We start from the raw sequence: 56,764 nt of genomic DNA, 5'->3' as shown, positions 1-56,764 counted from the left end.
GTCGGTGGAGCCGACGCAGGCGAACCGGTCCAGGCGGTTGGGGCTGGTCTTGATGAGGACCAGGCCGATCAGAGCGGCGACCGACAGCACGCCGACGAACAGCCGGGTGGGCGCGCCCGCCAGCCACAGCAGGCCGAACAGGATGGCGGTGAGGATGATCGCGGTGCCCATGTCGCCGCCGAGCATGATCAGCCCGAGCAGCATGAAGGCGACCGGGACGAGCGGCACCAGCATGTGCTTCCACTGTGTGAGCAGCCGCTTCTCCTGCTTGCGCGCGATCAGGTCGGCGGCCCAGAGCACCAGCGCCAGCTTGCCGATCTCGCTGGGCTGGATCTGGAAGGAGCCGCCCAGCGAGATCCAGTTCTGGTTGCCGTTGACCGACATCCCTATCCCCGGCACCTGCACCAGCGCCATCAGGAACACCGCGCCCGCCAGGATCGGGTAGGCCAGCGCCCGGTGCAGCTTCACCGGCATCCGGGCGGCGGCCAGCAGCAGTCCCGCGCCGATCACGGCGGCCAGCAGCTGCTTGCGGAAGAAGTACGAACCGGGCAGCGCCATCTGGAGCGCGGTGACCTGGGAGGCCGAGTAGACCATCACCAGGCCCAGCACGGTGATCAGCGCGCTGCCGCCGAGGATCAGGTAGTACGCGGTGAGCGGCCGGTCCCAGGCCTTGCGGGCGCGGGTGACGAGGGTGCGTACGGCGTTGTCGCGGGGGCCGCGGACCGCGGCGGGCCCGCGCCCGGCCCGCTGCGCGGGCGGACGGCCCCGGCGGCTGCCGGGACTACCGGGCATCTCCGCCTCCGCGGTACGTCGGCGGCGTACGCCTGGCTCGGTTCGCGGGTCCCACGCGTCCCTCCCAAGGTCGCCCGGCAGCGGGGGCGGCCGGGGTCAGCGGGTGCCGAGTTCGCGAACGGCCTCCGCGAACGCGTCACCGCGCTGGTTGTAGTTGGTGAACATGTCCATGGAGGCACAGGCCGGGGCGAGGAGCACCGTGTCGCCCGCGGCGGCCAGTCGCCGCGCCTCCCGGACCGCCTGGAGCATGGCCCCAGTGTCGGTCCGGTCGAGGTCGACGACGGGGACTTCGGGGGCGTGTCGCGCCAGGGCCTCGCGGATCAGCGCGCGATCGGCGCCGATCAGGACGGCGCCGCGCAGCCGCTTCGCCGAGCGGGCGACCAGCTCGTCGAAGTCCGCGCCCTTCGCCAGACCGCCCGCAATCCATACGATCGACTCATATGCCCCCAACGACGCCTCGGCCGCGTGGGTGTTGGTGGCCTTGGAGTCGTCGATGTAGGCGACGCCGTCCACGTCGGCCACGTGCGCGATGCGGTGCGCGTCCGGGGTGAAGGCCCGCAGGCCGTCCCGCACGGCCGTCGCGGGGACGCCGAAGGCGCGCGCGAGGGCCGCCGCGGCAAGGGCGTTGGCGATGTTGTGCGGGGCGGGCGGCCGGACGTCGGAGACCTCGGCCAGCTCCTGGGCGTTCTTGTGCCGGTTCTCGACGAAGGCCCGGTCGACCAGGATGCCCTCCACCACGCCGAGTTGGGAGGGCGCCGGGGTGCCGAGGGTGAACCCGACGGCCCGGCAGCCCTCTTCGACGTCGGCCGCGCGCACCAGGTCCTCGGTCGCCGGGTCGGCCGCGTTGTACACGCAGGCGACCTGGTTGCCCTCGTAGACGCGGCCCTTGTCGGCGGCGTACGCCTCCATGGAGCCGTGCCAGTCGAGGTGGTCCGGGGCGAGGTTGAGGACGGCGGCGGAGTGGGCGCGTAGCGAGGGCGCCCAGTGCAGCTGGTAGCTGGAGAGCTCGACGGCGAGCACGTCGTAGCGCTCCTCGCCGAGGACGGCGTCCAGCAGCGAGACGCCGATGTTGCCCACGGCCGCCGTGCGCAGGCCCGCCGCCGTCAGGATGGAGGCGAGCATCTGCACGGTGGTGGTCTTGCCGTTGGTGCCGGTGACGGCCAGCCAGGGGGCCGGTTCCCGGCCGTCCAGGCCGCGCAGCCGCCAGGCGAGTTCGACGTCCCCCCAGACCGGGACGCCCGCCCGGTCCGCCGCCAGGAACAGCGGCTTGTCCGGCTTCCAGCCGGGCGTGGTGACGATCAGTTCGGTGCCTTCGGGCAGGGTGTCGCCGTCGCCGAGGCGCACGGTGACGCCCAGGGTGCGCAGTTCGGCCGCCTGCGCACGGGCCCGTTCGTCGTCGCCGTCGTTGACGACGGTGACGTGCGCGCCGAGGCCGTGCAGGACCTTGGCCGCCGGGATCCCGGAGACGCCGAGTCCGGCGACGGTGACGTTCTTCCCCTGCCAGTCGGTCACTTGTCCGCTGCCCATCCCGCGTAGAAGAGGCCGAGTCCGACGATCACACAGATGCCCTGGATGATCCAGAAACGGACCACGACGAGCACTTCGGACCAGCCCTTGAGTTCGAAGTGGTGCTGGAGCGGCGCCATCCGGAAGACCCGCTTCCCGGTGAGCCGGAAGGAGCCGACCTGGATGACCACCGACATGGTGATGAGGACGAACAGGCCGCCCAGCAGCGCCATCAGCAGCTCGGTGCGCGAGCAGATGGCCAGGCCCGCGAGGACACCGCCGAGCGCCAGCGAACCGGTGTCGCCCATGAAGATCTTGGCCGGTGAGGTGTTCCACCACAGGAAGCCGAGGCAGGCACCCATCAGCGCGGAGGCGACGACCGCCAGGTCCAGCGGATCGCGCACCTCGTAGCAGGCGTTGGGATTGGTCAGCGTCATCGAGTTGGCGCAGGACTCCTGGAACTGCCAGACACCGATGAAGGTGTAGGCGCCGAAGACCAGCACGGAGGCGCCGGTGGCCAGACCGTCCAGACCGTCGGTGAGGTTCACGCCGTTGGACATCGCCAGGATCATGAACAGCGCCCAGATCACGAACAGCACCGGGCCGATGGTCCAGCCGAAGTCCGTGATGAACGACAGCTTCGTGGACGCGGGGGTGTTGCCGCGGCTGTCGGAGAACATCAGCGACAGCACCGCGAAGCCGATGCCGACGATCAGCTGGCCCGCCATCTTCGCCCTGGCGCGCAGACCCAGCGAACGGCGCTTGACGATCTTGATGTAGTCGTCGAGGAAGCCGACCATGCCCATGCTGACCATGAGGCCGAGCACCAGCAGACCCGAGTACGTCGGGGGCTTGCCGGAGATGACCTTGGACAGGAAGTACGCGACGACCGTGGCCAGGATGAAGGCGATACCGCCCATCGTCGGCGTACCGCGCTTGCTGGCGTGCTCGCGCGGGCCGTCGTCCCGGATGTACTGGCCGTAGCCCTTGCGGGCCAGCAGCTTGATCAGCAGCGGGGTGCCGACCAGCGTCAGGAAGAGACCGATGACTCCTGCGAACAGGACCTGGTTCATCATCGGGCGGCGACCTCACCCTCGGCACCGGTCTCGACGAGCGCCTGGGCCACGCTCTCCAGACCGACCGAACGGGACGCCTTCACGAGCACGACGTCCCCCGGGCGCAACTCGCTGCGCAACAGGTGGACCGCCGCCTGTGCGTCGGACACGTGCACCGACTCCTCACCCCACGAACCCTCGTTGTATGCGCCCAGTTGCAGCCAGGACGCTTCCCTGCCCCCGACCGCGACGAGCTTGCTGACGTTGAGCCGGACGGCGAGCCGTCCGACCGCGTCGTGCTCGGCGAGCGCCTCGTCCCCGAGCTCGGCCATCTTGCCGAGCACCGCCCAGGTCCGCCGCCCCTTGCCCATGGCCGCGAGCGCGCGCAGGGCGGCTCGCATGGACTCCGGGTTGGCGTTGTAGGCGTCGTTGACGACGGTCACGCCGTCCGGGCGCTCGGTGACCTCCATCCGCCAGCGGGAGAGGGAGCCCGCCCCGGAGAGCGCGGTGGCGATCTCCGTTGCGGACATGCCCAGCTCATGGGCGACGGCGGCCGCGGCGAGCGCGTTCGACACGTGGTGCTCACCGTACAGGCGCATGGTCACATCGCATGCACCGGAGGGTGTGTGAAGCCTGAAGGAAGGCTGTCCGCTGTCCGTGAGTCTCACGTTCTCGGCGCGTACGTCCGCTTCGCCCGCCTCTCCGAAAAGGAGCACCTTCGCCTGCGTACGGGAGGCCATGGCACGGACCAGCGGATCGTCGGCGTTGAGGATCGCGGTGCCGCCCTCCTCAGCCGGCGGCAGGGACTCGACCAGCTCGCCCTTGGCCTGGGCGATCTGCTCCCGGCCGCCGAACTCGCCGATGTGGGCGCTGCCGACGTTGAGCACGAGGCCCACCTTCGGCGGGGTCAGCCCGGTGAGGTAGCGGATGTGGCCGATGCCGCGGGCGCCCATCTCCAGGACGAGGTACTTGGTCTCCTCGGTGGCGGTCAGGGCGGTCAGCGGCAGCCCGATCTCGTTGTTGAGCGAGCCGGGCGTGAACACGGTCGGGGCCTTGCTCCGCAGCACCTGGGCGATCAGGTCCTTGGTGCTGGTCTTGCCCGCGGAGCCGGTCAGGGCGACGAGGGTCGCGCCGAGTTCGGCCACGACGTGGCGGGCGAGGGCGCCGAGGGCGGACTGCACGTCCTCGACCACGATCGCGGGCACGCCGACGGGACGGGAGGCCAGCACCGCGACGGCGCCCGCCGCGACGACGTCCGCGGCGAAGTCGTGGCCGTCCACGCGCTCACCGGCGAAGGCGACGAAGAGGCTGCCGGGCACCGCCTCCCGGGAGTCCCGGACGACGGGTCCGGTGACCTGGACGGACGGATCCGGTATGTCGTGCGTCTGCCCGCCGACGACTGCTGCGATCTCGGCGAGGGAGAGGGCGATCACAAGTTCATCCCCTGGGTCTTCTGGATTTTCAATCCCTGGGTCGTACGGACGGTCGTCCCTGGCTGTTCAGGTGTACGGGGCCGTCCCTGGTCTCACGGACGGTCATCCCTGGGTGGTGCGGACGGCTTCGCGCAGGACCTCTCGATCGTCGAAGGGGCGGATCACACCGGCGATGTCCTGGCCCTGCTCGTGGCCCTTGCCCGCGACCAGGACGGTGTCCCCGGGCCGGGCCCGGCCCACGGCGGCGGCGATGGCGGCGGCCCGCTCCTCGAACAGGAGCACCTCGCCGCGCTCGTGCGCGGGCACCGAGGCGGCGCCCTGGAGCATGGTGGCCAGGATCGCGAGCGGGTCCTCGGAGCGGGGGTTGTCGGAGGTCAGCACGGCGGTGTCGGCGAGCCGGGCCACCGCGGCGCCCATCGGGGCGCGCTTGGTGGTGTCGCGGTCGCCGCCGCAGCCCAGCACCACGTGCAGATGGCCCTTGGTGACCTTGCGCAGGGCCTTGAGCACCGACTCGACGGCGTCCGTCTTGTGCGCGTAGTCGACGACCGCGAGGTAGGGCTGTCCGGCGTCCACCCGCTCCAGGCGGCCCGGCACGCCCGGGACGGCGGCCACGCCGTCGGCGGCGGTCTGCGGGTCGAGTCCGGCGGCGGCCAGCGCGACGATCGCGGCGAGGGTGTTGGCGACGTTGAACGGGCCCGCGATCGGGGACCTGGCGGCGATCCGCTGCCCCTCGGGGCCGATCACCGTGAACGTCGAGTCGAGCGGGCCGACCTGGACGTCCTCGGCGCGCCAGTCGGCGTCCGGGTGGCCCTCGGCGGAGAAGGTGACGACCGGGACGGTGGCCTCCCGGGCGAGCCGGCGGCCGTACTCGTCGTCGTGGTTGACCACGCCGAGCCTGCTGCGCTCCGGGGTGAACAGCTGCGCCTTGGCCTGGAAGTAGTCCTCCATGCCGGAGTGGAACTCCATGTGCTCCGGGCTGAGGTTGGTGAAGACGGCGATGTCGAAGACACAGCCGTCGACCCGGCCGAGCACCAGCGCGTGGCTGGAGACCTCCATGGCGACCGCCTCGACGCCGCGTTCGCGCATCACGGCGAACAGGGCCTGGAGGTCGGTGGCCTCGGGCGTGGTGCGCTCGGACTTGATGCGCTCCTCGCCGATGCGCATCTCCACCGTGCCGATCAGACCGGTGGACCGCGCGGTCTTCAGGCCGCCCTCGACGAGGTAGGCGGTGGTGGTCTTGCCGGAGGTACCGGTGATGCCGATCTGGAGGAGGTCGCGGCCGGGCCTGCCGTAGATGGTCGCCGCCAGCTCGCCCATCCGCGCGCGCGGGTCCTCGACGGCCACCACGGGCAGTCCGGTCGCGGCGGCGCGGGCGGCGCCCGCCGGGTCGGTGAGTACGGCGACCGCGCCGAGGCTCGCCGCCTGGGTGACGAAGTCGGCGCCGTGCGCGCGGGCTCCGGGCAGGGCGGCGTACAGGTCGCCGGGGCGCACGGCACGTGAGTCGTGGGTGATGCCCGTGACCTCGGCGCTGCGGTCCGGTCGCGCGGTACCCAGCTGATCGGCCAGCTCCGCGAGGGGGATGGCGGTGACCTGAACCGGTCGCGGCGGTCCCGGGTACGTCACGGAAGCGCCCTTCTGGGTGGTTTGGGACTGATCAGGGTGTGACACGGCGGTGAGCGTACCGGGCTCACCGGCCTGCGGGCGAAGCGAGGCCGCGGGCGGCCGGCGGTTCCCGGGGTCGGGGGTGATCGTTGTCACGGGCTGGTTCCTGGTGGTTCTGGTCCGGTGGTACGGGTTCCGGCGGGTGCTGCGTGCCGGTCGGGGGCCGCTGGGACGCTCGGGTACGGGCTCGGGAGGGGCTGGGGGGCGCTGGGCCGAAAGGGTCTGCCCGGCGGGTCAGGGCTTGTAGTCGACGGGCAGGTTCGCGGTCTGCGCGCCCGTCGGCGGCACCTGGAGGGTCTTCAGCGCGAACGTCATGACCTGCTTGTAGATCGGGCCGCAGATCTGGCCGCCGTAGTAGTTGCCCTTGGTGGCGTTCTGGATCGCGCAGTAGACGGTGATGCGGGGGTTGTCGGCCGGGGCGAACCCGGCGAAGGACGAGGTGTAGCCGCGGTATCTGCCGGTGGCCGGATCCACACGGTTGGCCGTACCGGTCTTGCCCGCGACGCGATAGCCGGGGATGCGGGCCTTGAGGCCGGTGCCCTGCTCGTCGTCGACCACGGACTCCAGCATCTGGGAGAGTTCCTTGGCCGTCTCGGCGCTCACGACCCGCTGTTTCGCGGGCTCGGCCGCCGGGGCGAAGCGGCCGTCGGGTCCCTTGGTGCCGCGCACCAGGCTCGGCTGGATCCTGACCCCGCCGTTGGCGATCGTCGAGTAGATGGACGCCGCCTGGAGCGCGTTGAGGGAGAAGCCCTGGCCGAACGGGACCGTGTACTGCTGCGAAGTGGACCACTTCTCGGGCGGCGCCAGGATGCCCTTGGTCTCGCCGGGGAAGTGGATGCCGGTGTAGCCGCCGATGCCGAACTTGCGCAGATACGAGTAGAGGACCTTGTTGGCCTCCGGCTGGGTCTTGCCGAGCCGTCCGGTGGCCAGGATCGTGCCGATGTTGCTGGACCGGGCGAGCACGCCGTTGAGCGTGAGGTACCAGGTCTCGTGGTCGACGTCGTCCTGGAAGAGCCGGTCGCCGCGGTGCAGCCGGTTGGGTACGACCACATGGGTGCCCGGGGTGGCCACGCCCTCCTCCAGCACGGCGGCCATCGACATGAGCTTGGCGGTGGAGCCGGGCTCGAAGGCGTCCTGGACGGCGGCGTTGCCGAGCGCCGCCGGGTCGGCGTGGGCCAGGTCGCCCGGGTCGAAGCCCGGGGAGTTCGCCATGGCGAGGATCTCGCCGGTCCGGGTGTCCTGCACGATCACATAGCCGCGGTCCGCCCGGGAGTCGCGCACCTGCTGGGTGATGGCGTTCTGCGCGGCCCACTGGATGTCGCGGTCGATGGTCAGCTCGACGTCGGTGCCCGGGACGGCCGGGGTGCCGGTGGAGCCCGCGGTGGGCACCTCGCGGCCGCCCGACTGGGTGTAGCGGATCTTGCCGGGCTTGCCGGCCAGCTCCTTGTCGAGCTGCTGCTCGATGCCGCCGCCGCCCTTGCCCTCGGCGTTGACCCAGCCCAGCAGCGCGGCGGCCAGGTCGCCGCCCGGGTAGACGCGCTTGGTGCTGGGCTCGGAGAAGACACCGGCCAGGACGTTGGCGGCGGTCTTGTCCGTGCGCGCCTTCTGGGCGAGCGCGGCCTTCAGGTCCTTGATCTGCGTCCAGACCTGCGGGGTCTGGCGGCGGGCCAGCAGCACGTAGCGGGTGTTCGCCGTGCGGAGCTTCTTCGCCAGCTGGGCCTGGTCCTGGCCGATGATCGGGGCGAGCAGCGCGGCGGCCTGTTCGGGGCCGTCGCCGACCTTGAGGCTCTCGCGCGTGAACATCGTCGGGTCGGCCGTGATGTCGTTCGCGTCCACGCTGGTGGCCAGGGAGACGCCGTTGCGGTCGGTGATGCCGCCGCGCTCGGCGGCGATGGTGTGCACCACGTAGCGGTTGGCCTCGGCCTTGGCCGCGTAGGCGCCAGCGTCGACGGCCTGCACCTGGAGCAGCCGGACCACGAAGACGAGCATCACCAGGGTCAGCGCGAGGGCGACCATGCGCAGTCTGGGCCGGGGGCTGCCCAGGCGCAGGACGCGCACCGGCGGGGGCCGCCAGGTGGAGTTCGGGCGGCGGGCCGGACGGGCGCCGGGGCCGGGCCGCTGCCTGCCGCCGCCGGGGCGGGCCTGCCTGGCGGGCCTGGCGGGTCCGGGCACGCGGCGGCGCGGCGGTTCCCTGTCGGTCACTTCCGTCACCTGCCGGGGGTCGGGGTCGTGGCGGGCTGGGGTCCGGTCGCGTCGGCCTGCCCGGCGGGCGCGGCGGTGTCGCTCCCGGAGGGCGCGGCGGGCGCGCTCTGCCCGGTGTCCGGGGCGGTGCCGTCGGCCGCGGCCGCGGGCGCGGGGGCCGCGGGCGGCACGCTGCCCGTCAGGCTCTCGGGCGGCCGTACGGACACCGGGAGGTCGTACGCGGCGGACTGCTCGGCGGCGGCGGAGGGCACGCCCTTGACGGTGCCGTCGGGGTTCAGGAAGGCGGGATCACCGCCGGGCACCATGCCCAGTTGCCGTGCGCGGCGCTGGAGGGCGTCGGGGGCGGAGTAGGAGTCGATGTCCCGCTGGAGGGCCTGCTCCTCGTCCGTGAGGTTCTTGGTGTCCTTCTTCAGGTCGTCCATCTGGAAGGCGCCTTCGCTGAGCGCGGAGTTCAGCACCAGCAGTCCGATGAGGCCGCCGCCCAGGAGCAGCACGACGAGCAGGACGAAGGGGGCGCGGGCGGCCTGGGGCCCCTTTCCCGGCAGGAGCCGCGCCAGCCGGGCGGCACGCCCCCGCGGCTCGGGTTTGCTGCTCACTGGTCCCCCTGGCTCACTCGGCGTCCTCCCTGATGCGCTCGGCCCCGCGCAGCCGGGCCGGTGCCGCCCGCCGGTTCTCGGCGATCTCTTCCTCGGTGGGAAGTTCGGCACCGCGGGTGAGCAGCTTGAGCCGGGGCTGGTAACGCTCGGGGACGACCGGGAGCCCGGGGGGCGCGGTCGTGGCGGCTCCGGCCGCGAACACCTGCTTGACCAGGCGGTCTTCGAGCGACTGGTACGACAGTACGGCGATCCTTCCGCCGACGTCGAGGGCCTTCACCGCGGCCGGGATCGCCCGTTCCAGCACGGCGAGTTCGCCGTTGACCTCGATGCGCAGCGCCTGGAAGGTGCGCTTGGCGGGGTTGCCGCCGGTGCGCTTGGCGGCCTGGGGCAGCGCGTCGCGGATCAGCTCCACCAGGCGGGCGCTGCGGGTGAACGGCTCCTTCTGCCGCTCGCGCACCACGGCGGCCACGATCCGCTTGGCCTGCTTCTCCTCGCCGTAGGCCCGCAGGATGCGCACCAGTTCGCCGGGCGGGTAGGTGTTCAGCACCTCGGCGGCGCCGATGCCGGCCGACTGGTCCATGCGCATGTCCAGGGGCGCGTCCTGGGCGTAGGCGAAGCCGCGGTCGGCCTCGTCGAGCTGCATGGAGGAGACCCCGAGGTCGAACAGGACGCCCCGCACGCGCGGCAGGCCGAGCCTGGCGAGCACGTCGGGCAGTTCGTCGTAGACGGCGTGCACCAGGGTGGCGCGGTCGCCGAAGGGGGCGAGGCGTTCGCCGGACAGGCGCAGCGCCTCCTTGTCGCGGTCCAGGGCGACGAGGCGGGCCTCGGGGAAGCGGGTGAGCAGCGCCTCGCTGTGTCCGCCGAGCCCGAGGGTGCAGTCGACGACCACCGCTCCCGGCCGCTCCAGGGCGGGTGCCAGCAGGTCCAGGCACCGCTGGAGCATCACGGGGACGTGTCGGCTGTCGCTCAAGGGGCCCTCTCAGGTCCGGCGGGCCCGCACGCACCGCCGGGTCCCCGGCCGCTCGCGGGACGAGGGGGCCCTGCCGGCGCCGGAAGCGTCAGCCGACCGGGAGCGGGAGGAGGCCGAGCCGTACGTACGCGCCGCGCACGTGGGGAGACCGTCGGGCGCGAGCCGTGGTCTCCGGGGAAATGCCGTGCAGCAGGGAGGGCTGCGCCTCCCGCTTCGCGTCACTTTAGTCCACCGTGTCGCCCGGTCAATCAACCGGCCTGCGCGTCGCCCGCCGGAGTGCCGGGACACGGCGCGGGCCGCCGGTTCACCCGTCCGGACGCGGATACCCTGTGTGTGGGTTCTCTCACAACAAGCCACTGTGATGTTCTTTGTCCGCTCCCACGACGAGACCGCGGCGCGCACGCCCAGTAACGTCATGAGTATGACGACTTCCGCATCAGTTCCCGCCGGTCCCGAGGACGCCATAACGGACCGTTCCGTCATCGACCGGCTCGTCACGGCCAACGGGACCTACGCCGACGCGTTCACCGACCCGGGCATGGACGCCCGGCCGGTCCTCCAGGTCGCCGTCGTGGCCTGTATGGACGCCCGTCTCGACCTGCACGCCGCGCTCGGTCTGCGGCTCGGCGACTGTCACACGCTGCGCAACGCGGGCGGCGTGGTCACCGACGACGTGATCCGCTCGCTCGCCATCAGCCAGCGCGCGCTCGGCACCCGCCGGGTGGTGCTCATCCACCACACCAACTGCGGCATGCAGACCATCACCGAGGACTTCCGCCACGACCTGGAGATGGAGGTCGGACAGCGCCCCTCCTGGGCGGTGGAGGCCTTCAAGGACGCCGACCAGGACGTGCGGCAGTCGATGCAGCGGGTGCGCACCTCGCCGTTCCTGCCGCACACCGACGACGTGCGCGGCTTCGTGTTCGACGTCCGCACGGGCCGGCTGCGCGAGATCGACCCGGAGTGACCTCGGGCCCCGCCCCGGCGTGCCGGGGCGGGGCCGCGGCGCCATGTGGGCGGGTTGCGCGTCGTCCACGGTGAAAAGTCGTGAAACCCGAATATCGCGGCCAGTTGTCCACAGGCGAGTGACACGAATCGGTAACGGCGGCAAGAATGCGGGGTGTGACATCACGCGGGACCTTCCGGGTGATGTCGTGTTCGGGGTGGGCCCGGTCCGCGCAGCGGGGCGTCGGCCCGGAAAACTGGGGAATCCCCCGCCCGGCGACGGGCGCGGGGACGGGCCGAGGAGGGCCGGTGACGACCTATGACGATCGAGCGAGCCATGGGGGTGCCCCCGCGCGAGCGCGGTCGGGCGTGGGGGGTGATCTGACCGCCACCGTGGAGCGCGTCCGCGGTTCGGTGGAAGGAGTGATCGAGGGCAAGCCCGAGATCGTACGGCTCTCGCTGACCGTTCTGCTCGCCGAGGGACACCTCCTCATCGAGGACGTCCCCGGCGTGGGCAAGACGATGCTCGCCAAGGCGCTGGCGCGCTCCATCGACTGCTCGGTGCGGCGCATCCAGTTCACGCCCGACCTGCTGCCGTCGGACATCACCGGTGTGTCCATCTGGGACCAGCAGCGCCGGGACTTCGAGTTCAAGCCGGGCGCCATCTTCGCGCAGATCGTGATCGGCGACGAGATCAACCGCGCCTCCCCCAAGACCCAGTCGGCGCTGCTGGAGTCCATGGAGGAGCGCCAGGTCACCATCGACGGGCAGACCTACGAACTGCCCGCCCCCTTCATGGTGGTGGCCACGCAGAACCCGGTCGAGATGGAGGGCACCTACCCGCTGCCCGAGGCGCAGCGCGACCGCTTCATGGCCCGGGTGTCCATCGGCTACCCCAGCCCGGAGGCCGAGTTGCAGATGCTGGACGTGCACGGCGGCGTCAGCCCCCTGGACGACCTGCAACCGGTGGCGCACGCGCACGACATCGTGAAGCTCATCGACGCGGTCCGCGCGGTGCACGTCGCCAAGGCCGTGCAGCGGTACGCGGTCGACCTGGTCGCCGCCACCCGCACCCACCCCGACCTCAGACTCGGCGCCTCCCCGCGCGCGACGCTGCATCTGCTGCGCGCGGCGAAGGCGTCGGCCGCGCTGAGCGGCCGGGAGTACGCGCTGCCCGACGACGTGCAGGCGCTCGCCGTCGCGGTACTGGCCCACCGGCTGCTGCCCACCGCGCAGGCGCAGCTCAACCGGCGGACGGCGGAGCAGGTCGTCGACGAGATCGTGCAGCGCACCCCGGTGCCCGCGGCGGCCCAGGCGGGCGGCGGTCTCGGGATGGGCAACACCGCGCCGGAGTTCGGCCGGCAGCAGCCGCGGAGGCTGTGATGACCGACCCGGGGCCCGCGCGCGCGGAGGACGAGCAGGGCGGCCGGGGCGGCGTCCGTACCGCGCTCTCGGGTCTCACCACCCGCGGCCGGTCCTTCCTGGCCGCCGGGATCGCGGCGGCCGTGTGCGCGTACATCCTCGGGCAGGGCGAACTGCTGCGGGTCGGGCTGCTGCTGGCCGTGCTGCCCCTGGTCTGCGCGGCCGTGCTCCACCGCACCCGCCACCGGGTCGCGGGCAGCCGCCGCCTCAGCCCCGGGCGGGTGCCCGCGGGCGCCGAAGCCCGCGTCCATCTGCGGATGGACAACGTCTCCCGGCTCCCCACGGGCCTGCTGATGCTCCAGGACCGGGTGCCCTACGTCCTCGGGCCCCGGCCGCGCTTCGTCCTGGACCGGATGGAGCCGGGCGGGCGCCGCGAGGTGTCCTACCGGGTCCGCTCCGACCTGCGCGGGCGCTATCCGCTCGGCCCGCTGCAACTGCGGCTGACCGACCCGTTCGGGATGTGCGAGCTGACCCGCTCCTTCTCGGCGTACGACACGCTCACGGTCGTCCCGCGCGTGGAGCCGCTGCCGCCGGTGCGGCTGAGCGGCGAGGCCAAGGGGTACGGCGACGGGCGGCAGCGTTCGCTGGCGCTGGCCGGCGAGGACGACGTGATCCCGCGCGGCTACCGCTACGGCGACGATCTGCGCCGCGTGCACTGGCGCTCCACCGCGCGCTACGGCGAGCTGATGGTGCGCCGCGAGGAGCAGCCGCAGCGGGCCCGCTGCACGGTGCTGCTGGACACCCGCGCCGTCGCCTACCGGGGCGCGGGCCCCGACGCGGCCTTCGAGTGGGCGGTCTCCGGTGCCGCCTCCGTCCTAGTGCACATGCTGGAGCGCGGCTTCTCGGTGCGGCTGCTGACCGACACCGGCGATTCGGTGCCGGGCGAGGGCTCGGAGGGCTTCGCGGGGTCCGGCCAGGACTCGGCGGACGCGGCCGGGCAGCTCATGGACACCCTCGCCGTGATCGACCATTCGGACGGAGCGGGCCTGTCCCGCGCCTACGACGTGCTGCGCGGCGGCAACGAGGGCCTGCTCGTGGCCTTCCTCGGCGATCTCGACGAGGCGCAGACCACGATGGCCGCGAAGATGCGGCAGCGCAGCGGGGGCGCGGTCGCCTTCGTCCTGGACAGCGAGGACTGGAGCCGTGACCCGGCGGGCGCGCCCGCGGCGGGCGACGCGGCCGGTGAGCGGCTGCGGATGCTCCATGACACGGGCTGGACGGCCGTGCGCGTGTCCCGGGGCATGGCCCTGGACGAGGCATGGCGCCGGGCGGACCACGAGCGCTCCGCCGCAGGCCCGGCCGGCGGCTCCCACTTCGCCACGTCGACGGCGGCGAGCCAGGCGGGGCCAGGCCCGGGTGGACCGGTGGCGGCGCGCGGCGCGGGCGCGGGCGCGAGCGGGGAGGGGTCGTGGTGAAGGGCAGAGCAGCGGGCCGGGCACCGCGGCGGCCGGGCGGAGCACCGCCGCGTACCCGGCCGGGGGCCGCCGGGCGGCCAGGGCCCGCGCCGGGAGCGCGAAGGCGGCCCGGGGCGGTCGGCGGGGCGGTCGGCGAGACCGGGGCAGCGGGCGGGGAACCGGCCGCCGCGTCGGGCGCGGAAGCCGGGCGCGGAGGTCGGCGCGGCCTCCGGCGGCGAGCGCGGGCCGGGTCCGGCTCCGGGCGCGTCGGAGTGTCACGGCGGACCGGGCCGGGGCGCGGGCGAGCGGGGACAGGGGCATGAGCGGCGTGACCCGGCCGGTGGGCCGGCGGGAGGGGCGGGGATGAGCGGGCGGACGCGGTTGGCGCTGTGCGCGGCGGTGGCCACGCTGATGGCGGCGTGCGCGTTGCTGCCGCTGGTCTCCCCCGCCACCTGGATCCTCCAGGCGACGCTGATGCTCGCGGTGCAGTCGGGCGTCGGCGTGGCGGCCCGCCGGGTGCCGCTGGCGCGCCCGCTGACCGTGGCGGCGCAGGCCCTGGCCGCCCTGCTGCTGCTCACCCTCCTCTTCGCCCGGCAGCAGGCGATCGCCGGGCTGATCCCCGGGCCGGACGCCTTCCGGCGGCTGGCCGCACTGCTCCAGCAGGGCGGTGACGACGTCGGGCGCTACGCGATCCCGGCGCCGCTGTCCGACGGCATCCGGCTGATGCTCATCGGCGGTGTGCTGATGATCGGGCTGATCGTGGACACCCTCGCGGTGACCCTGCGCAGCGCGGCCCCCGCCGGGCTCCCGCTGCTCGCGCTGTACTCCGTGGCCGCCGGGCTGTCCGACGGCGGCTCGGCCTGGCTGTGGTTCCTCCTGGCGGCGGCCGGCTACCTCATGCTGCTGCTGGTCGAGGGCCGGGACCGGCTCGCGCAGTGGGGGCGGGTGTTCGGCGGGGCGGCGCGGGCGCCGGGCGGCGGGTCCGGCGGCGCGGTGGCCCCGATCCGCACCGGACGCCGGATCGGCGCGGTCGCGCTGGGCGTCGCCCTGGTGGTGCCGCTCGCCCTGCCCGGGATGCGCGGCGGCCTGCTGGACGGCGACGGCGGCGTGGGCTCGGGCATCGGGGGCGGCGGGACCATCTCGGCGGTGAACCCGCTGGTGTCCCTGCGCGACAGCCTGAACGTCGACGAGAACCGCACGGTCCTCAGCCTGCGCACCAACTCCCCGAACGCCTCCGACCTGTATCTGCGCATCGTCTCCCTGGACGACTTCGACGGCACCACCTGGAAGCCGTCCCAGCGGCACATCGTCGGCGTGCCCGACCCGTTCCCCACCCCGTCCGGCCTGGACGGCGGCGTCCGGCGGACCGAGATCACCACCTCCATCGCCGCCGCCGACTGGTACGCGCAGGACTGGCTGCCGATGCCGTACCCGCCGAGCGGTGTGCGGGTCGACGGAAGCTGGCGCTACGAGCCCGTGGGCATGACCCTGGTCGGCGACCACGGGCAGAACACCCGCGGTCTGTCGTACCAGGTCAAGAGTCTGGAGGTGCAGCCGACGGCGGAGCAGCTCGCCACCGCCGGGGAGCCTCCCGCGGCCCTGGAGCGCGAGTACACCAAGGTGCCCGACAGCCTGCCGGGTGTCGTGGCGAGCACCGCGCGCCGGGTCACGTCGGGAGCGGCGAACCACTACGAGCAGGCGGTGAAGCTACAGAACTGGTTCTCCTTCGAAGGCGGCTTCCAGTACGACACGCAGGTCGAGGTGGGCGCGGGCGCGCAGGGGATCACACGGTTCCTCAGGGACAAGCGGGGCTTCTGCGTCCACTTCTCGTTCACCATGGCGGCGATGGCCCGTACGCTCGGCATCCCCGCGCGGGTGGCGGTGGGCTTCGCCCCGGGCGCCCCGCAGGGCGACGGCAGTGTCCAGGTGGGGCTCAAGGACGCGCACGCCTGGCCCGAGCTGTACTTCCAGGGCGTCGGCTGGACCCGCTTCGAGCCCACGCCGACCCGGGGCACGGTCCCGCAGTACACCACCTCGGACCCCTCGAACTCGACGCTGCCGAACCCGGCGCAGCCGTCCCAGGGGGCCAGCTCGCAGCCGTCCGCCGCGCCGTCCGCGAGCACCGGCTGCACCCCGCAGATGAAGCGGCTCCAGGAGTGCCCGAGCCCGTCCGAGCAGGCGGCGCTGCCCGTCGGGGACAGCGGCACGCCGTGGGGGGCGATCACGGGCTGGGCGCTGGGCGGACTCGCCGTGCTCGTCCTGCTGCTGTCACCGCTGCTGTGGCGGAAGCGGAGAAGAGCCGTCCGGCTGGGGGCGCACGGCCGTGGCCCGGCGGACGCGCTCCCGCACCGGCTGGCCGTCTGGCAGGAACTGACCGACACGGCCTGGGACTTCGGGATCTTCCCGGACGAGTCGCAGACCCCGCGCAGGACGGCGGAGCGGATCGTCCGGGTGGGACGGCTCGACCCGGTGGCCGCGGCCTCGGCCCACCGGCTGGCCGACGCCCTGGAGCAGGTGCTCTACGCGCCGAGCCCGAGCCCGATGCCGGGGCTCGCCGACGACGTCCGCCGGGTCGTCGCGGGGCTGCGCGGCACGGCCTCGCACGGCGCCCGGCTGCGCGCCGCCCTCGCCCCGCGCTCGGCCGCGCGTCTGTCCTGGGCCCTCTCCGCCCGCTCGGCCGCCCTCCGCGCCCGCGCCGCGGCCCTCCGCCCGGCCCTGCGCCGCCCCTCGCGCCAGCAGGGCTGACCGCCCGGCGCGAGGCGGTCGCCCGGATGCCCCGGGTGACCGCCGGGGGGCGGCTGAGCGCCGGGGGCGGCGGGCCGTCGCGGGGCGGCGGGCCGCGGAGGTGGGGCGGGCATGGGCAAGGGGCCGACCACGAGTCGTGGTCGGCCCCTCACACAAGCCGTTCGTGACGTGCCGCTCGGGCGGGGCTATCGTCCCTGCTCGTCGCGGCGGCGCTGCCAGCGCTGTTCGATGCGGTCCATCATGGAGCGCTTCGGGCGGGCCTGACGGCCCGGGTGCGGGCCGGCGGCGGGCCGCTCGCCCGGCTTGGGAGCCTTGCGCCAGCCGGTCACGGCCAGCAGCGCGCATCCCAGCATCACCAGGAAGCCCACCACACTCACCCAGGGATACTGGGCGATCACACCTGCCATGAGGAGCGCGATACCTACGAGGAAGCCCGCGACCGCCTGGTAGACCCGCCGCCGGGTGTACGTACGCAGCCCGCTTCCCTCGAGCGCCGACGCGAACTTGGGATCTTCGGCGTACAGCGCTCGCTCCATCTGCTCGAGCATGCGCTGCTCGTGCTCCGAGAGCGGCACGGAGTCCTCCTCATCGTGCAGTCGCCGGGGCGACCCGGGGGTTCCCTTCAGGATAGGCAGGGAATCGCCCCCGTGAAACCCGCCCCTCTACGCCAATTGGCCAACCGGATCACCATGACGTAACCCGGCTCGCTGAGGCTTCATTCCCCGGCGACCGGCCCGTCATGCCGGGCGGCCTCCCTCGATCATACGGCGCCACGACCTGGATCGGGGGGCCTGTGGCACACTCCATGCCCGGTCGGACCGCCGGGCGGCGGCCCGTCGCACCAGGCCGGTCAGGCCCCGGACGCACCCCGGGTCTCGCCGAGGACATGGAGCTGGGTGGCCACGGAGTGGAACGCCGGCAGTTCGGCCGCCGCCGCCTCCAGCTGGAGCAGGGCGTCCAGCGCCCCCGGCTCGGTGTCCACCAGCACGCCCGGCACCAGGTCGGCGAAGACCCGTACGCCGTGCACCGCGCCGATCGCCAGGCCCGCCTCCTCGACGAAGCCGGTGAGCTGCTCGGCGGTGAAGCGGCGCGGCACCGGGTCGCCCTCGCCCCAGCGTCCCTCCGGGTCGCCCAGCGCCTGCCGGGCCTCCGTGAAGTGGCCGGCCAGGGCACGGGCGAGCACCGCACCGCCGAGTCCGGCGGCGAGCAGGCTGAGCACGCCCTCGGCGCGCAGCGCCGCGACCGCGTTGCGGACACCGGCGGCCGGGTCGTCGACGTACTCCAGGACGCCGTGGCAGAGCACCGCGTCGTAGCCGCCGCGCTCGACCACGTCGAAGAGGCCGTGCACATCGCCCTGCACGCCGTGCACCCGGTCGGCCACACCGGCCTCGCCGGCGCGGCGCTCCAGCGCGAAGAGCGCGTTGGGGCTGGGGTCGACGACGGTGACACGGTGGCCGAGGCGGGCCACGGGCACGGCGAAGTTGCCGCTGCCGCCGCCGGTGTCGAGGACGTCCAGCGACTCCCGGCCCGTGGCCTTGGCCAGCCGGTCGAGGGCGTCCCGCAGGACGTCCCAGACCACGGCCGTGCGAAGCGAGGCGCGGGATCGGGCGACGGGTGGGCGCATCGGGTCCGACACGGCAGTTGACTCCTCGCGGCGGCACCGCCTTGGGTACGGCGGAGCGATCGGGCTGCCTCCCCGGCCCGTGACACGGGAGGTGGGAAGGCTTCAGGCGTCTCCACCCTATTGCCTCCGCCGCCCGGTCCGCCCGTCGCCTCGGCGCCGCCCCTCGCCGCCCCGGACCCGCGCGGGTCAGCCCGCGTCCGGTATGCCGTCGGCCGGTGGTCGCGCGACCCGTGCGCCGCCGGTCCGCGGACCTCTCGCCTGCTCGGAGCCCGCGGTGCGCGGGTCGGCCGCCGGGTCCCCCGGCCGGGGCGCCGGCAGGACCGGCTGGAGGACCAGCATCCGCTCGACGAGGCGCAGGAACATCGCCACGTCCCGCATCAGGTCGTCGGCGTCCCGGTGGCCCGCCGCGCCCCGCACCCCGGCCTCGGCCAGCGCGCGGCGGCGGGCGCCCGAGGCGAACAGGGCGCTCCACTCGGTCAGTTCGGGTGCGATCTCGGGGAGCACCTCCCAGGCGCTGCGGATCCGGGCCCGCCGCCGGGAGCCGGTCTCCGGGCGGGCCCGCGCGGCGAGCACGGCGGCGGCGGTGCGCAGGGCGGCGAGGTGGGCGGTGGCGTAGCGCTCGTTCGGTGTGGGGAGGACGGCCGCCTCTTCGAGGCCGGACCGGGCCTGGGCGAGCAGGTCGAGGGCGGCGGGCGGGGCCGTGGCCCGGCGGAGCACGGGGTGCACGTCGCTCGCCGGGCCGGTCAGTGAGGGGGCAGGGCCGGTGGCGCGGCGCCGGTGGGCGGCGGCCGCGGAGGGTTTGGCCATGACGAACCTCCTGTCGTCTGGGTGACGGCACGGGTGCCGTATGTGCCCATCGTGCGGTATGCCACTGACAATCCGTTCTGACCTGGTCTTTTGCCTCGCTCGTACGTGCGGGCCCGGCGGCGGCGCGGGGCCGTCCGGCGCGTGGCGGTCCGGGGCAGCGGCCGGTGGCGGCGCTCGGCGGGCGGTCCGTTCCTGTGACAATCAGGGCCATGGAAAGCAGCAGCGCCACGCCGGGCGGCCGTACCCGCCGCGAGGCCACCCGGCAGAAGCTCTACGAGGCAGCCGTCACGCTCATCGCCGAGCAGGGCTTCTCCGCGACCACGGTGGACGAGATCGCCGAGCGGGCCGGGGTCGCCAAGGGCACCGTCTACTACAACTTCGCCAGCAAGTCCGTCCTCTTCGAGGAGTTGCTGCGGCACGGCGTGGGCCTCCTCACCGCCTCCCTGCGGGAGGCGGCCGAGCACGCGGCGCGCGAGGGCGGCGGCCGGGTCGACGCCCTGGACGCGATGATCCGCGCCGGGCTGGTCTTCATCGACCGCTATCCCGCCTTCACCCAGCTGTACGTGGCCGAGCTGTGGCGCACCAACCGGGCCTGGCAGTCCACGCTCATGGTGGTCAGGAAGCAGGCGGTCGCGGTCGTCGAGGACGTGCTGCGCGACGGCATGGCGAGCGGCGAGTTCTGCGCGGAGATCGATGTGCCGCTGACCGCCGCCGCGCTGGTGGGGATGGTGCTGGTGGCCGCCCTGGACTGGAAGGCGTTCCAGCCGGAGCGCTCCCTGGACGACGTCCACGCCGCGCTGTCGCGGCTGCTCCAGGGCCGGGTGAGCGGCTCCCGCTGAGAGCACGCGCGGGAAGAGGCGCCGGTGCGCCGTGGCCGCGTCCCCCGCGGGCCACCACGCACCGGCGCCTCCCGGTGTTCCCCCGTGTTCCCCCGTGTCCCCCTGTTCCCCCGTACCTCGCTGCTCCCCCGTCGGACCCCGTTCGGTCGTTCCGGGCTCCCCCGTGCCTCGCTCCCGCCGACCTGGGCCGGCGGAAGGAGCGGTCCAGGGCAGCGCCGTTCCGCCGCCCCGTGTCGGCGGTACCGGCGCTGTGCCCCTTCCCGTGCCTCCACTCTTCCGTCCGCGCGGGCCGTGTCCCATCCGCGCACGTACTCATCTCGCCGTCTAGGTACACGTACTCAGCCCTCCGTACCCGTACCCGCACCCGTCCCCGGGCATACGGCCCGGACGAGCCCGCGCGCCGCCGCGAAGGCGCCGGCCGCCGCACCCGGAACAGGGGGTGTCGGTGGTGGTCGATAAAGTCGCGGGCATGGCACGGATTGCGGTGATCGGCGCCGGGATGGGCGCGATGGCGGCGGCTGCCCGGCTGGCCGTCGCGGGCCACCGGGTGACGGTGTACGAGCGGACCCAGACGTACGGCGGAGCGGTGCGCCGCTTCGAGCGGGACGGCTTCGCCTTCGACACCGGTCCCGCCCTGCTTCCGTTGCCCGCGGTCTACCGCGACCTGTTCGTGAAGACCGGCAAGGAGCCCCTGGAGGACCGCGTCGAGCTGGTCCAGGTCGACCCCGCGGCGCGGCACGTCTTCGCGGACGGCACCGAGTGCGCCCTGCCGAACGCCTCCCGCGCGGGCGTCGTCGCCGCCCTGGACGACGCGCTCGGCGCGGGCGCCGGGCAGCGCTGGGGCGACTTCCTGGTGCGGGCGCGCGAGGCGTGGGACCGCACCCGCCGCCCCCTGCTGGAGGAGCCGCTGTGGCCCGACTGGCGGGTGCTGGCCGAGCGCGAGCCCTATCCGGCGGTCCCGCACAAGCGCCTGCTGCGCACCCGCCGGGCCGCCACACTCGCCGAGATCGGCGCCTGGGAGCTGCGTGATCCGCGTCTGGCCGCGCTCCTGGACAGCCACGCGCTCGCGTACGGACTCGATCCCCGGACCGCCCCGGCGAGCGCCGCCGTGCTGCCGTACATGGAGCACGCCTTCGGCGTCTGGTACGTGCGCGGCGGGCTGCGGGAGCTGGCGCGCGCGGTGTACGAGCGGTGCACGGCCCGCCGGGTCGGGTTCGTCTTCGGCACCGAGGTCGCGCGGGTCGTCGAGAAGGACGGCCGGGTGGCCGGGGTGGAGTTCGCGGACGGGGGCGGCGCCGAGGCGGAGTTCGTGGTCACCGCGGCGGCCCCCGGGACGCCGGGCGGCCCCGGCGCGGCGCCGGACGGTGCGGGCGCGGTAGCGCCGCAGCGGGGGCTGCCGAGTCGGCTGACCGTGCTGCTGGCGCTGCGCGGCGCCCGCCCGGAGGGGACCGCCCACCGGACCGTGGTGCACGCGCCCGACCCCGCGCAGGAGTTCGAGGCACTGTTCGGCTCGGACGGTGCGGGCGGTGCGGGGCTGCCCGCGCGGCCCACGGTCGTCGTGACGCGCCCCGGCGATCCCGCGCTGGTCCCGGACCCGGAGCACGAGGCGGTCACGCTCACGGCCACGGTCCCGGCCCAGGGTTCGGCGGCCGCCGGGCAGCGGGACCTGGCCGCGCACGCCGACCGGATGATCACCGCCGCCGCCCGAGCCGTGCCCGGACTGCGCGACCGGCTGCTGTGGCACGAGGTCCGCACCCCCGCCGACATCGCGCGGGAGACGGGCGCGCCGGGCGGGTCGGTGCCCGCACCGGCGCTGGCCGCGGGCCGGGGACGGCTGCTGCACCCGGCGAACTCCACCGGCACCGAGGGCCTGTTCGCCGTGGGCGGCTGGGCGCATCCCGGCGGCGGGCTGCCGCACGCCGGGATGTCGGGCGCGCTGGTGGCCGGACTCGTCGTGGAGGGCCCGGACTTCCGCGGCTCGCAGTGAGCCGGAGCGCGGGCGCGGCGAGTACCGAGGCCGGCTCAGGGGCAGGGCAGCGTGGCCGCCGGAGCACCGGTTGGGCCGCCCGAGGGGCGAGGAAGCTGCCCGGGGGCGGCCGGTGAGACTGCTTCAGAAACGGTACTGCTCGTCGTAGCCCGCGCCGTGCGGCGCCTGGCCCTGGCCCTGGCCGTGTCCCTGACCCTGGCCGTGCCCTTGGCCGTGGGTACCGTCGCCCTGGTACGGGTACGGCTGCTGTTCCGGCGGGAGCTGGCCGCCGTAGGGGTCGTCGCTGCGCTGCTGCGGGACCCACACGCCGCCCGCCGGGGTCTCGCCGCCGTAACCGCCGCCCGGACCGCCCGCGGCGTACTGGTCCTGGCCGCCGTAGCCCTGCCGCCCGTAGTCACCGGGATAGCCGGTGCCGGTGCCGCCGTCGTAGGTCTGGGTGCCGATGTACGGGTCCGAGTAGGCGGCGTACTGCTGCTGGCCCGTGCCGTCGTAGCCGTACCCCTGCTGCTGGTACCCGGAGTAGTCGTAGCCGTAGCCCTGGTCGGGGGCCTGGGCGGTGGCGGCGTACGGGTCCTGGGCCGGGCCGCCGGTGGCCGGGGCGGTGCCGCCGTAGACGCCGTAGGAGCCGGTGTCGTCGGGCAGCGGCTGCGGGGCGTAGACGGCGGTGGACTCGGCGGCCGTGGGCTCCAGCGGGCGGGCCGGGGTGAAGACGTCGTCGGGCTCGTCGTCGTGCCCGTAGGCGGAACCGTCGGGTCCGGGCCCGTCGTGCACGGCGGCCGGGTCATCGGCGCCGAACGCCTCACCGGGTCCGTCGACGGCGGCCTCCGGACCGGAGTTCTCCGGGGCCGCGTCCTTGCGGCCGCCCCTGCCCCGGCGGCGCTTGGTGCCCTCGGCGGCGCCGGGCTGCCGCACCGCCCAGCCCGCGACGAAGCCGCGGCGGAAGGACAGCGTCACATAGGTCTGCCCGGTCGCGAAGGCGATCGCCCCCAGGGCGATGACCAGGACGGACGGCATGAGCACACCGAGCACCACACAGAGGAAGCCGCCGAAGGCGAGCAGCCGCCAGCGCAGCCGCGCCTTGTACTGCAGCAGCACTTCGCCGAGCAGCCACAGTGCGACGCCGCCGAACGCGATGTAGAGGACCGCCCAGCCCATGTACGCCCCTCTCCCAGTGGCCGTTCCGCAGTGTGTCGCACACGGATGCGACCGGTCTAGGCCCGCGGTGAGCGGTGCGGGCCCAGGTTCTCGTGGATCTCCAGCGTCGCCGTGGAGTTGTTGAGCGTGATGAAGTGCAGTCCGGGCACTCCTTCGGCCAGCAGCCGCGCGCAGAACTCCGTGGCGAACTCGATGCCAATGGAGCGTACAGCGGCCGGATCGTCCTGCGCCGCGAGGATGCGCTCTTTCAGGGCGCCGGGGAAGACGGCGTTGGTGAGCGACGGGATCCGCGCGAGCGTCTTCACACTGGCGATGGGCATGATCTCGGGGATGATCGGGGTCTCGCAGCCGGCCGCCGCGACCCGGTCGCGCAGCCTCAGATAGTCCTCCGGGTCGAAGAACATCTGGGTGACGGCGTAGTCGGCGCCCGCCCGGCACTTGTCGACGAAGTGGCGGACGTCGGTGTCCCGGTCGGCGGAGCGCGGGTGCATCGCGGGGAAGGCCGCGACACCGACGCAGAAGTCACCGGAGGTCTTGATCAGCTCGACGAGTTCGGCGGCGTAGCGCAGACCGCGGGGGTGGGGCACCCACTCGCCCATCGGGTCGCCGGGCGGGTCGCCGCGCAGGGCCAGCATGTTGCGGATCCCGGCGTCGGCGTACTGCCCGATGATGTTGCGCAGGTCGGCCACGGAGTGGTCGACGGCGGTGAGGTGGGCGATCGGGGTGAGCGTGGTGTCCGAGGCGATGGCCTCGGTCGCCTTGACCGTGCCCGCGCGGGTGGAGCCGCCCGCGCCGTAGGTCACCGAGACGAAGTCGGGCGCCACGGCCTCGACCCGGCGCAGCGCGTTCCACAGGTTCCGCTCGCCCTTCGGGGTTTTCGGGGCGTAGAACTCGAAGGAGTACGTCGTCTTGCCGGTCGCGAGCATGTCGCGGACCGTGCGGGCGTGGTCCGACCTGGTGGATGCGGTGCCGAGGGCCATACCCGCAGGTTAGCCAGGGTGCGGCGGCCACCCAACCGAACGATGGCTTTTTGCCCGATTTGCCGAGTTGTTGTCCACTCCTTGGACACTTCTGTCCATGGACGCGCCGGACCGGTCCGCGGCCGGGGCCGCTGCCGCGACCGCTGCCGGGCTCAGACCGTCTCGCGCAGCCGCTTCGCGAACTCCGCCGCCGCAGCGCCGGGGTCAGCGGCCGCGGTGATCGCCCGGACCACGACGACACGCCGGGCGCCCGCCTCCAGCACCTGGTCCAGATTGCCCAGGTCGATGCCGCCGATGGCGAACCAGGGGCGGTCGGTGCCCAGGGAGGCGGTGTACCGGACCAGGTCGAGGCCGGGCGCGTGGCGGCCGGGCTTGGTGGGGGTGGGCCAGCAGGGGCCGGTGCAGAAGTAGTCCACTCCGTCCTGGACGGCGGCAGCGGCGGCCTCGGACTCGGCGTGCGTGGAGCGGCCGATCAGGATGTCGTCGCCGAGGACGGCGCGGGCCGCCGGGACCGGCAGATCGCCCTGGCCCAGGTGCAGCACGTCGGCGCGGGCCGCGTGGGCGACGTCCGCGCGATCGTTGACCGCGAGCAGTCTGCCGTGGCGGGCGCAGGCGTCGGCGAACACCTCCAGGTGCTCCAGCTCCTCCCCGGCCTCCATGCCCTTGTCGCGCAGCTGCACGATGTCGACCCCGCCCGCGAGGACCGCGTCCAGGAACTCGGGCAGGTCGCCCCGGTCCCTGCGGGCGTCCGTGCACAGATACAGGCGCGCGTCGGCCAGACGGGCGCGGGCGGCGGCTGCGGCGGTGTCGGACATGCGTGGAGTCCCCCTGCGATCGGATCAGTGGTGCGTGGTCGTGCGTGTTGTGCGTACTGCGGGGCGTGCGTACCGCGCGTAGTGCCTACGCCGTATGCGTACGTGTACGTATGCGTGCGTGGTGGCGTTCCGGTAGCCGTGCGGGCCGGAGGCGAGGCGTGGCACGGGGCGCGCACGCCCCGCCCGCGCGGCCACGGCCCGCACGGCTCGGTGGGCCGGTCGTCCCGGCCTCGGACTCAGACGGCCAGCGCCTGGGCGCGGCGCTTCACCTCCGTGCCACGGTTCTCGCTGAGGGCCTGCGCGGGGGTGCCGGGCAGGCTGGGGTCGGGAGTGAAGAGCCACTCGATCATCTCTTCGGCCGTGAAGCCGTCGTCCCGCAGCAGGGTCAGGGTCCCGGTCAGGCCCTTGACGACCTTGTCCCCGTCGATGAAGGCGGCGGGGACGTGCAGCGCGCGGTTCTCACCCCGGCGTACGGCGATGAGCTGGCCCTCCTTCACCAGCTGCCGCACACGCGTCACCTCGACGCCGAGCATCTCGGCGATGTCGGGGAGGGTGAGCCAGGCGGGGACGAGCCCATCGGTCTTCGCGTCAATCTCGGTCACGGAACCAAGCGTGCCATCTGCCACTGACACGCGGAAGCCGACCCCGTCCACCCGGGCGGCGCGGCGGCGCCGCGCCCCGGGACCTCTCCTAGGCGACGGCCGTCTTCAGCGGCCGCGCCGGGTCCGCCAGCAGCCCGGGGTCCATCGGCGCGCCCCCCTCGATCAGCCGCCTGCCCTGGGCCAGATCCCGCGGCCGGCCGACCGCCAACAGGGCGACCAGCCGCCCCTGGCGCAGCCAGCAGACCGTCCACGCCGGGCCGGACGGCTCGCCGCGCCAGACCATGGCGTCGGCCGCGGTGTGGTGCCCGGCGTACTGCACGAACCGGCCGAACTGCTCGGACCAGAAGTACGGCACCGGGTCGTAGGCCGCGGGGGTCAGGCCGATCACGTCGGCGGCGACGGTGCGCGGCCCCTGGAGCGCGTTGTCCCAGTGGTGGACCAGCAGGCGTTCGCCGTAGCGGCGCGAGGGGAAGGAGGCGCAGTCGCCGACCGCGTACACGTCCGGCGCGCCGGTGCGCAGACGGTCGTGGGCGAGCACCTCGCCCCACTCGCCCAGGGCGATGCCGGAACCGGCCAGCCAGCCGGTGGCGGGGCGGGCGCCGATGCCGACGACCACGGCGCCCGCGGGCAGCCGCTCGCCGTCGTCGAGGACGACCGCGCCGGGCTCGACGGCCGCCACGCGCGCGTGGGTGCGCAGTACGGCGCCGCTGTCGGCGTACCAGGCGGTCATCGGCGCGGCCACCTCGGCGGGCAGGACGCCCGCCAGCGGGCGGCCCGCGGCCTCCACGACCGTCACGGCGCAGCCCGCCTCGCGCGCGGCGGTGGCGAACTCGGCGCCGATCCAGCCGGCGCCGACCACCACGACGTCCTGCTGCCCGGCGAGGACCGGGCGCAGCCGTTCGGCGTCGTCCAGGGTGCGCAGCAGGTGCACACCGGGGACGTCCTCGGTGCCGGGCAGCCGCACCGGTTCGGCACCGGTGGCCAGGACGAGCACGTCGTACGGGACGGGCCCCTCGGAGGTGTCGAGCACATGGGCGCCGGTGCGTACGGCCAGGGCCGCGCAGCCCAGGCGCAGCTCGACGCCGAGGGCCTCGAAGTCGACGTCGAAGGCGGAGCCCTCGGCCTTGCCGAGCAGGACGGCCTTGGACAGCGGCGGCCGGTCGTAGGGCTGGTGGGGTTCGGCGCCGATCAGGGTGACCGTGCCGGTGAAGCCCTGTTCGCGCAGGGCGACCGCGGTCTGCACGCCGGCCATGCCCGCGCCGACGACGACCACGCGCCGCGGCTGCGGCGCGCCCTGCCGGGTCCGCCCGTGCTCCTGCTCCTGCGCCTGTCCCGGTTCCGGTTCCGGTGTCTGCTCGCTCACCCGATCACCATAGTCACCTGACAAGGCGTCAGGCAGGGGGCCGGTCCGGGCGCGGGTGCCGGTCCGGTCCGGGCCCCGGTCCGCGGGGAGGCGGCGCACCGGAGGCTCCCTTACAGGGGCGCTGCTCGTGGGGCTAGGCTGGCGACCGTACAAGCACTCGCGGGAGCCCGGACGCACCGGGCTGAGAGGGAGGCTGGCGGCCTCCGACCGTACGAACCTGATCCGGGTCATGCCGGCGAAGGGAGGGGCTGGACGCCCATGTCGTCGCCACGTACGTCAGACGTCCTCGTCGTCGGGGGCGGAATCATCGGGCTCGTGACCGCCTGGCGGGCGGCCCTGCGCGGACTGTCCACGGCCGTGGTGGATCCCGAGCCGGGCGGCGGGGCCGCGCAGGTGGCGGCCGGGATGCTGGCCGCCGTCACGGAGCTGCACTACGGCGAGGAGACGCTGCTCGGCCTGAACCTGGCCTCGGCCCGCCGCTATCCGGACTTCGCGGCCGAGCTGACCGAGGCCACCGGGCACGACCTCGGCTACCGCCGCTGCGGCACGCTCGCCGTCGCGCTGGACGCCGACGACCGCGCCCATCTGCGGGACCTGCACGCCCTGCAACTGCGCTGCGGGCTGGAGGCGGAGTGGCTGTCCGGGCGGGACTGCCGCCGTCTGGAGCCGATGCTCGCGCCGGGTGTGCGCGGCGGCCTGCGGGTGGACGGCGACCACCAGATCGACCCGCGCCGCCTGTCCGCCGCCCTGCTGGCCGCCTGCGAGCGCGCCGGGGTGGTCTTCCACCGCGACCGGGCCGAGCGGCTCACCCTCGCCCGGGACCGGGCCGCGGGCTGTGTCCTGCGCGACGGTACGGCGCTCGCCGCCGAGCAGGTGGTGCTGGCCGCCGGCAGCCTCAGCGGATGCCTGGCGGGGGTGCCGGACGAGGTGCTGCCGCCGGTGCGCCCGGTCAAGGGGCAGGTGCTGCGGCTGACCGTGCCGAAGCGGTACGCGCCGTTCCTGAGCCGCACCGTGCGCGCCGTGGTGCGCGGCGGCCACGTCTATCTGGTGCCGCGTCTGAACGGCGAGCTGGTCGTCGGTGCCACCAGCGAGGAGCTGGGCTGGGACACGACGGTGACCGCGGGCGGCGTCTACGAGCTGCTGCGCGACGCGCACGAGCTGGTACCCGGGATCACCGAGCTGCCGCTGACCGAGACCCGCGCCGGGCTGCGTCCCGGTTCCCCGGACAACGCGCCGCTGCTCGGCCCGACCGGTCTGGACGGGCTGCTGCTGGCCACCGGGCACCACCGCAACGGTGTGCTGCTCACCCCGGTCACCGGCGACGTCATGGCGCACGTCCTGACCACCGGCGCGCTGCCGGACGAGGCCCGTCCCTTCACCCCGCGGCGGTTCGCCGCCTCCCGCACGGAGCAGCCCGTATGAACACCTCCGCACCCCTGCCCCCGTCCCCGCTCCTGTCCGTCTCCGTCAACGGCGAGCCGCGTGAGATCGCGCCCGGCACGGCCCTGGACGCCGTCGTGCGCGCCGTGACCGCGGCGCCCTCCGGGGTGGCCGCCGCCGTCAACGAGACCGTCGTCCCGCGCGCGCAGTGGCCCGCCACCGCGCTGTCCGAGGGCGACCGCGTCGAGATCCTCACCGCCGTCCAAGGAGGCTGACCCATGGCCGACGACCCCTTCCTCCTGGGAGGCACGTCCTACACCTCCCGGCTGATCATGGGCACCGGCGGTGCACCCAGCCTGGACGTGCTGGAACGGTCCCTGGTGGCCTCCGGCACCGAGCTGACCACGGTCGCGATGCGCCGGGTGGACCCCTCCTCGCACGGTTCCGTGCTGTCCGTGCTGGACCGGCTCGGCATCCGGGTGCTGCCCAACACGGCGGGCTGCTTCACGGCGGGCGAGGCGGTGCTGACCGCCCGGCTGGCCCGCGAGGCGCTCGGCACCGACCTGGTCAAGCTGGAGGTCATCGCCGACGAGCGCACCCTGCTGCCGGACCCGATCGAGCTGCTGGACGCGGCGGAGACGCTGGTCGACGACGGCTTCACGGTGCTGCCGTACACCAACGACGACCCGGTGCTCGCCCGCAGGCTCCAGGACGTGGGCTGTGCCGCGGTCATGCCGCTGGGCTCGCCGATCGGCTCCGGCCTCGGCATCCGCAATCCGCACAACTTCGAGCTGATCGTGGAGCACGCGCGCGTGCCGGTGATCCTGGACGCGGGCGCCGGTACGGCCTCCGACGTGGCGCTGGCCATGGAGCTGGGGTGCGACGCCGTGATGCTCGCCTCGGCGGTGACGCGGGCGCAGGAGCCCGCGGTGATGGCGGAGGCGATGCGGCACGCGGTGACGGCCGGGCGGCTGGCCCGGCTGGCGGGCCGCATCCCCAAGCGCCACTTCGCGCGGGCGTCGTCCCCGGAGCAGGGCCTGGCCGACCTGGACCCGGAACGGCCCGCGTTCTAGGCCAGTCACAGGCCCCGCGCGCGTGGGAAGCGTCACAGCTCGGTCGCAGTCCCGCCGCCGGGGCCCGCGGGGCGGTGAGCGTGTCGGTGGCGGCTCGTAGACTCACGTGCGTGGATACGACCCTTCAGGACCCTCTCGTCGGGCAGGTGCTCGACGGCCGCTATCGCGTCGACGCGCGGATCGCCGTCGGCGGGATGGCCACGGTCTACCGGGCCCTGGACACCCGCCTGGACCGCGTCCTCGCGCTCAAGGTGATGCACCCGGCGCTCGCGGTCGACGGTTCCTTCGTGGAGCGGTTCATCCGGGAGGCCAAGTCGGTGGCCCGCCTGGACCACCCGAACGTGGTGCAGGTCTTCGACCAGGGCACCGACGGGTCGTACGTCTACCTGGCCATGGAGTACGTCGCCGGGTGCACGCTGCGCGACGTGCTGCGCGAGCGCGGCGCGCTCCAGCCGCGGGCCGCGCTGGACATCCTGGAGCCGGTGCTCGCGGCGCTCGGCGCGGCGCACCGCGCCGGGTTCGTGCACCGCGACATGAAGCCGGAGAACGTGCTGATAGGGGACGACGGCCGGGTCAAGGTCGCCGACTTCGGGCTGGTCCGCGCGGTGGACTCGGTCACCAGCACCACCGGCGCCGTCCTCGGCACCGTCTCCTACCTGGCCCCCGAGCAGATAGAGCAGGGCACCGCCGACACCCGGGTCGACGTGTACGCGTGCGGTGTGGTGCTCTACGAGATGCTGACCGGCGGCAAGCCCCACCAGGGCGACAGCCCGGCCCAGGTGCTGTACCAGCATCTGCACGAGGACGTGCCGGCCCCGTCCGCCGCGGTGCCCGGCCTGCCGCACACGCTGGACGAGCTGGTCGCGGCGGCCACCGCGCGCACCGCCGACGTCCGGCCGCACGACGCGGTGGCGCTGCTGGCGCGGGTCCGCGATGCCCGTGCCGCGCTCTCCGCGCAGCAGCTCGACGCCCTGCCGCCGCGGGCCCGCACCGCGGAGCACGACAACGGCGAGGACCGTACGAGCGTGATCCCGCGCGCGCTGACGGTGCCGCGGCCGCTGCCGGTGAACGAGGACACGCCGGACCCGGCCGGTGCGGGCGGCGGGGACCCGCTGCACCGCACCAGCCGCTTCGAGGCGTCCGCGGCCCTGGCACCCCGGCGGTCCGCCCGGCGGCCGAAGCGGATGGTGCTGACCGTGGTCGCCGCCGTCCTGCTGGTCCTCGGTGTCGGCGGCGGCGTCTGGTACATCAACTCCGGCCAGTTCACGAAGGTGCCGCCGCTGCTGGCGAAGACCGAGGCGCAGGCCAGGAAGCGGCTCGACGCGGCCGGTCTGGACGTCAAGGACGTCAGGCACGCCTACAGCGACACCGTGAAGCGCGGCACCGTCATCAGCACGGACCCGGCGGCGGGCGCCCGGATCCGCAGCAACGACTCGGTGACGCTCACCGTCTCCGACGGTCCGGAGACCGTGAAGGTGCCGGATCTGAAGGGCCGCCCGCTGGACGCGGCCCAGCGCCAGCTGAAGAAGGCCGGTCTGGAGCCGGGCATGGTGCGCCGCGCGTTCAGCGAGGACGTCGCCAAGGGCTCGGTGATCGGCACGGACCCCGCCTCGGGCACCGAGCGGCACGCGGGCTCGGCGATCGCGCTCACCGTCAGCAAGGGCAGCCCGGTGGACGTGCCGGACGTCACGGGCGACGACCTGGACCAGGCGCAGTCCGAGCTGGAGGAGGCGGGCCTGAAGGTGACGATCGCCTCCGAGCAGGTCAACTCCGAGTACGACAAGGGGCAGGTCGCCCGGCAGAGCCCGGCGGCCGACGGCCAGGCGGCCGAGGGCGACACGGTCACGCTGACCCTGTCCAAGGGCCCGGAGATGATCACGGTCCCGGATGTGACGGGCGACAGCGTCGACGACGCGCACAAGGCGCTGGAGGACGCCGGTTTCAAGGTCTCCGAGGACCGCGGGCTGCTCGGCCTGTTCGGCGACACCGTCAAGAAGCAGTCGGTGGCGGGCGGCGAGCAGGCACCGAAGGGCTCGACGATAAAGATCACCATCAGGTGATCCCGCCGGGGTGCCCGCAGGGCACGGCAGGAGCGGGCGGACGAGACGGGGATCACCACGGCCGGCGGCCGGCGGCCCCGGCCCGCATGACACCCTGAACAGGTGAGCAGTCAGCAGTCCCCCGCCCCCTCCCCGTCCGCCGCGGCCCCGGTCCCGGGCCTGTCCGGCGCCGTGCGCAATCCGGTCGGCGGCCATGTCCCCGTGGCCGGCGGGCTCCACTCCGTGGGCCTGTCCTACGCCCGTGAGCTGGCGGCCGAGACCGTGCAGGTCTTCGTCGCCAATCCGCGCGGCTGGGCCACGCCCACCGGCGACCCGCGCCAGGACGAGGCGTTCCGCGCGGCCTGCGCCGAGCAGTCGGTCCCGGCCTATGTGCACGCCCCGTATCTGATCAACTTCGGCTCGCACACCGAGGCGACCGTGGAGCGCTCCGTCACCTCGCTGCGGCACTCGCTGCGGCGCGCCCGGCAGATCGGCGCGCTCGGCGTCGTCGTGCACACCGGCAGCGCGACCGGCGGCCGGGACCGGGCGGTGGCACTGAAGCAGGTACGGGAGCACATGCTGCCGCTGCTGGACGAGCTGACCCACGACGACGACCCGTATCTGCTCCTGGAGTCGACCGCCGGGCAGGGCGCGTCGCTGTGCTCGCGCACCTGGGACTTCGGGCCGTACTTCGAGGCGCTGGACGCCCATCCGATGCTGGGCGTGTGCCTGGACACCTGCCACATCTTCGCCGCGGGCCACGACCTGACCGGCCCGGACGGCATGCGCCAGACCCTGGACCTGCTGGTGGAGACGGTCGGCGAGGGCCGGCTGAGACTGATCCACGCCAATGACTCCAAGGACGTGGTGGGCGCCCACAAGGACCGGCACGAGAACATCGGCTCCGGCCATATCGGCGAGGACCCGTTCCGCGCCCTGATGGCGCATCCCGCCACCGCGGGTGTGCCGCTGGTGATCGAGACGCCCGGCGGCAAGGAGGGGCACGCGGCGGACGTGGCCCGGCTGAAGCGGCTCAGGGACGGCTGAGCCGGAGCCTCACAGCCCGGGGCCGTCCCCGGGCTCCTCCTGGTAGGAGTAGCGCTGCTCCTGCCAGGGGTCGCCGATGTTGTGGTAGCCGCGCTCCTCCCAGAAGCCCCGGCGGTCGGCGGTCATGTACTCCACGCCGCGGACCCATTTGGGGCCCTTCCAGGCGTACAGGTGGGGGACGACCAGGCGCAGCGGGAAGCCGTGCTCGGCGGTGAGCAGTTCGCCGTCCTTGTGGGTGGCGAACAGGGTCCGGTCCGCGGCGAAGTCCGTCAGGCGCAGGTTGGAGCTGAAGCCGTACTCGGCCCAGACCATGACATGGGTGACGTCGGGCGCGGGCGGGGCGATGTCCAGGATCGTGCGCGCGGGGATGCCGCCCCACTCGGCGCCGAGCATGCTGAACTTGGTGACGCAGTGCAGGTCGGCGACCACGGTGGTGTACGGCAGCGCCGTGAACTCCTCATGGGTCCAGCAGTGCTTCTCGCCGTCGGCGGTGGCGCCGAAGACCCTGAATTCCCAGCGCTCGGGCCGGAACTTGGGCACCGGGCCGTAGTGGGTGACCGGCCAGCCCCGCTGGAGCCGCTGGCCCGGCGGAAGCTCCGGCTGTGCCGCTGCTCCCTGCGCTGTTCCCGACGCCTCCCCAGACGCGCGTTCCACCGGCTGACCCATGCCTCCATCCTGACAGACGGGGCGGGGTGCGCAGGACCAGCCTCGGGCCAATTCGGGCAACTCATACTAAGTGTGCACTTACTGGACTGATGTGGGAGCCGATGGAATCATGCGGCGCTATCGGCCCGTGACGGCCCGTACCAGCACAGAAGGAGTGCCCCGCATGCAAGGCGACCCCGAGGTCATCGAACTGCTCAACGAGCAGCTCACCGCCGAGCTGACCGCGATCAACCAGTACTTCCTGCACGCCAAGCTCCAGGATCACAAGGGGTGGTCGAAGCTCGCCGAGTACACCCGGGCCGAGTCCTTCGACGAGATGCGGCACGCGGAGATCCTCACCGACCGCATCCTGCTGCTGGACGGCCTGCCGAACTACCAGCGGCTCTTCCATGTGTCGGTCGGGCAGACGGTGACCGAGATGTTCCGGGCCGACCGGCAGATCGAGGTCGAGGCCATCGACCGGCTGCGCCGCGGCGTGGAGGTCATGCGCGACAAGGGCGACATCACGTCGGCCAATGTCTTCGAGGCGATCCTCGCCGACGAGGAGCACCACATCGACTACCTGGACACCCAGCTGGAGCTGGTCGACAAGCTGGGCGAGGCGCTGTACCTCTCGACCGTGATCGAGCAGAGCCAGCCGGACTCCTCGGGCCCCGGCACCAGCGGGTTCTCCACCCACTGAGGCACCCGGCCCCGGCCGGACGGACCCCTACGCGGCGTCGCCCAGTTCCCTGCGGGCGGCGCCCGCGTCGTCCTCGGCGGTGAGCCGCGCGAACGCCGGGGCGCGCCGCTCGATCAGCTCGCGCCGCGGACAGGCGCCCCGGCCGAGCAGGGCCTGGATGCGGCGGACGCAGCCTCCGCAGTCGGTGCCCGCCTTGCAGGCCGAGGCGATCTGGCGGGGGGTGCAGGCACCGCTCTCCGCGTGCTGCTGGACCTGCTGCTCGGTGATGCCGAAGCAACTACACACGTACACGCGCGGCTCACCTCCCGCCGGGATCGATCAGTGGTGCCGCCCCGACTTCTCGGTGAGGCAAACCTAACCTTACCCGTCGTACCGGACGTGAGAAAGAGAGGGGGGCGCGGACCGTGTGTGATCCGCGCCCCACTCACCGGCCGGTGTCCGGCCGACGGCTCACTGGTCCCGGTACATCTCCGCGACCAGGAAGGCCAGGTCCAGCGACTGGCTGCGGTTGAGCCGCGGGTCGCAGGCCGTCTCGTAGCGCTGGTGGAGGTCGTCGACGAAGATCTCGTCGCCGCCGCCCACGCACTCGGTGACGTCGTCGCCGGTCAGCTCCACATGGATGCCGCCCGGGTGGGTGCCCAGCTCCTTGTGCACCTCGAAGAAGCCCTTGACCTCGTCGAGCACGTCGTCGAAGCGGCGGGTCTTGTGCCCGGAGGCCGCCTCGAAGGTGTTGCCGTGCATCGGGTCGGTCACCCAGGCCACGGTCGCGCCCGAGGCGGTGACCTTCTCCACCAGCTCGGGCAGCTTGTCGCGGACCTTGTCGGCGCCCATGCGCACGATGAAGGTCAGCCGGCCCGGCTCGCGGTCCGGGTCCAGGCGCTCGATGTACTGCAACGCCTCCTCGGCCGTGGTGGTCGGGCCGAGCTTGATGCCGATCGGGTTGCGGATCCTGGAGGCGAACTCGATGTGCGCGTGGTCGAGCTGCCGGGTGCGCTCCCCGATCCAGACCATGTGCCCGGAGACGTCGTAGAGCTGGCCGGTGCGCGAGTCGGTGCGGGTGAGCGCCGACTCGTAGTCGAGCAGCAGCGCCTCGTGCGAGGAGTAGAACTCGACCGTCTGGAACTCGGCCGGGTCGGTGCCGCAGGCCCGCATGAAGTTCAGCGCGTTGTCGATCTCGCGGGCGAGCTGCTCGTAGCGCTGGCCGGACGGGGAGGACTTCACGAAGTCCTGGTTCCAGGCGTGCACCTGGCGCAGGTCGGCGTAGCCGCCGGTGGTGAAGGCGCGCACCAGGTTCAGCGTGGAGGACGAGGCGTGGTACATCCGCTTCAGCCGCTCCGGGTCCGGGATCCGGGCGGCCTCGGTGAACTCGAAGCCGTTGACGGAGTCGCCGCGGTAGGTCGGCAGGGTGACCCCGTCGCGGGTCTCGGTCGGCTTGGAACGCGGCTTGGAATACTGCCCCGCGATCCGCCCGACCTTGACCACCGGCACCGAGGCGGCGTAGGTGAGCACGGCGCCCATCTGGAGCAGGGTCTTGAGCTTGGCCCTGATGTCGTCGGCGGACACCGCGTCGAACGACTCCGCGCAGTCGCCGCCCTGGAGGAGGAACGCCTCTCCCCTGGCGACGGCCGCCATCCGGGCGCGCAGCTGGTCACACTCGCCCGCGAAGACGAGCGGTGGATACGACTCGAGGTCCGCGATCACTGCGCGCAGAGCCTCGGTGTCGGGGTACTCGGGCTGCTGCGCCGCGGGCAGGTCTCGCCAGGTGTTGCCAGCACTCGTGCTGGTCTTAGCGTTCACGGTCACACCACAAACCCTAAGGGGTCACTGAGCGGGTCCCTTCATCTGCTCATCAAGTGAGACGGACACCGCTTGTTTGCGGACACTTCCGGAACCGCCCCCGTCAGGTGCCCGCGCCGACGTCCAGCTGGTCCCGGTCGACGCTGATCCGCGAGCCCCCGTACGTCTCGGCGCGGTCGCCCGCGTACTGGTGGACGCGCTGTCCCTGGCTCCACAGACCGGCCGGGAGGGCGGCGTCGGTGGTGACGGCCTCGTCGTTCCAGCGCGCGAAGTGGATCACGTCCGGCAGGGTGGTCCGCGCCGCGTTGCCGACCAGGTCGGCGACGAGCGAGGAGACGCTGCCGTACGCGCCCGAGCGGTAGCCCAGCTCGTGCAGCCGCAGGGTCCACGCCTCCAGATAGCCGAGCACCCGCGCGGTGAGGGCCGCGCCGGGCGTGTACTGCTCCAGGTCGTTGTAGAGCACCGCGCCGGGACCGAGGCCGAGGGCGCCCGCCTGGACCACCGCGTCCTCGGCGGCGGCCCGGCCCTGGGGCGCCGGGTCGGTGATGGCGGCGCAGTCGTCCGCACAGCTCCCGGCACCGGTGGAGGGCTGCGGGCCGACGTAGAGCGGGAGCAGGCGCCAGCCGCTGGTGTACTGCGTCCGCACCCAGGTGTCGGTGAGGTTCGGCTGGGCGCAGGCGCGGTTGACGCCGCCGATGTAGACGCCGACGGCGCCGTAGGGCGAGGCGGCCCGCCAGGCGTCCATGGCCTTCTGGCCCGGCGCGGCACAGGTGTCGAAGCCCCGGCCGCGGTACACGGTGGCGTCGGCGGGCAGCGCCGGGACGGACTGCGAGCTGCCGTCCCCCGTCCCGGTGCGGGCCGCCGACACCGTCCCGGTGCGCGCCGCCGGTACCGGGAGTCCCGCGCTGCGCAGCACCTCCTCGACCACCGCGCGGTCCTCGCGGTAGGGGGCGGTGACGGCGATCCCCTCGGCCGACGCCGTGGCGTGGAAGAGGCGCGCGGTGCGGTTCTCGGTGACGGCGGCCCGTTCGGCGGTGGCGGGCCGCACCCACAGGGACTCGGTGCGGCCGGTGGCGCGGGCCGGGCAGTCCTGCTGCTCGCCCGGGGTGCCCAGGTAGACGGCGTGCCGGTCGAAGCGGACGCAGGCCGCCGGGTCGGCGGTGAGGTCGACGACCTGCCAGTCGGCGGGGACGGTGAAGGTGTGGCCGCGGTAGGCGACGGTCCGGTACGCGGTCGGCGGCACGCTCCGGGGCGCGGCCGGGGACGCGTCGGGGAGGGCGGCGGCCGGGCAGGCGGCGGCCAGGGCCGCGCAGAGCGCCGCCGCGGCCAGCGCGGCCGGTGCTCCGAGGGGGCGCGCGGCACGGGGGCGGCGCGGGCGTGGCGTGGCGATGGTGTGCTCCTGGTGCCGGGCGGGTGGGGATGCCCGCCCTCCTTCCACCGTCCTGGCCCGGCGGAAACCGGGTGTGGTGCGTCCGGGCGATCCGTCCGGCCCGCGCGGATGGGATAGGGTGCGGGCATGTTCGCGCACCCGACCCAGATCCAGAACTGGTGGTGGACCGCTTCTCCGGCGGCCCGCTGACTGCGCGTATCCCAGACTTCGCGAAGGCCGCCCGAGGGGCGGCCTTCGGCGTTTGCGGAGCCCGGCCGTTCCTCCCCGACACCGACGCACCACCGAGGGAAGAGGAACCGACCCCATGGACCTGACCAGGCTGCTGCACGACTCCCGCCCCTTCGCCCTGCTCCGGCGCCGCACGCCCGGACACGACCACGACCTGGTCGAGGTGCTGACCGGCCCGGTGACCACCTGCGAACGGCTCGCCGACCTGCCCGACGAGGGGCTGGCCCTGGTGCCGTTCCGGCAGATCCGCGAGCGCGGCTTCGACGTCCGCGACGACGGCACCCCGCTGGCGGTCCTCACGCCCGAGGAGTCGTACACCGTCCCGCTGGCCGACGCCCTGGCGCGGCTGCCCGAGCACGCGGTGCGGGTCACGGGCGGCGGCTTCGACGTGGACGACGAGGAGTACGCGCGGATCGTCGGGCGGGTGCTGGAGGAGGAGATCGGCACCGGCGAGGGCGCCAACTTCGTCATCCGGCGGACCTACCGGGGCGAGATCCCCGGCTTCGGGCGGGCCGACGCGCTCGCGCTGTTCCGGCGGCTGCTGGCGGGCGAGCGGGGCGCGTACTGGACGTTCGTCGTGCACACCGGGGACGGGCCGGGCGGGCGGACGCTGGTGGGCGCGAGCCCCGAGGCGCATGTGCGCATGTCCGGCGGCACGGTCGTGATGAACCCGATCAGCGGCACCTACCGCTACCCCGCCGGAGGGCCGACCCCCGAGCACCTGCTCGGCTTCCTCGCCGACGGCAAGGAGATCGAGGAGCTGTCGATGGTCGTCGACGAGGAACTGAAGATGATGTGCACGGTCGGCGACATGGGCGGGGTGGTGGTCGGGCCCCGGCTGAAGGAGATGGCGCATCTCGCGCACACCGAGTACGAGCTGCGCGGCCGGTCCTCGCTGGACGTGCGCGAGGTGCTGCGCCACACGCTGTTCGCGGCCACCGTCACCGGGTCGCCGGTGCAGAACGCCTGCCGGGTCATCGAACGGCACGAGTCCGGCGGGCGCGGCTACTACGCGGGCGCCCTGGCGCTGCTCGGCCGGGACGCGGGCGGCGCCCAGACACTGGACTCCCCCATCCTGATCCGGACCGCCGACATCGACGCGGACGGACGGCTGCGCGTGCCGGTGGGCGCCACCCTGGTACGCGGCTCGGACCCGGCGGGCGAGGTCGCGGAGACACACGCGAAGGCGGCGGGCGTCCTGGCCGCGCTGGGCGTGCGCCCCGGCGCACCGGGCGGGGAGCGGGAGCTGCCGCGGCTGGCGGAGGATGCGCGGGTGCGGGCCGCGCTGGACGGGCGGCGGGCCTCGCTGGCACCGTTCTGGCTGCGGATGCAGGAGCGCTCGCACGCCCTGGCGGGGCACGCCCTGGTGGTGGACGGCGAGGACACCTTCACCGCGATGCTCGCCCATGTGCTGCGCTCCTGCGGTCTGGACGTCACCGTGCGCCGCTACGACGAGGCCGGGCTGCGCGCGGCCGTGCGCGCGCACGAGGGGCCGCTGGTGCTCGGACCCGGCCCCGGTGACCCCGGCGACCCGGCCGACCCCAAGATGCGGCTGCTGCGCGCGCTGACCGCCGAGGTGCTGGCCGGGCACCGGCACGGGGTGCTCGGCGTCTGCCTGGGGCACGAGCTGATCGCGGCCGAACTGGGCCTGGACATCGTCCGCAAGGAGGTGCCGTACCAGGGGGCGCAGACGACGGTCGACCTGTTCGGGCGCCCGGAGACCGTCGGCTTCTACAACAGCTTCACGGCACGCTGCGACGACGAGGCCCGCGCCGAGCTGGCCGCGCACGGCGTGGAGGTGAGCCGCGGCGCGGGCGGCGAGGTGCACGCGCTGCGCGGGCCGGGCTTCGCGGGCGTGCAGTTCCACCCGGAGTCGGTGCTGACGCTGAACGGCGCCGCGATCGTGACCGGGCTGATGGGTCAGCTGTGCGGGACCAGGACGTTCTCCGAGCGGCGGCCCGCCCGGTAGTCGAGGACGTTGCGCACGGTGGCGTCGACGATCTGCCGCAGCGCGTCCTCGGTGTAGTACGCCTGGTGGGACGTGACCAGGACGTTGGGGAAGGTGACCAGGCGGGCCAGGGTGTCGTCCTCGATGGCCTCCAGGGAGCGGTCGAGGAAGAACAGGCCCGCCTCGGACTCGTAGACGTCCAGGCCGACACCGGTGAAACGGCCCTCGCGCAGTTCGGCGACGAGGGCCTCGGTGTCGATCAGGCCGCCGCGGCTGGAGTTGACCAGGATCGCGTCGTCCTTCATCGCCTTGAGGGCGGCCGCGTCGATCAGATGCTGGGTCTGCGGCATCAGCGGGACGTGCAGGGAGACGAGGTCGGACTCGGCGAGGAGCTGGTCCTTGTGGACGTACTTCATGCCGAGTTCCATGCAGGCCGGGTTCTCGGCGACGTCCCAGCCGAGCAGGCGCATGCCGAAGCCGTGGGCGATGCGGGTGAACGCCTCGCCGATCTTGCCGGTGCCGATCACTCCGGCGGTGCGGCCGTGCAGGTCGCGGCCCATCAGCCCGTCGAGCCGGAAGTCGAAGTCGCGGGTGCGGGTGGCGGCCCGCACGATGCGCCGGTTGACCGCGAGGGCGAGCGTCCAGGCGAACTCGGCGACCGCGTGGGGCGAATAGTACGAGACCCGGGCGACCGTCATGCCGAGGCGTTCGGCGACGTGCAGGTCGATGTTGTTGAAGCCGGTGGAGCGCTGGGCGACCAGCCGGGTGCCGCCGGCCGCGAGGGTCTCCAGGACCCGGCCGCCGAGCTCGGCGTTGACGCTGGTGGAGACGATCTCGTAACCGGCGGCGATGGGGGCGGTGTCCTCGGTGAGGAAGACATCCAGGCAGCGGACCTCGTGGTGGTCCCGGAAGGCGTGTTCGATCAGGGGCTTCTCGTCGGCCTGCACGCCGAAGGCCAGGATCTCCACGGTGCCTCCCGTTCGGTGGGGTATGGGCCGAATATACGGGTGTGCTCGGACATCCGGCCCCTGCCCCGGCGCGACCGGCGCGGGGACCTGCCCCGCGACCGGTCCGCGCGGTCAGCCGAAGAAGACACCCGCCTCCGCGTACAGCGCCGGGTCGACGGTCTTCAGCCTGGCGGTGGCCTCGGCGATCGGGACGCGGACGATGTCGGTGCCGCGCAGGGCGACCATCTTGCCGAAGTCGCCGTCGTGGACGCAGTCGACGGCGTGCAGCCCGAAGCGGGTGGCCAGCCAGCGGTCGAAGGCGCTGGGCGTGCCGCCGCGCTGGATGTGCCCGAGGACGGTGGTCCGCGCCTCCTTGCCGGTGCGCCGCTCGATCTCCTTGGCCAGCCACTCGCCGACGCCGGAGAGCCGCACATGCCCGAAGGAGTCCAGCGACCCGTCCTTGAGGACCAGTTCGCCGTCCTTGGGCATGGCGCCCTCGGCGACGACCACGATCGGGGCGTACGAGGCGCGGAAGCGGGAGGTGACCCAGGCGCACACCTGGTCGACGTCGAAGCGCTGCTCGGGCAGGAGGATGACGTTGGCGCCACCGGCGAGGCCCGAGTGCAGGGCGATCCAGCCGGCGTGCCGGCCCATCACCTCGCAGACCAGGACCCGCATATGGGACTCGGCGGTGGTGTGCAGGCGGTCGATGGCCTCGGTGGCGATGCCGACCGCGGTGTCGAAGCCGAAGGTGTAGTCGGTGGCGGACAGGTCGTTGTCGATGGTCTTGGGCACACCGACGCAGGGCACGCCGTACTCGTCGCTGAGCCGGGCGGCCACGCCGAGGGTGTCCTCGCCGCCGATCGCGATGAGCGCCTCGACCTCCTGCTTGGCGAGGTTGTCCTTGATCCGGCGGATCCCGTCCTCCTGCTTGAGGGGGTTGGTGCGCGAGGAGCCGAGGATGGTGCCGCCGCGGGGCAGGATGCCGCGTACGGCGGGGATGTCGAGGCGGACGGTGTCGTTCTCCAGCGGACCGCGCCAGCCGTCCCGGAAGCCGACGAAGTCGTAGCCGTACTCCTGGACGCCCTTGCGGACGATCCCCCGGATGACGGCGTTGAGCCCGGGGCAGTCGCCGCCACCGGTCAGTACTCCGACGCGCATGGAAATGTCCCTTCGCCACGGTTGCCTGGTGAAGGGCACGGTAATGGTGACCCACGTCACTCCGACATGGGCGGAAAAGTCAATTCCGGTGGAATGTCCGGCAGTTGATCAGAGCAAATCCACTCGGACGAGTGGACGCGCGCGGGCCGCGGATTGACCGGGGCCGTCCGCGCCCGCTCGCCTACTCGCCGTCGAGTCCGCGTTCGATGGCGTACCGGACGAGCTCCACCCGGTTGTGCAGCTGGAGCTTGCCCAGGGTGTTCTGCACATGGTTCTGGACGGTGCGGTGCGAGATGACCAGGCGCTCGGCGATCTGCTTGTAGCTCAGGCCCTTGGCGACCAGGCGCAGCACCTCCGTCTCGCGGTCGGTGAGCCGGGGGGTCTTCGGCTCGCCGTCCGTGGCGGTGTCCCCCGGCTGGGGCTCGGCGGCGAGGCGGCGGTACTCCCCGAGGACCAGACCGGCCAGGCCGGGCGTGAACACCGGGTCGCCGACGGCGGTGCGGCGCACGGCGTCCAGCAGCTCCTCCGTCGAGGCCGACTTCAGCAGATAGCCGGTCGCCCCCGACTTCACGGCCTCCAGCACATCGGCGTGCTCACCGCTCGCGGAGAGCACCAGCACCCGCAACGCCGGGTTGTCCGCGACGAGTTCCTTGCAGACCTGGACGCCGGGCTTGGCGGGCAGGTTGAGATCGAGGACGAGCACGTCGGGCGCGGCCGCCCTGGCGCGGCGCACCGCCTGCTCGCCGTCGCCCGCGGTGGCGACCACGTCGAAGCCGGCCTCGGCCAGATCGCGGGCGACGGCGTCCCGCCACATCGGGTGGTCGTCGACCACCATGACCCTGACCGGGCCCTGCCGTCCGCTCGTCGCCGTCATCGGCTCTCCGCCCTCCCCGTCGTGGTGCTGCTGACGCTCTTCGTGCTCGTGGTGCCCTTGATGTCTTCGGGGCTCGTGATGCTCTTGGTGCTCCTGGTGCGGCGGGTGCTCCTGGTGTCGCTCGGGCGGACCGCCGCCCTGGGGACGGACAGTTCGACCTCCGTGCCCTGGCCGGGCACCGAGATCAGTTCGGCGGTGCCGCCGATGTCGCGCAGCCGGCCCCGGATCGACTGGGCCACCCCGAGCCGGCCCTCGCCCTCGGCCTGGGCGAGCCGCCCCTCCGGGATGCCCGGACCGTCGTCGCGCACCGTCACCAGCACGGTGTCCGGCTCGTCCTCCACCAGGATCCAGGCCCGCGCGTCCTCGCCCGCGTGGCGGCGGACGTTGTCCAGCGCGGCGCCGACCGCCGCGGCCACCTCGCGGGCCGCCGCCGCGGGCAGCGGCACCGGGGCGCCCGGCTCGGCCAGCGCGACCCGGGAACCGGCGTAGGGGGCGAGCAGCGCGCGCAGGTCGAGGGGCTCGTCGGCGCTCTCCGGGACCGGCTCGTCGACGATCCGGACCACCGCGCCGTCGGCCGCGTCCTCACAGACCCGGGAGACGGGGTTGAGCCCGCCCGAGACCAGGGTGCGCAGCGCCACCTCCTGCTCGCCCGCCAGCCGGCCCAGCTCCGCCGCCTCGCCGCCGATGACCGCGCCGCGCCGCTGCACCATCGCCAGCACCTGGAGCACGCTGTCGTGGATGTCGCGGGCCAGCCGCTCGCGCTCCCGGGTCGCCGCCTCGATCTCCAGGGCGCGGGCCAGGGTGCGTTCGGAGGCGCGGGCCACCTCGACGACGTAGCCGATGGCGATGGAGGCGACCCAGACCAGCATCACGTTGTGCACGGTGTCGCGGGCCGGGGTGCCGCGCTCGACCAGGTTGGCCACGGCGACCGCGGTGGAGGCGACGGCGGCCCAGCGCCAGCCGCCCTTGAGGGCGAAGGCGAGGACGGAGCCGGCGGTCCATATCGACGGCAGGGTGGGCCCGCCGTGCGCGATCCGTGTGTGGGCGTCGGCGAGCGGGGTGAGCAGGATGCCGCCCACCGCGAGCGTCAGGTCGGCGGCGAGGAAGCGCTTGGTGCAGTTCGCGGCGCTCGCCACCCGGGGCAGGGTGCCCAGGGTCCAGACGAACAGCACGCCGTAGTACGCGATGGCCACCCAGGGGTGCGGGAAGCGGGCGTAGGCGGTGGCGAACAGGCCGACCGCGTAGAAGAGGGTGAGCACCCGGTAGCCGGCGAGCGCGCGCCACAGCGGCTGCTCGACCGACATCCTCATGACGCGCACGCGTCGGGCCATCTCCCCCGGTCCCCCTGTCCCCGTCCGCCCCCTGCCGCGCGGGGCGGCTACTGCTCCTGCTGTTCCCGCTGCCCGGCCTGCCCCGCCTGCTCCTGCTGTTCCTTCTGCTCCTTGGCGGCCTGGGCGAGAGCGGCCTTCGTGGCCTTCTCCGCCTCCTTCTCGGCCTTCGCCGCCTCGGTGATCTGCCGCTTGGCGGCGGTCGCGTAGATGTCGACGTACTCCTGGCCGGAGAGCTTCATGATCTCGTACATGACCTCGTCGGTCACCGCGCGCAGGACGAAGCGGTCGCCCTCCATGCCCTGGTAGCGGCTGAAGTCGAGCGCCTTGCCGATCCGGATGCCCGGACGCATCAGCTTGGGGACCACCTTGCCGGGCGGCTGGATCTTCTCGGTGTCGATCATCGCGACCGGGATCACCGGCGCCCCGGTGGCCAGCGCCACCCGGGCCAGACCGCCCGGCTTGCCGCGGTAGAGGCGGCCGTCGGGCGAGCGGGTGCCCTCGGGGTAGATGCCGAACAGCTCGCCGCGCTCCAGCACCTCTATGCCGCTCTTCACCGCGGCCTCGCCCGCGCCGCGCGCGCCGGAGCGGTCCACGGGGAGCTGGCCGACGCCCTTGAAGAACGCGGCGGTCAGCCGCCCCTTCACCCCGGGCGTCGTGAAGTACTCGGCCTTGGCGATGAACGTGACCTTGCGGTCGAGCACCGCGGGCAGGAAGAACGAGTCCGAGAACGAGAGGTGGTTGCTGGCCAGGATGGCCGCACCCGCGGCCGGAATGTTCTCCAGTCCCTCCACCCAGGGCCTGAAGGCGAGCTTCAGCGGCCCCCCGATGGCGACCTTCATCGTGCCGTAGAACAACCGACTGCCTCCCGTGTGTGTCGCTCAGACCATAACCCGGAGCGGCACGGAAGGCGCCTACGGCCCTGGTCGGTGTCAGTGCCGTCGCGTACGGTGAAGTACCTGCCATCGACGTGCCCAGCCCACTCCACGAACAGGAGACCGACGTGCCGGTCCTCCCCGGAGCCGAGCCGTTCCGCCACGAGGGCGGCGAGGTCGGCGTCCTCCTCTGCCACGGCTTCACCGGTTCCCCCCAGTCGCTGCGCCCCTGGGCCGAGTACCTGTCCGGGCACGGCCTGACGGTCTCGCTCCCGCTGCTGCCGGGCCACGGCACCCGCTGGCAGGACATGCAGGTCACCGGCTGGCAGGACTGGTACGCGGAGGTGGACCGCGAGCTGCGCGTGCTCGGCGAGCGGTACGCACAGGTGTTCGTGGCCGGTCTGTCGATGGGCGGCGCCCTGGCGCTGCGGCTCGCGGCGAAGCACGGGGACGCGGTCTCCGGTGTCGTGGTGGTCAACCCGGCCAACAAGGTGCACGGCCTGTCCGCGTACGCGCTGCCGGTGGCCCGGCACCTGGTGCGGACGACCAAGGGGATCGCCAGCGACATCGCCAGGGAGGACAGCGCCGAACTGGGGTACGACCGGGTGCCGCTGCACAGCGCGCACTCGCTGCGGACCTTCTTCCGGCTGGTCGACGGCGAGCTGCCGCAGGTCACCCAGCCGCTGCTGCTCCTGCGCAGCCCGCAGGACCATGTGGTGCCGCCCGCCGACTCGGCCCGGATCCTCGGCCGCGTCTCCTCGGTGGACGTCACGGAGATCCTGCTGGAACAGAGCTACCACGTCGCGACGTTGGACCACGACGCGGACCGGATCTTCGAGGAGAGCCTCGCCTTCATCGGCCGGATCGCACCCAGTGTCGGCAAGGAAGGGACGGCCGCAGGTGGCTGAGCACGACTCCGACCGCGAAGGCCGGGAGAACCGTGAGCCGGTCGAGCCCGCACCGCCGCCGGCCGCTCCCGCGCAGCCGGTGGACCCGGCGGGCGCCGCGCGGCCCGTACGGCCGGTGGACCCCGTCAAGCCCGCGGAACCGGTCAAGCCCGTGGAGCCGGTGGCGTCGGCGGACCTCGCGGAGGCCGCTGATGTGACGGGCGGCGCCGAAGGGGCCGGTGGGCCGGGCGACACGGGTGGTTCCGCCGGTACGGGCGATGCCGGTGGGGCCGGTGGGTCAGCAGGGCCAGGAGGAGCCGGTTCCGGCAAGGAGGCGGCGGCGCTCGACGAGGACGCCGTCTGGGCGGCGATCGTCGCCGGGTACGGCGAGGAGCCGCCGGACCCGCCGGGCGCCAAGCCCTTCAAGCCCATCGAGGACCTGCTGCTGCCGGAACCCCCCGACGAGAACGGCGCCGGTGACGGCGACAGCGGCGACGGCACCGGAGGCGCGGGCGGCACCGGAGGCGGCGAGAACCGCCCGGCCAAGCCGCTGGGCAGCTCCGTCTCCTTCGCGCCGGGCCTCGCCGGGCCGGGGCCGCGCGACTACGCGCCGCGCGAGCCGTCCGACGACGACCTCGGCCCGGACGACGAGGGCCACTTCGTCCCGCCGGAGCCGCCGCCGCTGCCCGAGGCGGACGCCACCGCGAAGTTCGCGTGGCTGGGCGTGCTCGGCGGCCCCGTGCTGCTCCTGCTGGCCGTCCTGCTCGGCTGGGAGATGACCTGGTGGCTGACCACCCTCGGCATCGGCGGTTTCGTCGGCGGCGTGGCGACACTGGTGGCCCGGATGAACCCGGGTGACGAGGACGACGACGACCCGGGCCGCGGAGCCGTGGTCTAGACACTCCGGCGCGGGTCCGGGCGGCCGGGGCGGAGCGCCCGGCCAGGGCCCGGTTCCGTCAGGCGTCCGCCGGGACGCGGACGGCGGCCAGGACCGGAAGGTGGTCGGTGGCCGCCCTCAGGTCCGCCTCCGTCACCCCCGGCAGCTCCCGCGGCACCCCGCAGCCGAGGATCTCGACGCCCTCGGTCGCGAGCAGCGCGTCGATGCGCCGCTGCGGGGCGCGGGCCGGGAAGGTGTGCTCGCCGCCCCAGGGCGCCGTCGCCCAGCCGTCCTGGAGGGTGCCGGTCAGCCGCTGGAAGGCCGGTCCCTCGGGGCCCTCGTTGAGGTCGCCGCCGACGATGGCGTGCCGCACGCCCATCCCGGCCAGCCGGTCCAGGAGCGCGCCGCTCTGCGCGTACCGCTCGTTCCTGTCGAGCGAGAGGTGGCAGGCGAGCACGCCGAGCCGGGCGCCGCCGAAACGGACCACGGCCGTGGCGAAGCCCCGCCGGTGCAGGCCCGGGGTGAGGGGCAGCAGGACGTCCTCGGTGCGTTCCACGGTGGCCCGCAGGGAGCACAGGACGGCCGGACCGGCGGCCGTCCCGCCGCCGGTGAGGATCACCAGGTCCGAGGCCGACGCCAGCCGCGCCAGCTTCTTGCGCCAGCGGAAGAGGCGCGGCGCCTCCTGGAGGAGGACGAGATCGGGCGCGCAGGCGCTGATCACCCGGGCGAGGGCGGCGGTGTCGTCCCGCATCGACCGGATGTTGAGGCTCAGGACGCGGACGACGGCGGAACCGTCGGCTTCAGTGCGGGAGTTGGGCAGCTGCATGACGATCAACATACGCGGGGCCGGGCGCGCTGCCGAACAGCGGTTCCCTGCGCGGTCCGGGTGCGCGGTACGACGGCGCCCACCGGCCCGGACGGAGGGGACGGTGGGCGCGTGCCGCCGCGACGGAGCGGCGGGGGTGGTTCACATGACCGGGTCGGGCTCCCGGGCGAGGTCGGCCGCGCCCACCAGACCGGCCTTGTTGCCGAGTTGGGCGGCGATCACATCGGCGACCGGGCGCCAGTTCCCGCCGACCAGCCAGCGCTTGTACGACTTGCGGATCGGGTCCAGGACCAGGTCGCCCTCGTCGGACAGGCCGCCGCCGACGATGAAGGCGGACGGGTCGAAGAGGGAGGCCAGGTCGGCCAGGCCCGCACCGGCCCAGCGGGCCAGCTCGCGGTAGGAGTCGACGGCGACCGGGCAGCCCTGGCGGGCGGCCATGGAGATGTGCTTGCCCTCGATGCCGTCGGGCGTGCCGTCGCCGAGGGCGAGCAGCACCTCGGCGCGCTCGGGGGTGGCGTTGGCGCGCTGCTTGGCGTACCGCACGAGGGCGCGGCCGGAGGCGTACTGCTCCCAGCAGCCCTGTGAGCCGCAGCCGCACAGCAGGCCGTCCGGGACCATCCGGATGTGCCCGAACTCGGCGGCCACGCCGAAGTGGCCGCGGCGCAGCTTGTTGCCGATGATGATGCCGCCGCCGAGGCCGGTGCCGAGGGTGATGCAGATGACGTTGCGGTGGCCCTTGCCCGCGCCGAACCTGTACTCGCCCCAGGCCGCGGCGTTCGCGTCGTTCTCCACGACGACCGGGAGGCCGACGCGCGCCTCGACCTTCTCCTTCAGCGGCTCCTGGCGCCAGTCGATGTTGGGCGCGAAGTAGACCGTGGAGCGCTGGCGGTTGACGTATCCGGCGGCGCCGATGCCGACGCCGACGATCTCGTGCCCCGCACGCGCGCCCTCCACCGCCGAGGCGATGGCGTCCACGATGGCCTCGGGTGTGGTGGGGGTCGGCACCTTGAAGGTCGAGAGGATGTTGCCTTCCTCGTCGACCACGCCGGCCGCGATCTTCGTGCCGCCGATGTCGACGCCGATGGTGAGTCCCATGAATCCCTCAGTTCCGGTCGAGCCCCGCTACGGCCAACCGTACCCGAGCGGACCGTCAGTCCACGTCGATCCGTTCGCCGCCGCCGGTGCCCTCGCCGGGGTCGCGGCGGTCGCCGAAGCCCTTGGGACCGGCCTGCGGGCCGCCCCCTGCGCCGTCCTCTCGGCCGCTCCGTGAACCGTCCTCGCGGCCGTCGTGCGGGCCGTCTCCCGGCCGGTCGCCGCGGAGATCGTCCGCACCGGACGCACCGGACGCACCGGACGTCCAGCGGTGCTCCTGGGCCTCGACGGCGGAGCGGTAGGCGGCCAGCAGTTCGCCGCCGGCCGCGGCGAGGTGGTCGAAGACGCCGGGGTTGCGTTCCACCACCGGTTCGACGGCGGCCCTGGCCTGCCGCACGGCCTGGCGCACCAGCTGCTCGGCGGCGGGTCCGGCGAGGGCGCCGAGCAGCGGGGAGCGGAAGGAGGACAGCTTGTCGGCGACGGTGTCGACGAACTTGCGCAGCTCCTCGGCGGCGGAGCCGGGGGGCGGTCCGTACCGCGCGCGGCGCCGGGCCTGCTCGGCCTCCAGGTCCTCGGCGCAGGCGGTGGCCCAGGCGTCGGCGTCGGCGGCCCGGGGCGGCTCCGGGTCCTCGTCCCCGCCGGGCCGGGGGGCGTCCGCGCGGCCGGTGGTACCGCCGGGGCCGGTGGGACCGGTGCGGCTGGTGGGACCGGTGCGGCTGGTGGGACCGGTGCGGCCGGTGGGACCGGTGCGGCCGGTGGGACCGGTGGGACCGGTGGGACCGGTGGGACCGGTGCGGCCGGTGGGACCGGTGCGGCCGGTGGGGCCGCCGGTGCTGGTGGGACCGGTGGTGCGCTCCTGAGCGGCGTCGTCCCGCGCGGCGTCGTCGGACGGTGGGCGCTCTTCGCTCATGGCGGGCTCCTGACTACGGTTCGTCCTTCCGACGTTACCCGAACGGGGCCCGGCCGTTCACCTGTCGCGGGGCCACAGCGCCGGGTCCGGCGCGAACCGGATGCGCAGTTCGTCCTCGCGCAGCGCTGCGCCGTCCACGGTGCACCGGCGCAGCGCCGAGGGCAGCGCCACGATGCGGCGGAAGCCCCCCACGGTGAGCACCAGTTCGTCGCCGCGCCGGACGAGGTCGAGTTCGTCGCGGCGGGCGCCGGGCAGCGGGATGCGCCACACCAGGACGCCGTCGTCGGCGATCCGGTCCTCGACCGGCCACTCGGCGGGAGCGGGCGCGGCGCCCGCGGCCGGGCCGGGCGCGGGGACGGCGAGGGCGGTCAGGTCGTCGCCGCCGCGCGGGTCCCGGCCCAGGTGGGCGGCCGGGTGGACGGCGTAGGTCTCCTGCCACTCCTCCAGGGCCTTGCGCTGCTGGGCGACCGGAGCGGCCAGCCAGGAGTCGGCCGGGGCGTCGGGCAGGACGCGGGAGGCGACCAGGCACTCCACGGGCAGGGCGCGCACGGCGAGACCCAGGGCGGTGCGGCGGACGGCGTCGGTGCCGGCCGGTCCGGGTTCGGCGACCAGGCGTACGGCGGTTCCCGGGTCGGTGACGACGGCCTCGGCGGCGGCCAGTTCGACGTCCCAGCGGGCCGCCGTCTCGTAGAACCGCTCGGCGGGCAGCGGGACACCGGCGAGGCGGCCGAGGACCGGGCGCAGGGCGCGTGCGGCCTGCCGCTCGGGCGGCAGCAGGCGGCGCAGATAGCGGCGCAGCTCGGCGGGGAGGGCGAGCAGGGCGAGGGCCTGCGGGGCGGGCGGCAGGTCGACGACGAGCAGGTCGAAGCGGTCGGAGAGGGCGGCGTCGCGCAGCGCGCGCAGCAGGGCCAGCTCCTCGGCGCCGGGCAGCGGGGTGACCTCCTCGGCGTCCAGCCGGGCGGCGCCGAGCAGATCGAGGACGCTCGCCGCGCGGTCCTGGAAGGCGGTGAGGTCGGCCCGGAAGTCGGCCGCGGCGTCGGGGCGCCAGGCGGTGAGGTCCGGGGCGGCGGGCGCGGGCCGCGCGCCGGTGGGCACGCCCAGGGCCGCGCCGAGGGTGTCGGTGCGGTCGGCGCCGAGGACGAGGGTGCGGAGTCCCTCGCGGGCCGCGGCAAGCGCGGTGGCCGCGGCCACGGTGGTGCGGCCGGAACCGCCCGGTCCGGTGATCAGCAGGGTGCGCATGGGGGTGAACGCTACCCGCGCCCGGGTCGTACGGGATCCGGGGCCGCCCCGGGGCCGGGGTCCCGCGCTACTTCTCCAGGGACGGCCCGTCGGGCGCCGCGCCCGACTCCACCCGCTTCTTCAGTCCCGCCAGGGCGCGGTCGATGATGACCTTCTCGGCCTTGCGCTTGATCATGCCCAGCATGGGGATCTTGACGTCGACGGTGAGGCGGTACGTCACCTCGGTCGCGCCCGCGCCGGCCGGCCTGAGCAGGTAGGAGCCGTCCAGGGAGCGCAGCATCTGGGACTTGACCAGGGTCCAGGACACCTCGTCGGCGCCGGTCCAGGTGTAGGCGAGGGTCTGGTCGTCCTTGATGGCGCCCGCGTCCATGACGAGGCGGACCTGCTCGGCGCGGCCCTGCTCGTCGGTCCTGAGGACCTCGGCCTCCTTGACCTCCCCGGTCCAGTCGGGGTAGCGGGCGAAGTCGGCGATCACCCCCATCACGTCGGCGGGGGCCGCCTCGATCGTGATGCTCGAACTGGTGTGTTCCGCCATCGCCGTGGCTCCTCCAGGTGCGGGCCCAAAGTCGGTCGTCGTGCGCACGTGGGCGCAGCGTGAAGGCTACCGCGCACGCGGACGGCGGACTCCACCCCCACCTGCGGTCATGGCCGGGCTCACCACTGGAGGACCCAGGGGGTGCCGGTGCGCGCGAAGTGCCCCACGTTCACGCACTCGGTGGCGCCGACGCGCATGCGCCGGACCAGCGGCTGGTGGACGTGGCCGAAGAGGGCGTAGCGGGGACGGGTGCGGCGGATGGCGTCGAGCAGGGCGCGGCTGCCGCGTTCGAAGCGGCGGGCGACGGTGTCGTAGACGAGTTCGGGCACCTCGGGCGGGATGTGGGTGCACAGCACGTCGACCTCGCCGACCGCCTCGATCTTGGCGGCGTACTCCTCGTCGCCGATCTCGTACGGCGTCCGCATGGGGGTGCGCAGGCCGCCGCCGACGAAGCCGAAGACACGGCCGCCGATCTCGACGCGTTCGCCGTCCAGGACGGTGGTGCCCTCGTGGGCGAATTCCGGCCACAGGGGCGGCATGTCGACATTGCCGTAGGTGGCGTACGTCGGGGTGGGGAAGGCCGCGAAGAGCTCGGCGTACTGGCGGCGCACGGCCGCCTCGATCACCTGGGCGCGGTCGCCGTCCAGGTCGCCCCACAGCCGGGCGCCGAGTTCGCGGGCCTCGGCGAAGCGGCGGGCGGTGCGCAGCTCGACGATGCGGTCCGCGTTCTCCACGCCGAACAGGTCGGGGAAGATGCCGCGCGAGTGGTCGGCGTAGTCGAGGAAGAGGACGAGGTCGCCCAGGCAGATCAGGGCGTCGGCACCCTCGCCGGCGCGGGCCAGGTCACGGGCGTTGCCGTGCACGTCGCTGACCACATGGACGCGGGTGCCGCCGGGGCGTGTGGGCGCGGGTGCCGTGAGGGGAACCATGAGCAAGAAGGGTAGGCCGTGCCGGGGGTGGCCGGACCTGCGGTTACTGGCCAGTCGTTCAACGGGTCGACTACTGTGCGCAAGGAGACACCCATCGTGTGACGCAGCGAACATCTCACCGGGACCCCCTGTCGAAAAAGCCATACCGGCGGGTAACGTCCGGGCAGTCCAGTCGTGCTCCGGATTTCGGCCACCGGGCCCCCGAGGTTCCCGGCGAGGTCCCGGGCACGACCGAGCCTTGGACCGCACCGTCGCATCACACAACGTCGTGGCGCCGGCGCCCTATGAGGAGCAGCAGTCTTGCGCGAGTTCAGCCTTCCGGCTTTGTACGAGGTCCCCGCGGACGGGAATCTGACCGACATCGTCCGCAGAAACGCCGCGCAGCATCCCGAGGTCGCCGTGATCGCCCGCAAGGCGGGCGGCATCTGGCAGGACGTCACCGCGCGGGAGTTCCTCGCCGAGGTGCGGGCCGCCGCCAAGGGCCTCATCGCCTCCGGTGTCCAGCCCGGCGACCGCGTCGGTCTGATGTCCCGTACGCGCTACGAGTGGACGCTGCTGGACTTCGCGATCTGGAGCGCGGGCGGCGTCACCGTGCCGGTGTACGAGACCAGCTCGCCCGAGCAGGTGCGGTGGATCCTCGGCGACTCGGGCGCGACGGCCTGTCTGGTGGAGACGGACGTCCACGCCGCCGCCGTGGAGTCGGTGCGCGAGGGCCTGCCCGCGCTGAAGAACGTGTGGCAGATCGAGGCCGGCGCGGTCGCGGAGCTGGAGCGGGCCGGGCAGGACGTCAGCGACGCCACGGTCGAGGAGCGCGGCTCGCTGGCCAAGGCCGACGACCCGGCGACCATCGTCTACACCAGCGGCACCACCGGCCGCCCCAAGGGCTGTGTGCTCTCCCACCGCAGCTTCTTCGCCGAGTGCGGCAACGTGGTGGAGCGGCTGCGTCCGCTCTTCCGCACCGGTGAGTGCTCGGTGCTGCTCTTCCTGCCGCTCGCGCACGTCTTCGGGCGGCTGGTGCAGATCGCGCCGATGATGGCGCCGATCCGGCTGGGCTGCGTCCCGGACATCAAGAACCTCACCGAGGAACTGGCCTCGTTCCGGCCGACGCTGATACTGGGCGTCCCGCGGGTGTTCGAGAAGGTGTACAACGGGGCGCGCGCCAAGGCGCAGGCGGACGGCAAGGGGAAGATCTTCGACCGGGCGGCGGACACGGCGATCGCCTACAGCCGGGCGCTGGACACCGTCTCCGGGCCGTCGTTCGGCCTCCGGCTGCGGCACAAGATGTTCGACAAGCTGGTCTACGGCAAGCTGCGGGCGGTGCTCGGGGGGCGCGGCGAGTACGCGATCTCCGGCGGGGCGCCGCTCGGTGAGCGGCTGGGGCACTTCTTCCGCGGCATCGGCTTCACCGTCCTGGAGGGGTACGGGCTGACCGAGTCCTGCGCGGCCACCGCCTTCAACCCGTGGGACCGGCCGAAGATCGGCACCGTCGGGCAGCCGCTGCCCGGTTCGGTCATCCGGATCGCGGACGACGGGGAGGTGCTGCTGCACGGCGAGCACCTGTTCAAGGAGTACTGGAACAATCCGGACGCCACGCGGGAGGCGCTGGCCGACGGCTGGTTCCACACCGGGGATCTCGGCACGCTCGACGAGGACGGGTATCTGCGGATCACCGGCCGCAAGAAGGAGATCATCGTCACGGCGGGCGGCAAGAACGTCGCGCCCGCGGTGATCGAGGACCGGATCCGGGCGCATGCGCTGGTCGCGGAGTGCATGGTGGTCGGGGACGGGCGGCCCTTCGTGGGGGCGCTGGTCACCCTCGACGAGGAGTTCCTGGGGCGCTGGTGCGCGGAGCACGGCAAGCCCGCCGGGTCCACGGCCGAGTCCCTGCGGGAGGATCCGGATCTGCTCGCGGCGGTGCAGAGCGCGGTGGACGACGGGAACGCGGCGGTGTCGAAGGCGGAGTCGGTGCGGAAGTTCCGGGTGCTCGGGGCGCAGTTCAGTGAGGAGGCGGGGTATCTCACGCCCTCGCTGAAGCTGAAGCGGAGTGTGGTGGCGAAGGATTTCTCGGGGGAGATCGAGGCGATCTACTCGAAGTAGGACGGGGTGGGGTGCGGGGTGCCCTCGCGGGGCTGCGCCCCGGACCCCGGAGAAGCTCTGCCCACCCGCCCGCCCGACTCGGTGGGGTGCGGGGGCGCCCTCGCGGGGCTCCGCCCCGGACCCCGCAACAGCTTTCCCACCCACCCGCCCGACTCGGTGGGGAGAGAGGACCCGCCTCGGGGCTCCGCCCCGGGCCCCGGCGGGGGCTCCGCCCCCTGCACCCCTGGGTGAGTTGCCCGGACCCCCGGAGTTCCTGCGGGGGCTCCGCCCCCTGCACCCCCAGGTGAGTCGCCCTGCCCGCCGCAGCTCCTGCGGGGGCTCCGCCCCCTGCTCCCCCGGGTGAGTTGTCCCGCCCCCGCTACAGAAGTGCCCTCAGCCGTTCCGCCAACAAGTCCCAGCGCCAGGTCTGTTCGATCCACTGGCGGCCCCGTTCGCCCATGCGGTGGCGGAGTTGGGGGTCGGCGAGGAGGGTGGTGATGCGGTCGGCGGTGTGGTGGGGGGAGCCGCCGGGGACGACCCAGCCGGTCTCGCCGTCGAGGACGGCGTCGGGTGCGCCGCCGGAGTCACCGGCGACGACGGGCAGGCCGGTCGCGGACGCCTCCAGGTAGACGATGCCCAGGCCCTCGACGTCCAGGCCGCCGCGGCGGGTGCGGCAGGGCATCGCGAAGACGTCACCGGCGCCGTAGTGGGCGGGCAGTTCGCTCCAGGGGACCGCGCCGGTGAAGCGCACGGACGCGGCGACGCCCGTCTCGGCGGCGAGGCGGCGCAGGTCCCGCTCGTAGGGGCCGCCGCCGACGATCAGCAGGACCGTGTCCGGCTCGGCGGCGAGGATCGCGGGCATCGCGCGGATCAGGGTGTCCTGGCCCTTGCGCTTGACCAGCCGGGAGACGCACACGACGACCGGGCGGTCGGTGAGCCCGAGCCGGGCGCGCACCTCGGGGCCGCCGGAAGCGGGGTGGAAGAGCTTCTCGTCCACGCCCGGGGGGAGGTGCGCCATCCGTGCGGCGTCCTCGGGTGTCAGTGCGGCGGCGATCCGGGAGCGGGTGTACTCACCGAGGTAGGTGATCGTGTCGGTGGACCGGCCGATACGGCGCAACAGCTGCCGTGCGGCGGGCAGTTGGGCCCAGCCGGCCTCGTGGCCGTGGGTGGTGGCCACCAGCCGTTCGGCGCCCGCCCTGCGCAGGGCGGGTGCCATCAGACCGAGCGGGGCCGCCGCCCCGAACCACACCGAGGTGCAGCCGTGCTCGCGCAGCAGCCCGGCCGCGCGCCGGGTGGCGTCCGGGGTGGGCAGCAGCATCGTCGTGCGGTCCCGGACGACGGTGAAGGGCTGCTCCGCGTCGAAGGCGGCCGTCGCCCGCACGCCCTCCCGGCTCCGCTTCCAGGTGGAGGCGTACACGACGAGCTGTCCGGGATCGAGGCGCAGCGCCATGTTGTGCAGGAACGCCTGGATGCCGCCGGGGCGGGGCGGAAAGTCATTGGTGACGACGAGGGTTTTGTGCATCGCCGCAGACCCTACCCAATCCACCCTCCCCACCCGCCCGGCCCCCGTGCGGCGGTGTCCGCGTGGTCGGCGGGCGCGGCGGCGGGGACGATGGGCGTGGGACGTGGCCGGCGGCGGACGGACGAGGGGCCGAGGTGGACGAGGCAGGCGGGGTGCGGCGTCCGGCGGTGGTGCTCGCGGTCTGGGCGGTGAGCCGTGCGGTGCTGCTGCTGTACGTGCTGCGGGTGCTGGTGTTCCCGGGTCCGGACGTCACCGGTGATGTGTCGGTGATCTACCAGGGCTGGTCCGAGGTGCTGCGGCAGGGCGCGTTCCCGGTCGGCGACGTCGCCTGGCAGTACCCGCCCGGGGCCGCGCTCGCCCTGCTCGCCCCGCTGGCGCTGCCGTTCCTCGGGTACGCCGACGCCTTCTTCGCCCTGGCGTGCGCGGCCGATCTGGCGGTGCTGTGCCTGCTGCTGTGCGGCGGGCGGCGGCTGGGGCGTCCGCTGCGCGGCGCGTGGGTGTGGACGGCGGGCGCTCCCCTGCTGGGCCCGGTCCTCTACGCCCGCTACGACGTGCTGGTGACCGCGGTGGCCGTGGCCGCGCTGCTCGCGGGCGCCCGCAGGCCCCGGGTGCTGGGGGTGCTGGCGGGCCTCGGGGCACTGCTCAAGGTGTGGCCGGTGCTGCTGCTCGCGGGGGTGCGCGGGCGGGGCGGGCGGCGGGCGTGGACGGCCGCGGCGGTGACGGTGGCCGTGCCGGTGGCGGTGTGCGCGCTGCGCGTGCCCGGCACGCTGTCCTTCCTGGCCGCGCAGGGCGGCCGGGGCACGGAGGTGGAGTCCCTGGGCGCGCTCGTCCTGCACGCGGCACGGCGGTTCGGGTGGCCGGGGCAGGTGCTGCTGCACTACGGCTCGATGGAGTTCCTGGGGCCGTACGTCGGTGTGGTGAGCGCGGGCGCGCAGGTGCTGACGGCGGCGGCCTTCGGCTGGCTGCTGTGGTGGCGGCTGCGGACCCGGCACGGGCGGTTCACGCCGTGCGTGGTCGTGGACGCCGCGTTCACGGCGGTGCTGCTGTTCACGGTGACCAGCCGGGTGATCAGCCCGCAGTACCTGGTGTGGCTGGTGGGGCTCGGCGCGGTCTGCGGGTGCTGCGCGGGCAGCCGGATGTGGCCGCCCGTCGCCCTGGTGCTGGCCGCGGCGCTGGTGACGGTGCTGGAGTTCCCGGTGTACTTCGGGCATGTCGTGGCGAGCGACCCGCTGGGCCTGACGCTGATGTTCCTGCGCAACGGCCTGCTGGTGGCCGCCTGTCTGGGCGCGGGCCGCGTCCTGTGGCGCGGCACCGCCGCCCGGCCCGGCCGCTCGGCGCTCAGCCCAGCTGCTCCCGCAGATACTCCCGCCACTGCGCGGTGAACCGCGCCAGGTCCGTGCCCAGCACCGTGCGCAGCGCGTCCTCGACCGCGCCCGAGCGGCGGTCGTGGGCGCCGACGGCGCGGTAGAACGCGTCCAGCCGGTCTTCGCCCCAGTGGGCGGCGATCATCCGGCAGGCCAGCCAGCCGCCCTCGTAGGACTG

The 56,764-nt window shown here is 73.9% G+C and carries 50 protein-coding genes, 1 pseudogene and 1 riboswitch (2 of these 52 only partly in view); of the genes and pseudogenes, 18 read left to right on the top strand and 33 right to left on the bottom strand.

Going from position 1 to position 56,764, the window contains the following annotated elements; translation table 11 throughout:
- The 8 genes from ftsW to rsmH all read right to left on the bottom strand — a co-directional run.
- Nucleotides 1-792, bottom strand: partial view of a putative lipid II flippase FtsW gene (gene ftsW / locus ACWDYF_RS06285; protein WP_389466823.1) — the 5' portion only. It extends 687 nt beyond the left edge of the window; only the first 792 of its 1,479 coding nucleotides appear in the window; its start codon is at nt 790-792; the stop codon falls past the left edge of the window.
- 96 nt (nt 793-888) lie between these two features.
- Nucleotides 889-2,319 (bottom strand): UDP-N-acetylmuramoyl-L-alanine--D-glutamate ligase, encoded by a 1,431-nt coding sequence (murD, locus tag ACWDYF_RS06280; RefSeq protein WP_389466826.1) that lies wholly within the window; start codon nt 2,317-2,319, stop codon nt 889-891.
- Complete coding sequence (gene mraY, locus ACWDYF_RS06275; protein WP_381743738.1) at nt 2,301-3,374, bottom strand: phospho-N-acetylmuramoyl-pentapeptide-transferase; 1,074 nt, start codon at nt 3,372-3,374, stop codon at nt 2,301-2,303. The genes murD and mraY overlap by 19 nt, the downstream gene beginning before the upstream one ends.
- Nucleotides 3,371-4,786, bottom strand: a complete 1,416-nt coding sequence (locus ACWDYF_RS06270; RefSeq protein ID WP_018567472.1) for a UDP-N-acetylmuramoyl-tripeptide--D-alanyl-D-alanine ligase — start codon at nt 4,784-4,786, stop codon at nt 3,371-3,373. Before ACWDYF_RS06270 ends, mraY begins: the two co-directional genes overlap by 4 nt.
- 102 nt (nt 4,787-4,888) lie before the next feature.
- Nucleotides 4,889-6,409, bottom strand: a complete 1,521-nt coding sequence (locus tag ACWDYF_RS06265) for a UDP-N-acetylmuramoyl-L-alanyl-D-glutamate--2,6-diaminopimelate ligase (RefSeq protein WP_381743737.1) — start codon at nt 6,407-6,409, stop codon at nt 4,889-4,891.
- 273 nt (nt 6,410-6,682) lie between these two features.
- Nucleotides 6,683-8,650 (bottom strand): peptidoglycan D,D-transpeptidase FtsI family protein, encoded by a 1,968-nt coding sequence (locus tag ACWDYF_RS06260; protein ID WP_389466831.1) that lies wholly within the window; start codon nt 8,648-8,650, stop codon nt 6,683-6,685.
- A gap of 5 nt (nt 8,651-8,655) precedes the next feature.
- Nucleotides 8,656-9,246, bottom strand: a complete 591-nt coding sequence (locus ACWDYF_RS06255) for a septum formation initiator family protein (RefSeq protein ID WP_381743735.1) — start codon at nt 9,244-9,246, stop codon at nt 8,656-8,658.
- 13 nt (nt 9,247-9,259) lie between these two features.
- Nucleotides 9,260-10,216 carry a 16S rRNA (cytosine(1402)-N(4))-methyltransferase RsmH gene (gene rsmH / locus ACWDYF_RS06250; protein ID WP_381743734.1) on the bottom strand — a complete coding sequence of 319 codons (957 nt, stop codon included), beginning with the start codon at nt 10,214-10,216 and terminating at the stop codon, nt 9,260-9,262.
- 421 nt (nt 10,217-10,637) lie between these two features.
- On the opposite strand from rsmH, the gene ACWDYF_RS06245 reads away from it, so the two are divergent.
- The 4 genes from ACWDYF_RS06245 to ACWDYF_RS06230 all read left to right on the top strand — a co-directional run bounded on the left by ACWDYF_RS06245 (nt 10,638) and on the right by ACWDYF_RS06230 (nt 16,722).
- Nucleotides 10,638-11,183, top strand: coding sequence for a beta-class carbonic anhydrase (locus tag ACWDYF_RS06245; protein WP_018567467.1), 546 nt, complete (start codon nt 10,638-10,640; stop codon nt 11,181-11,183).
- A 287-nt stretch (nt 11,184-11,470) separates the two neighbouring features.
- Entirely contained in the window at nt 11,471-12,544 is a 1,074-nt protein-coding gene (locus tag ACWDYF_RS06240; protein ID WP_389466836.1) for an AAA family ATPase, read from the top strand.
- Complete coding sequence (locus tag ACWDYF_RS06235) at nt 12,544-13,998, top strand: DUF58 domain-containing protein (RefSeq protein ID WP_389466839.1); 1,455 nt, start codon at nt 12,544-12,546, stop codon at nt 13,996-13,998. The genes ACWDYF_RS06240 and ACWDYF_RS06235 overlap by 1 nt, the downstream gene beginning before the upstream one ends.
- Nucleotides 13,999-14,340: 342 nt before the next feature.
- Nucleotides 14,341-16,722 (top strand): transglutaminase TgpA family protein, encoded by a 2,382-nt coding sequence (locus ACWDYF_RS06230; protein ID WP_389466842.1) that lies wholly within the window; start codon nt 14,341-14,343, stop codon nt 16,720-16,722.
- A gap of 185 nt (nt 16,723-16,907) precedes the next feature.
- Here ACWDYF_RS06230 and ACWDYF_RS06225 read toward each other — a convergent pair whose 3' ends face one another.
- The 3 genes from ACWDYF_RS06225 to ACWDYF_RS06215 all read right to left on the bottom strand — a co-directional run bounded on the left by ACWDYF_RS06225 (nt 16,908) and on the right by ACWDYF_RS06215 (nt 19,153).
- On the bottom strand, nt 16,908-17,297 hold the full coding sequence (locus ACWDYF_RS06225; protein WP_018567463.1) for a DUF3040 domain-containing protein: 390 nt from the start codon (nt 17,295-17,297) through the stop codon (nt 16,908-16,910).
- 275 nt (nt 17,298-17,572) lie between these two features.
- Nucleotides 17,573-18,358 (bottom strand): methyltransferase, encoded by a 786-nt coding sequence (locus ACWDYF_RS06220; RefSeq protein WP_018567462.1) that lies wholly within the window; start codon nt 18,356-18,358, stop codon nt 17,573-17,575.
- Nucleotides 18,359-18,532: 174 nt separating this feature from the next.
- Nucleotides 18,533-19,153: an SAV_6107 family HEPN domain-containing protein gene (locus ACWDYF_RS06215; protein ID WP_381743730.1), complete on the bottom strand. Its 621-nt coding sequence runs from the start codon at nt 19,151-19,153 to the stop codon at nt 18,533-18,535.
- A 209-nt stretch (nt 19,154-19,362) separates the two neighbouring features.
- On the opposite strand from ACWDYF_RS06215, the gene ACWDYF_RS06210 reads away from it, so the two are divergent.
- On the top strand, nt 19,363-19,992 hold the full coding sequence (locus ACWDYF_RS06210) for a TetR/AcrR family transcriptional regulator (RefSeq protein ID WP_037893548.1): 630 nt from the start codon (nt 19,363-19,365) through the stop codon (nt 19,990-19,992).
- 469 nt (nt 19,993-20,461) lie between these two features.
- The gene (locus ACWDYF_RS06205) at nt 20,462-21,979 is read left to right on the top strand and encodes a phytoene desaturase family protein (protein WP_389466847.1); all 1,518 of its coding nucleotides are present in this window, start codon (nt 20,462-20,464) and stop codon (nt 21,977-21,979) included.
- A 123-nt stretch (nt 21,980-22,102) separates the two neighbouring features.
- Here ACWDYF_RS06205 and ACWDYF_RS06200 read toward each other — a convergent pair whose 3' ends face one another.
- The 5 genes from ACWDYF_RS06200 to ACWDYF_RS06180 all read right to left on the bottom strand — a co-directional run bounded on the left by ACWDYF_RS06200 (nt 22,103) and on the right by ACWDYF_RS06180 (nt 26,894).
- Nucleotides 22,103-23,134, bottom strand: coding sequence for an SCO2102 family sporulation regulator (locus tag ACWDYF_RS06200; RefSeq protein ID WP_389466850.1), 1,032 nt, complete (start codon nt 23,132-23,134; stop codon nt 22,103-22,105).
- Between the two features lie 56 nt (nt 23,135-23,190).
- Complete coding sequence (metF, locus tag ACWDYF_RS06195) at nt 23,191-24,114, bottom strand: methylenetetrahydrofolate reductase [NAD(P)H] (RefSeq protein ID WP_018567457.1); 924 nt, start codon at nt 24,112-24,114, stop codon at nt 23,191-23,193.
- A gap of 152 nt (nt 24,115-24,266) precedes the next feature.
- Nucleotides 24,267-24,929 (bottom strand): thiamine phosphate synthase, encoded by a 663-nt coding sequence (gene thiE / locus ACWDYF_RS06190; RefSeq protein WP_381743726.1) that lies wholly within the window; start codon nt 24,927-24,929, stop codon nt 24,267-24,269.
- Between the two features lie 236 nt (nt 24,930-25,165).
- Nucleotides 25,166-25,531 carry an Rv2175c family DNA-binding protein gene (locus tag ACWDYF_RS06185; protein WP_018567455.1) on the bottom strand — a complete coding sequence of 122 codons (366 nt, stop codon included), beginning with the start codon at nt 25,529-25,531 and terminating at the stop codon, nt 25,166-25,168.
- 88 nt (nt 25,532-25,619) lie between these two features.
- Nucleotides 25,620-26,894, bottom strand: a complete 1,275-nt coding sequence (locus ACWDYF_RS06180) for an NAD(P)/FAD-dependent oxidoreductase (RefSeq protein ID WP_389466854.1) — start codon at nt 26,892-26,894, stop codon at nt 25,620-25,622.
- A 149-nt stretch (nt 26,895-27,043) separates the two neighbouring features.
- A riboswitch (TPP riboswitch) is annotated at nt 27,044-27,155 on the top strand.
- Here ACWDYF_RS06180 and thiO point away from each other — a divergent pair.
- The 5 genes from thiO (at nt 27,153) to ACWDYF_RS06155 (ending at nt 32,433) form a co-directional block, all read left to right on the top strand.
- Nucleotides 27,153-28,316, top strand: coding sequence for a glycine oxidase ThiO (gene thiO / locus ACWDYF_RS06175; protein ID WP_389466856.1), 1,164 nt, complete (start codon nt 27,153-27,155; stop codon nt 28,314-28,316). Its footprint overlaps the riboswitch before it by 3 nt.
- A 32-nt stretch (nt 28,317-28,348) precedes the next feature.
- Nucleotides 28,349-28,549, top strand: coding sequence for a sulfur carrier protein ThiS (thiS, locus tag ACWDYF_RS06170; RefSeq protein ID WP_026252481.1), 201 nt, complete (start codon nt 28,349-28,351; stop codon nt 28,547-28,549).
- A 3-nt stretch (nt 28,550-28,552) separates the two neighbouring features.
- Nucleotides 28,553-29,347, top strand: coding sequence for a thiazole synthase (locus tag ACWDYF_RS06165; protein WP_018567451.1), 795 nt, complete (start codon nt 28,553-28,555; stop codon nt 29,345-29,347).
- A 110-nt stretch (nt 29,348-29,457) separates the two neighbouring features.
- Nucleotides 29,458-31,407, top strand: coding sequence for a Stk1 family PASTA domain-containing Ser/Thr kinase (gene pknB / locus ACWDYF_RS06160; protein ID WP_389466860.1), 1,950 nt, complete (start codon nt 29,458-29,460; stop codon nt 31,405-31,407).
- A gap of 102 nt (nt 31,408-31,509) precedes the next feature.
- Complete coding sequence (locus ACWDYF_RS06155; RefSeq protein ID WP_389466862.1) at nt 31,510-32,433, top strand: deoxyribonuclease IV; 924 nt, start codon at nt 31,510-31,512, stop codon at nt 32,431-32,433.
- A 9-nt stretch (nt 32,434-32,442) separates the two neighbouring features.
- Here ACWDYF_RS06155 and ACWDYF_RS06150 read toward each other — a convergent pair whose 3' ends face one another.
- Nucleotides 32,443-33,099, bottom strand: a complete 657-nt coding sequence (locus ACWDYF_RS06150) for a sulfite oxidase-like oxidoreductase (RefSeq protein ID WP_389466865.1) — start codon at nt 33,097-33,099, stop codon at nt 32,443-32,445.
- A 163-nt stretch (nt 33,100-33,262) separates the two neighbouring features.
- Here ACWDYF_RS06150 and bfr point away from each other — a divergent pair, with 163 nt between their 5' ends.
- A complete protein-coding gene (bfr, locus tag ACWDYF_RS06145) occupies nt 33,263-33,781 on the top strand; it encodes a bacterioferritin (RefSeq protein ID WP_381743719.1) in 519 nt (172 codons plus the stop codon).
- Nucleotides 33,782-33,808: 27 nt separating this feature from the next.
- Here bfr and ACWDYF_RS06140 read toward each other — a convergent pair whose 3' ends face one another.
- The 3 genes from ACWDYF_RS06140 to ACWDYF_RS06130 all read right to left on the bottom strand — a co-directional run bounded on the left by ACWDYF_RS06140 (nt 33,809) and on the right by ACWDYF_RS06130 (nt 37,016).
- Nucleotides 33,809-34,072, bottom strand: a complete 264-nt coding sequence (locus ACWDYF_RS06140) for a (2Fe-2S)-binding protein (RefSeq protein ID WP_064532592.1) — start codon at nt 34,070-34,072, stop codon at nt 33,809-33,811.
- A gap of 159 nt (nt 34,073-34,231) precedes the next feature.
- Nucleotides 34,232-35,584 carry a class II 3-deoxy-7-phosphoheptulonate synthase gene (locus ACWDYF_RS06135; protein WP_389466870.1) on the bottom strand — a complete coding sequence of 451 codons (1,353 nt, stop codon included), beginning with the start codon at nt 35,582-35,584 and terminating at the stop codon, nt 34,232-34,234.
- 97 nt (nt 35,585-35,681) lie between these two features.
- On the bottom strand, nt 35,682-37,016 hold the full coding sequence (locus ACWDYF_RS06130; protein WP_389466874.1) for a glycoside hydrolase domain-containing protein: 1,335 nt from the start codon (nt 37,014-37,016) through the stop codon (nt 35,682-35,684).
- A 78-nt stretch (nt 37,017-37,094) separates the two neighbouring features.
- Between ACWDYF_RS06130 and ACWDYF_RS06125 the strand changes: the two genes are divergently transcribed.
- A complete protein-coding gene (locus ACWDYF_RS06125; RefSeq protein ID WP_106436090.1) occupies nt 37,095-37,157 on the top strand; it encodes a trp operon leader peptide in 63 nt (20 codons plus the stop codon).
- Nucleotides 37,158-37,272: 115 nt separating this feature from the next.
- Nucleotides 37,273-39,165 carry an anthranilate synthase family protein gene (locus tag ACWDYF_RS06120; RefSeq protein ID WP_389466879.1) on the top strand — a complete coding sequence of 631 codons (1,893 nt, stop codon included), beginning with the start codon at nt 37,273-37,275 and terminating at the stop codon, nt 39,163-39,165.
- On the opposite strand, the gene ACWDYF_RS06115 is transcribed toward ACWDYF_RS06120, so the two are convergent.
- The 5 genes from ACWDYF_RS06115 to ACWDYF_RS06095 form a co-directional block, all read right to left on the bottom strand.
- Entirely contained in the window at nt 39,117-40,112 is a 996-nt protein-coding gene (locus tag ACWDYF_RS06115) for a 2-hydroxyacid dehydrogenase (RefSeq protein ID WP_018567442.1), read from the bottom strand. The genes ACWDYF_RS06120 and ACWDYF_RS06115 overlap by 49 nt on opposite strands.
- Before the next feature lie 111 nt (nt 40,113-40,223).
- Nucleotides 40,224-41,252: a 6-phosphofructokinase gene (locus tag ACWDYF_RS06110; RefSeq protein ID WP_381743715.1), complete on the bottom strand. Its 1,029-nt coding sequence runs from the start codon at nt 41,250-41,252 to the stop codon at nt 40,224-40,226.
- Nucleotides 41,253-41,433: 181 nt separating this feature from the next.
- Entirely contained in the window at nt 41,434-42,126 is a 693-nt protein-coding gene (locus ACWDYF_RS06105) for a response regulator (protein ID WP_018567440.1), read from the bottom strand.
- Nucleotides 42,123-43,457: a MacS family sensor histidine kinase gene (gene macS, locus ACWDYF_RS06100; RefSeq protein ID WP_381743714.1), complete on the bottom strand. Its 1,335-nt coding sequence runs from the start codon at nt 43,455-43,457 to the stop codon at nt 42,123-42,125. Before macS ends, ACWDYF_RS06105 begins: the two co-directional genes overlap by 4 nt.
- Before the next feature lie 47 nt (nt 43,458-43,504).
- Nucleotides 43,505-44,296 carry a lysophospholipid acyltransferase family protein gene (locus ACWDYF_RS06095; protein WP_381743945.1) on the bottom strand — a complete coding sequence of 264 codons (792 nt, stop codon included), beginning with the start codon at nt 44,294-44,296 and terminating at the stop codon, nt 43,505-43,507.
- Nucleotides 44,297-44,457: 161 nt separating this feature from the next.
- On the opposite strand from ACWDYF_RS06095, the gene ACWDYF_RS06090 reads away from it, so the two are divergent.
- Both ACWDYF_RS06090 and ACWDYF_RS06085 read left to right on the top strand, forming a co-directional pair.
- Complete coding sequence (locus tag ACWDYF_RS06090) at nt 44,458-45,237, top strand: alpha/beta hydrolase (RefSeq protein WP_389466991.1); 780 nt, start codon at nt 44,458-44,460, stop codon at nt 45,235-45,237.
- Nucleotides 45,238-45,397: 160 nt separating this feature from the next.
- A complete protein-coding gene (locus ACWDYF_RS06085) occupies nt 45,398-46,114 on the top strand; it encodes a hypothetical protein (RefSeq protein ID WP_389466994.1) in 717 nt (238 codons plus the stop codon).
- Nucleotides 46,115-46,172: 58 nt separating this feature from the next.
- On the opposite strand, the gene ACWDYF_RS06080 is transcribed toward ACWDYF_RS06085, so the two are convergent.
- The 6 genes and pseudogenes from ACWDYF_RS06080 to ACWDYF_RS06055 form a co-directional block, all read right to left on the bottom strand.
- Nucleotides 46,173-46,919 carry an endonuclease/exonuclease/phosphatase family protein gene (locus ACWDYF_RS06080; RefSeq protein WP_381743713.1) on the bottom strand — a complete coding sequence of 249 codons (747 nt, stop codon included), beginning with the start codon at nt 46,917-46,919 and terminating at the stop codon, nt 46,173-46,175.
- A 141-nt stretch (nt 46,920-47,060) separates the two neighbouring features.
- Nucleotides 47,061-48,014 carry an ROK family glucokinase gene (locus tag ACWDYF_RS06075; RefSeq protein ID WP_018567434.1) on the bottom strand — a complete coding sequence of 318 codons (954 nt, stop codon included), beginning with the start codon at nt 48,012-48,014 and terminating at the stop codon, nt 47,061-47,063.
- Between the two features lie 55 nt (nt 48,015-48,069).
- Nucleotides 48,070-48,654: pseudogene (locus tag ACWDYF_RS06070) on the bottom strand (DUF5304 domain-containing protein); the annotation flags it as partial.
- Between the two features lie 324 nt (nt 48,655-48,978).
- On the bottom strand, nt 48,979-50,160 hold the full coding sequence (locus ACWDYF_RS06065) for an ArsA family ATPase (protein ID WP_018567432.1): 1,182 nt from the start codon (nt 50,158-50,160) through the stop codon (nt 48,979-48,981).
- A 67-nt stretch (nt 50,161-50,227) separates the two neighbouring features.
- Nucleotides 50,228-50,695 (bottom strand): SRPBCC family protein, encoded by a 468-nt coding sequence (locus ACWDYF_RS06060; RefSeq protein WP_018567431.1) that lies wholly within the window; start codon nt 50,693-50,695, stop codon nt 50,228-50,230.
- 119 nt (nt 50,696-50,814) lie between these two features.
- Nucleotides 50,815-51,570 carry a metallophosphoesterase family protein gene (locus ACWDYF_RS06055; RefSeq protein WP_381743942.1) on the bottom strand — a complete coding sequence of 252 codons (756 nt, stop codon included), beginning with the start codon at nt 51,568-51,570 and terminating at the stop codon, nt 50,815-50,817.
- A 354-nt stretch (nt 51,571-51,924) separates the two neighbouring features.
- Between ACWDYF_RS06055 and ACWDYF_RS06050 the strand changes: the two genes are divergently transcribed.
- Nucleotides 51,925-53,721 carry an AMP-dependent synthetase/ligase gene (locus ACWDYF_RS06050; protein ID WP_389466887.1) on the top strand — a complete coding sequence of 599 codons (1,797 nt, stop codon included), beginning with the start codon at nt 51,925-51,927 and terminating at the stop codon, nt 53,719-53,721.
- 358 nt (nt 53,722-54,079) lie between these two features.
- Here the strand turns inward: ACWDYF_RS06050 and ACWDYF_RS06045 are convergent, their stop codons facing one another.
- Complete coding sequence (locus tag ACWDYF_RS06045; protein WP_389466890.1) at nt 54,080-55,222, bottom strand: glycosyltransferase family 4 protein; 1,143 nt, start codon at nt 55,220-55,222, stop codon at nt 54,080-54,082.
- Between the two features lie 134 nt (nt 55,223-55,356).
- On the opposite strand from ACWDYF_RS06045, the gene ACWDYF_RS06040 reads away from it, so the two are divergent.
- Complete coding sequence (locus ACWDYF_RS06040) at nt 55,357-56,604, top strand: glycosyltransferase 87 family protein (RefSeq protein WP_389466895.1); 1,248 nt, start codon at nt 55,357-55,359, stop codon at nt 56,602-56,604.
- Here the strand turns inward: ACWDYF_RS06040 and ACWDYF_RS06035 are convergent.
- Nucleotides 56,561-56,764 carry the 3' portion of a hypothetical protein gene (locus ACWDYF_RS06035; protein WP_389466898.1) on the bottom strand. Its footprint extends 987 nt past the window's final position, so the window shows 204 of its 1,191 coding nt (coding positions 988-1,191); the start codon falls outside the window, past its right edge; its stop codon occupies nt 56,561-56,563. The genes ACWDYF_RS06040 and ACWDYF_RS06035 overlap by 44 nt on opposite strands.

Source organism: Streptomyces sp. NPDC003284 (genome assembly GCF_053589675.1).
This window is presented reverse-complemented; position numbering and strand designations above follow the sequence as displayed.

Excerpts from the sequence above, each read along its gene's own strand:
- ACWDYF_RS06245 (WP_018567467.1), top strand. The coding sequence starts at position 10,638 with ATGACGACTTCCGCATCAGTTCCCGCCGGTCCCGAGGACGCCATAACG.
- ACWDYF_RS06065 (WP_018567432.1), bottom strand. The coding sequence starts at position 50,160 with ATGCGCACCCTGCTGATCACCGGACCGGGCGGTTCCGGCCGCACCACC.
- ACWDYF_RS06110 (WP_381743715.1), bottom strand. The coding sequence starts at position 41,252 with ATGCGCGTCGGAGTACTGACCGGTGGCGGCGACTGCCCCGGGCTCAAC.
- ACWDYF_RS06215 (WP_381743730.1), bottom strand. The coding sequence starts at position 19,153 with ATGGCCAAACCCTCCGCGGCCGCCGCCCACCGGCGCCGCGCCACCGGC.
- ACWDYF_RS06120 (WP_389466879.1), top strand. The coding sequence starts at position 37,273 with ATGGACCTGACCAGGCTGCTGCACGACTCCCGCCCCTTCGCCCTGCTC.
- murD (WP_389466826.1), bottom strand. The coding sequence starts at position 2,319 with ATGGGCAGCGGACAAGTGACCGACTGGCAGGGGAAGAACGTCACCGTC.
- ACWDYF_RS06105 (WP_018567440.1), bottom strand. The coding sequence starts at position 42,126 with ATGACGGCGACGAGCGGACGGCAGGGCCCGGTCAGGGTCATGGTGGTC.
- macS (WP_381743714.1), bottom strand. The coding sequence starts at position 43,457 with ATGGCCCGACGCGTGCGCGTCATGAGGATGTCGGTCGAGCAGCCGCTG.
- ACWDYF_RS06075 (WP_018567434.1), bottom strand. The coding sequence starts at position 48,014 with ATGGGACTCACCATCGGCGTCGACATCGGCGGCACGAAGATCGCGGCC.
- ACWDYF_RS06200 (WP_389466850.1), bottom strand. The coding sequence starts at position 23,134 with ATGGGCTGGGCGGTCCTCTACATCGCGTTCGGCGGCGTCGCACTGTGG.
- mraY (WP_381743738.1), bottom strand. The coding sequence starts at position 3,374 with ATGATGAACCAGGTCCTGTTCGCAGGAGTCATCGGTCTCTTCCTGACG.
- ACWDYF_RS06235 (WP_389466839.1), top strand. The coding sequence starts at position 12,544 with ATGACCGACCCGGGGCCCGCGCGCGCGGAGGACGAGCAGGGCGGCCGG.
- ACWDYF_RS06045 (WP_389466890.1), bottom strand. The coding sequence starts at position 55,222 with ATGCACAAAACCCTCGTCGTCACCAATGACTTTCCGCCCCGCCCCGGC.
- ACWDYF_RS06230 (WP_389466842.1), top strand. The coding sequence starts at position 14,341 with ATGAGCGGGCGGACGCGGTTGGCGCTGTGCGCGGCGGTGGCCACGCTG.
- ACWDYF_RS06210 (WP_037893548.1), top strand. The coding sequence starts at position 19,363 with ATGGAAAGCAGCAGCGCCACGCCGGGCGGCCGTACCCGCCGCGAGGCC.
- metF (WP_018567457.1), bottom strand. The coding sequence starts at position 24,114 with ATGGCCCTCGGCACCGCATCCACCAGGTCGGACCACGCCCGCACGGTC.
- ACWDYF_RS06150 (WP_389466865.1), bottom strand. The coding sequence starts at position 33,099 with ATGGGTCAGCCGGTGGAACGCGCGTCTGGGGAGGCGTCGGGAACAGCG.
- thiO (WP_389466856.1), top strand. The coding sequence starts at position 27,153 with ATGTCGTCGCCACGTACGTCAGACGTCCTCGTCGTCGGGGGCGGAATC.
- ACWDYF_RS06205 (WP_389466847.1), top strand. The coding sequence starts at position 20,462 with ATGGCACGGATTGCGGTGATCGGCGCCGGGATGGGCGCGATGGCGGCG.
- thiE (WP_381743726.1), bottom strand. The coding sequence starts at position 24,929 with ATGTCCGACACCGCCGCAGCCGCCGCCCGCGCCCGTCTGGCCGACGCG.
- ACWDYF_RS06060 (WP_018567431.1), bottom strand. The coding sequence starts at position 50,695 with ATGGCGGAACACACCAGTTCGAGCATCACGATCGAGGCGGCCCCCGCC.
- bfr (WP_381743719.1), top strand. The coding sequence starts at position 33,263 with ATGCAAGGCGACCCCGAGGTCATCGAACTGCTCAACGAGCAGCTCACC.
- ACWDYF_RS06165 (WP_018567451.1), top strand. The coding sequence starts at position 28,553 with ATGGCCGACGACCCCTTCCTCCTGGGAGGCACGTCCTACACCTCCCGG.
- ACWDYF_RS06080 (WP_381743713.1), bottom strand. The coding sequence starts at position 46,919 with ATGCAGCTGCCCAACTCCCGCACTGAAGCCGACGGTTCCGCCGTCGTC.
- ACWDYF_RS06095 (WP_381743945.1), bottom strand. The coding sequence starts at position 44,296 with ATGAAGGTCGCCATCGGGGGGCCGCTGAAGCTCGCCTTCAGGCCCTGG.